The sequence below is a fragment of the Bacteroides stercoris ATCC 43183 genome (genome assembly GCF_025147325.1).
Taxonomy (GTDB): Bacteria; Bacteroidota; Bacteroidia; order Bacteroidales; family Bacteroidaceae; genus Bacteroides; species Bacteroides stercoris.
Genome location: NZ_CP102262.1, coordinates 288,357 through 346,027, shown reverse-complemented (window position 1 = coordinate 346,027; position 57,671 = coordinate 288,357). Strand labels below are relative to the sequence as shown.

Here is a 57,671-nt window from a genome sequence, read left to right as displayed (position 1 = left end):
ACGAACGATGTCATCCAGGTAGCGCAACACAACTCGCGGCCGCAAGGTCCGATGCCGCCGATACGGCCGGCTTCCTGACGTGCACCGATCTGCTTCATTTCGATGCGTACATGGAAAGCGTCGGCAAGCACCTTAATCAGTTGGCGGAAGTCTACGCGTTCATCGGCAATGTAGTAGAAGATTGCTTTGTTGCCGTCTCCCTGATATTCCACATCCCCGATTTTCATATTGAGGTTGAGGTCAAGAGCGATCTGGCGGGCACGTATCATCGTGCTGTGTTCACGCGCTTTCGCCTCGTTATACTTGTCCATATCCACCGGTTTGGCTTTGCGGTAGATGCGCTTGATATCCGCTTCCGACTTGATATTTGCCTTACGCATCTGTAGCGGTACAAGTCGCCCGGTAAGGGTTACTACGCCTATATCATGTCCGGGAGTAGCTTCCACGGCTACTATATCGCCTTTTTCCAAAGGAATTTTGTTGCTGTTGCGGAAATAACCCTTGCGGGTATTTTTGAACTGAACTTCCACCATGTCCGATTCCTCTGCATTGCCGGGGATGTCGGCAAGCCAGTCGTAAGTGTTCAGTTGCTTGTCTTGCCTGCCGCAGCTTTTGCAGCAGAGACCGCCGCTTCCATTATGTAGTTTAAATTCCATCATTCTATCTGTTATTTTGATGATTTACTATGTTATATGTTAGTTGAAAAGGATTCTTCTATTGTTTTAACAGAACAATCATTTTCAGTGAAAAATCAAAGAATACCATACGGGCATTCACATTCTGCTCAATGTGCACTTGCGCTTCGCTGAGTTCATCCATAATACCCATAACATTCCGTTCGTTGACAAACGGGGCAAACCGGGTAGCGAAGTTCTGTTCGGGCAGGGTCATGTAGTTCATCTCTTTCCGATGCAGGTTATAGATGAAATTTTCCCGTATCATGCGCTGGCAGTATTCCAGAAAATTCTTTTGGCGTTCGCGCCCCATAGCCGCCAGTTGTTCGCTCCATTGCTTCATTTCCCGTATTTTCCGTTGATAGGAGAGGCGCATCAGGCTGACGAACAGCTTGAAAAACAACTCATTCTCTTCATTCAGGTGGATTGTTTCCAACGCTTTGATGAAGTTTCCGTTTGCCAGATGGGCTATGGTCTGGCTGTCCGCCGGTTGCACGCCGTACTTTTGTTGCAGCGCGTTTGCCACGCTTGCCTCATCTATTTTGCGGATGTTGAAACGTTGTGTACGGCTGAGTATGGTAGACAATATCATTTCGGGTGCTTCGGAAACCAACAGGAAGATGGTCTTCTCAGGCGGCTCTTCCAGCAGTTTCAGCAATTTATTGGCGCAGACCTCGTGCAGCTTTTCAGGCAGCCATACAATGGTTACCTTGTATCCGCCTTCGCTGGATTTCAAACTGAGCTTACGGGTGATTTCATCGCTTTCCTTTGCGTAGATAATCGCTTGTCCGTTTTCCGCTCCCATTTCATTCAGCCAATGATTCAGTGAGAAATAGGGGTTGCTTAGTACAAGATGCCGCCAGTCGGCTATGTAGTCATCGCAAACTTCTTTCTTCCCCTTGGCGTTTTTCACGATGGGGAATACGAAGTGTACGTCCGGATGCACCAGTTTATTCCACTTCACACACGAAGGACACGTGCCGCAGGCATCGGTCTCCGTGCGGTTCGGACAGCAGATGTAGCGGGCATAAGCCATAGCCAGCGGAAGTTTGCCTACTCCTGCCGGTCCGCAGAACAGTTGCGCGTGAGGAATACGTCCTTCCCGCACCTCTTGTATCAATTGTTGTTTGGCTGTATCCTGGCCTATTACATCTTTAAAAAACACGGTGTCGGTATTTGGTTAATAAATCTGTTTGGCTACTTCCTTGATGCTGTCCACTGCACCTATGGAATAGAAATGGATGCTGGGAATATGGTGCTTCATCAGTTCCTTGCATTGCTGCACGCACCATTCGATACCTACCTGTTGCGCTTCGGCATCATTCTTGCATTTCAAGATTTCGTTTGTCAGCTCTTCGGGCAGGTCTACTTTAAATGTTTTGGGTATCATGCTGAGTTGCGAAAGCTTCTTGAACGGCTTGATGCCCGGTATAATGGGGATGGTAACTCCGGCTTTGCGGGCGCGTTCTACGAAATCGAAGTATTTCCGGTTGTCATAGAACAATTGGGTAACGGCATATTCAGCTCCGGTTTCCATTTTCTTTTTCAGCCAATAAATGTCCGTATCGATGTTGGGCGCTTCTTCGTGTTTCTCCGGATAACAGGCCACTCCGTATGAGAAAGGAGTATTGGTGACTTTCATCTCGGAGCCGTCTACAAAGATGCCCTTATTGAATTGGTTAATCTGTTCCTGCAATTCAACGGCATGATGATAACCGTTCTTTTCGGGAGTGAATACCGACTCGTGTTTTGCCTTGTCTCCGCGTAACACCAAAAGGTCTGTGATGTTCAGGAATTGCAGGTCGAGCAATACATATTCGGTATCCTCACGGCTGAAACCGCTGCAAAGAATATGCGGCACCACCGTTATGTTGTATTTATTCTGGATGGCTGCGGCTACGGATACGGTTCCCGGACGGCGACGGAGACGGTTGCGCTGGAACAGCCCGTTGCCGAGGTCTTTGTACACGTACTCGCTGCGGTGTGTGGTGATATTGATGTATTTAGGGTCGAACTCCCGTAATGTATCTATTGTTTCGTACAACTTTTCGATGCCTGTACCTTTCAGAGGGGGCAATATTTCAAAAGAAAAAGCTGTTTTTTCGTTACTGTTTATCAGATCGATTACTCTCATTTCTTTTCCGTTGTCTTTGTCTAATTGGCAAAATCCTGCACAATCCTGCACATTGGGAACAAAAATACGAAAAAGAAATGAGAAATGCTTTTTTGGCAGGCTATTCTTTTATGCAACGGATGGAAAACGCATTATAATAATCTTTGCCTTCCGGTTTGACGGCGTTCTTTAAGGCGATGTCGTTATTGCTGTTCGCAAACATTACGACTTTGTCCAATTGCTTTTGTGTGCCGTCATATAGCCAATAGGCGGTCGATGAGTTTGCGTTTACCAAGGCCGTCTTGTTTTCCCTTTCCAACAGCAGCCCTGCGGGTTGAATGCAGAATCCGGTTTCATTGGTTGCGGAATAAACATCCGAGCTCCAGGTATCTGCCTTTTTCAGTGCGGAAGCATTCTCTCCTATGTATTCTTTCAGTCTGTTCCAATCGTTTTCTGTTGGCAATCTCCAATCCAACGGAGCCAATTTCCCGGTAAGGACGGCCTCGCCGTTGTAAAAATGGGAGTTGGTGCCCGCCCATTTGAGGTAGCCCTCGCCATCTCCCAAAGCTTTTCTGAGGGGCATACTCTTGCTGTCATTATAATGGGCCGTCTGTAAATCCTCTTTCATCCAATATTGTGCGCCTATTTTCACGATGGGGTAGGTGTGCAATATACCGTTCCGTATATCTCTGATTACGTAGCTGCTGACGTTGATAGCCAGTGCTGGTGTGGCAGGCTTTTCCGTTACTATCTTTCTGTTTTCGTCTATGTAGAATTTTTCGATAGGCCGGGAGTGGCCGCTAATGTAGGTCAGCGAGTTGTCCGCTTCATTCCAACTTACTTTACCGCCATGTGTCGTGGCGGTTTTGTCCGGTAGTTGTAAAACGATTCCATTTGTCAAGTCCGTCTGTTCATTGTCCTGTACGGAATAGGCTACAATCGCTTTAGTAGCAACAGCATCGGCGGGGGCAGTGTAAAGATACTCCCGGCATACTTCTGCCACGGGCTTTCCTTGATGGTATATCCTGTAGATATCAGACGTGCTGAATGACAGCGAGGCTGTGTGTACGGCAGTGATTTCGTACCGGTTTTCGCTCTCTCCTTGTTCGCTGAGCTCCCATTCCTTGATGTTGGCGATAACTCCGGTGAGGGTTGCACTTGTGCTTTGCAGTGCGTTGATGCAAATCTCCAGTTCCGTGTCCTCCTCAATGGTGGCCGACGGGAGAGGGCAGGTATAGATTTTTCCGTTCCATTCCAGGGTAAAAGCCTGTCCGCCGTCGGAGTGTGTTTGCGGAATTACAATGAACTCCTTACCGGACAGCGTATTACCCTCTTTCTTCCATGTGCCGAAAGGAATGATATCCGTTTCGCTCGCATCGTCAACCGAGGAAAGCTTGTCCGATTGCAGGTCATATACGGCTTGTGTCCTGAAACCGGTAGCTATGATTCTGGGGTTGGCCTTGAGCATCTCGTCCGTATCTTCACCTTCTTGGGGTATAAGAACTAACTTTATTTTGGCAAACCGGTGCTTGTATTCCAGCTTTACGGTTTTCTCGCTGTTGGGTACGTTCCCGATGCGGGCGGTCATGAAGTTGGATAAGCTGTAATTGGCGGTCTTGTTCTGGTCTGCTTGTACTGTGACGTCCAGCAGTGAGCTTCCTTTGGACACGTTTTCTTCCTGATACGGATAGTAGCTGATGAAGTCCAGCGTGGCATCTCCTTCCGGATAATACACTTCTTTCTTGGATATCAGTTTGCTGTTGTCGCTGCATTCCAGAAGCAGGTTGTCGATGTATCGCTGCTGGTCCAGGGAATTGCCTGTCAGCATGGCAAAGATACCGCTTCTGTCTCCTATGTCGAAAGTGTTTTTAGTTACTTTGGTAGCGGCTTTACTTGCTTCAAAGGAAAAGGAGATGAGGATACTGCCCTCTTTGATTTCATCATTTAGCCTGTTGATACAAGATGTACCCGATAAGGCAAGGAGCAGGCATAACACATAATTTGCCCTTTTGAAAGCGTTTCTCATGATATTCATGTTATAGTAGTTTTCACTACTGTCCCGTAAAAGTGGATAAATAGTTCTTTGAAATTATTGAAATATAGTCAATTACACGTTTTTTTGAAATGAAACGGACTTGATTTTGCAACTTTGCAGTCTAATACAAATGGCTGCTATGTTCCAAGACAAATACGTATTCTCTCAATTAACCGCTTTTCTGAACAGGACTCAGTTCAACAACTATGTTCGCAAGTATGATGGCAACAGATATGTGAAACATTTCACTTGCTGGAATCAGATGCTCGCGATGATGTTTGGACAACTGAGTAACCGTGAGAGCCTGCGAGACTTAGTCGTTGCTTTCGAGGCGCATAGGGCCAAGCAATATCATCTTGGTTTAGGTCGTGAACCGATAGCCAAGACAACTCTTGCGACAGCGAACCAGAACCGTGATTACAGAATCTTCGAAGACTTTGCATTCTATATGATGAAGGAAGCCTGCGAGAAGCGGACGACCAACATCCTTGACATTTCCGGAAAGAAATATGCGTTTGATTCAACAACGATTCCGTTGTGTCTTGCAACATTCCCATGGGCAAAGTTCCGAAGCAAGAAAGGAGGGGTGAAAGCTCATGTCTTATACGACATTGAAGCACAAGTTCCTGCCTTCTATACTGTAACTACTGCATCAAAGCATGATTCCACAGCAATGTCTTCAATCCATTATGAACCAAATGCTTATTATATATTCGACAGGGCTTATGACTCCTTTAAAGAACTCTATAGGATACATCTTACAGACTCTTTCTTTGTTGTCAGAGCCAAGACGAACTTAAAGTATAAGACAGTCAGATGGAAGCGAAGAATGCCAAAGAACATAATGACAGATGCGGAAGTGAAACTGACCGGATATCTCTCCGAGAAAAAATATCCTGAGTCATTCAGACTCGTCCGATATTACGACGAAGAGGATGACCGTGAGTTCACTTTTTTGACGAATGCAAAACAACTTTCTGCACTGGATGTCGCCGATCTTTATAAGAAAAGATGGTTAATCGAGCTGTTCTTCAAATGGCTCAAGCAGCATCTCAAGATAAAGAAATTCTGGGGCACAACAGAGAACGCTGTTCGCATACAAATCAGTGTGGCTATTATCACGTACTGTCTTGTGGCTATTGTCCAACATGATATGAAGTTGAAACGTTCAACCTATGAAGTTTTACAAATTCTCAGCATATCATTGACTGACAAAACCCACTTGCGTGACCTGTTCGACAAGACTAATTTCAATGATGTCAAAGATCTAAATGATCCCCTGATTCCGGGGCTTTTTGATTAATTGTTTAACTCGTCCCATTTTAACGGGACACTAATGAGTAGTTTTATAAGACGAAAACATCTTCGCCTTTGGTTCGTACTTAAAAACTTACGTGTCGATATATCAGATTGGGCAGAACCGTAAATGTTATGAGAAAGTAGTTTACGCTTTCAGATTTCTATTAGTCAGTTATCACGCTTGATAGCTTGGTGCTTTTTCTTCTCTTTACATATATCTAAATAAAAACAAGGATGTAAAAGTATACTAAATCTTTGGAATAATCACACAAATAATCGCTCAAATTAAAATAAATGTGTGATGAGTTACAGCGCAGAGCAATGCGTAGTGATTTATTTCAATAACTTACGGTTATCTTCATCACCGTTTCCCAATATATTCATTTGATGAATAGCTATTTGGTTTAGTTTAACGAGACGTTCTCTTTGTGTCATACTCTGTTCGATAAATACTGCATTGAGGTTTTCCATATTCGACAAACAGATAAGTTCATTAATAGTGGCATAATCACGAATATTACCTTTCAGTTCGGGATTGGCTTCCCGCCATTGTTTTGCTGTCATGCCGAACATGGCTACATTCAGCACATCGGCTTCATTGGCGTAAATAATACTTGCTTGTACCGATGTGACTTCCTGCGGAATAAGGTTTTGTTTTATGGCATCAGTGTGTATGCGATAGTTGATTTTCGATAATTCACGCTTTGCTGACCAACCGAGTTGCTGTTGCTCTTCAGTCTTTAACCGTTGAAACTCTTCAATAAGGTAGAGTTTGAAAGGTACGCTGATTGCAGAACCGAATTCAAATGCAATATCCTTATGGGCGTACGTCCCGCCGTAGCGTCCTTTTTTAACGATGATACCGATTGCATTAGTCTGCTCTATCCATTCGGAAGCACTTAATACAAAAGATGGCAATCCGGCACTCTTTCTAAAGTGGTCGAATTCGACCACTTTAAAATTAGGATTATGGATGCAAGTATACGGTTATCCAACAATTGAAAGTTCCGAAAGAAATAAACAGTGGGATTTTACTGAAATAATATCGAATCATTTTGTATTGCCTGCTTTAATTCAACAAAAACTTCCGCAATTTATTTATACCGCTCTGATTTTTTATCTAACTTTACACGCTAAAATTGTAAACAGTAATTAGTTAAACCGTAGAACAGAGCTTATGCCTTTAAATTTACCCGATAAACTTCCCGCGATAGAGCTGCTGAAAGAGGAAAACATATTCGTCATTGACAATTCACGGGCAACCCGGCAGGACATCCGTCCGCTGCGGATTGTCATATTGAATCTGATGCCGTTGAAGATTACGACGGAGACCGATTTGGTGCGTCTGCTCTCCAATACTCCGTTGCAGGTGGAGATTTCGTTCATGAAAATCAAGAGCCACACCTCAAAGAATACTCCGATAGAGCATATGAAAGCTTTCTATACGGATTTCGACAAGATGCGTGACGAGAAGTACGACGGTATGATTATTACCGGAGCCCCTGTGGAGCAGATGGACTTTGAGGAAGTGACCTACTGGGACGAGATAACCGAAATATTCGATTGGGCGCGTACGCACGTTACGTCCACGCTTTATATCTGCTGGGCGGCGCAAGCCGGACTCTACCACCATTACGGTGTGCCCAAGTATCCGCTGGACGCGAAAATGTTCGGCATATTCGCACATCGCACCTTGCAGCCTCTGTATCCCATTTTCCGTGGTTTTGACGATGTGTTTTATGTTCCCCACAGCCGCCACACGGAAGTCCGCAAGGAAGATATTCTGAAAGTTCCCGGACTGACCCTGCTCTCGGAATCGGAAGAGGCAGGGGTATATATGGTAATGGCACGTAACGGGCGCGAGTTTTTCGTAACCGGTCATTCTGAATACTCCCCCCTGACGCTCGATACGGAATACCGCCGCGACCTGGCTAAGGGATTGCCTATTGAGATGCCCCGCAATTACTATGTGGACGACAACCCGGACAAAGGCGTATCGGTACGGTGGCGGGCGCATGCCAACCTGCTGTTCTCCAACTGGCTGAACTACTTTGTATATCAGGAAACCCCGTTCAATATTGAAGAAATTAAATAAGAACTCCGAAAACTCAGTGGGGTCTTGTGCCCCTTTCTGTGGTGAAAGAAATATGATGAAGCAACGAAAAATAGAACTATTGGCCCCCGCCAAGAATCTGGAGTGCGGTATTGAAGCAGTCAATCATGGTGCGGATGCGGTATATATAGGCGCACCGAAGTTCGGCGCACGTGCGGCTGCGGTCAATTCTTTGGAAGATATAGCCGCTTTGGTGGCGTATGCCCATTTGTACAACGTACGCATTTACGTTACGGTCAATACCATTCTGAAAGAAGAGGAGCTTGCCGAAACGGAAAAGATGATTTGGGAACTGTACCGCATCGGTGTAGACGCCCTGATAGTGCAGGATATGGGAATTACCCGTCTGAACCTGCCGCCCATCCCCCTGCACGGCAGTACGCAGATGGACAACCGTACACCGGAGAAAGTACGTTTCCTGGCGGATGCAGGTTTTCGTCAGGTAGTGCTGGCGCGCGAGCTGTCATTGCAGGAGATACGCCGAATCCACGAGGCTTGTCCGGAAACGCCTTTGGAAGTGTTTGTGCACGGTGCGCTTTGTGTAAGCTACAGCGGCCAGTGCTACGTCAGTCAGGCATGTTTCGGCAGAAGCGCCAACCGGGGAGAGTGTGCCCAGTTCTGCCGCCTGCCGTTCAGTCTGGTAGATGCCGACGGGAAAACAATCGTCCGCGACAAGCACCTGCTCTCTTTGAAAGACCTGAACCAAAGCGAAGTGCTGGAAGACCTGCTGGATGCCGGCGCCTCTTCCCTCAAGATAGAAGGGCGGTTGAAGGACGTTTCCTATGTGAAGAACGTTACGGCTGCCTACCGCAGCAAGCTGGATGCCATTTTCGCCCGTCGCAAGGAGTACGTACGTGCTTCTTCGGGTACTTGCCGTTTCGACTTCACGCCCCGGTTGGACAAGAGTTTCAGCCGCGGCTTCACCCATTACTTCCTACAGGGCCGCGACCGGGAAATCTCCTCTTTCGATACGCCGAAGTCTTTGGGCGAGGAGATGGGTACGATGAAAGAGCAGCGCGGCAATTACCTTACCGTTGCCGGAGTGAAACCTTTCCATAACGGAGACGGTGTCTGCTTTCTCGATGAACAGGGCTGTTTGCAAGGTTTCCGTATCAATCGGGTGGATGGCAACAAGCTGTATCCGGCTGGCGATGTGCCCCGTATCAAACCGCGCACCCGTCTTTTCCGCAATTTCGACCAGGAATTTGAGCGCATCCTTGCCCGCAAGTCCGCCGAACGTAAAATCGGCGTTGAATGGGAGCTGGCAGATACCCCTTCGGGCTTTGCCCTGACTGCGGCGGACGAAGACGGCAACCGCATAACCTTGTCTTTCCCCTATCCAAAAGAACTTGCGCGTACTCCGCAACCGGAGAACCTGCGCACCCAACTCGGCAAATTGGGGAATACTCCTTTCGAGGTCATGCCTCTCGGCGGCACGGACAGCCCCTCGGCAACAACAACTCCCGCCATTGCAATCAACCTGTCGCAGAACTGGTTCATACCCGCTTCGGTGATAGCCGACTGGCGTCGCCAGGCGATAGACAAGCTGACTGCCGCCCGCCGCATTACTTATCGTCGTGAGTTACATGTGTGGAAACCCACCCGCCACCGTTTCCCGGCAACATCCCTGACCTATCTGGGCAATGTGATGAATACCGCCGCCCGCAGCTTTTATCAGGCTCACGGAGTAGCTTCCGTGGAACCGGCATACGAGAAGCAGGCCGTACCCGAAGCCGTACTCATGTTCTGCAAACATTGCCTGCGTTACAGCATGGGCTGGTGTCCTACGTATCAAAAGGGACATTCCCCGTACCGGGAACCCTACTACCTGGTAGGAACAGACGGTAAACGTTTCCGCCTCACTTTCGACTGCAAGAACTGCCAAATGAAAGTCAGCAGTTAAAAGCCAAGGATGAAGCTTACGTATAAAGCATACGGTATAAAGAATGAAGTATAAGGTATGGGTGAATACGCATAACGGATAGTGAAGATGATTGAGAATGAATGCCCAAAGTATATAATATGAAGAAAGAAGAAACAAACATAAACAGCCGTAAACACAGCGTCACCGTACAACGTGCGTCCCGCTCTTTATACCTTATGCCTCATACCTTATACTTAAATTTCATATTTTATATTTTATACCTTATTCTCGGTTCTTCTTGCCATTATCCCCGTCCGGACCTGGAAGACGGGAAACTGGGGGCAAAGACCCGCGATTCGCTGGCTTATCTGTACGAGCGTCACTATACGTGGAACACGAATCTGGAAGTGCAGGAAGATTCGGTGACGATAGCCTGCCTGCCTGTAAAGGACTGCTATAATACACTGTACAAGGGAGACAGGGTGGTGGTGGCGGAGTTTGCCATACACCCGACGGACAGTGTGGACAGCGTATGGGTCAAGCTCGCCCATTCTCAGGAAGTGCAAGGCTGGCTTCGGGAAAAGGACATGATCCGGGCGTTTGTGCCTACGGACAGTATCTCGCAGGCCATTTACCTGTTCAGCGATACGCATGCTTCCTATTTCATTGTTATTTTTGCGCTGTTTGTGGCGGCATGGCTGTTTCGCGCGTTCCGGCGGAAGCAGTTGCAAATGGTCTACTTCAATGATATAGACAGTGTATATCCGTTGTTGCTGTGTCTGTTGCTGGCGTTCAGTGCCACGGTGTACGAGTCGATGCAGGTGTTTGTGCCGGAGACGTGGCAGCATTTTTATTTCAACCCCACACTCTCACCGTTTAAAGTGCCGTTCGTGCTATCCGTTTTCCTGATGAGCCTTTGGCTGTTTGTCATCGTACTGCTGGCGGTGCTCGACGATTTGTTCCGCCAACTGAGTCCGGAAGCGGCTGTGTTCTATCTGTTGGGGCTGGCTTCCTGTTGCATTTTCTGTTATTTCTTCTTTATACTGACTACCCATATATACATCGGTTATCTGTTTATAGCCGTATTTGTGTGGGTATTCTTCAGGAAACTGCGTTCGTCACTGGCTGCATCCCGCTATCGCTGCGGCAATTGCGGACAGAAAATAGGGGCGAAAGGGGTTTGCCCGCATTGCGGGGCAATCAACGAATAGGTTATTTGCCGGTACCGGCTGGCGGTACTTCGCATTCCAAAGGGAGGTACCTCGGCTACCGGCAGTTGGTACTCCGTGTACCAACGCTTGGTAGTCCGCGTACCATAGTGTGGTACTTCACGTACCAATGCTTGGTAGCTCCCGTACCAACGGTTGGTATTTCGTGTACCAAAGCGGGGTATTACTTTGGTACACGAAACCGGTTTATATTAAGAGGCTTACAATTCTGATTTACCTGCTTGTAAAAGTCGGCAAACTCTGTTTGCTAAAATCTGCAACGCAGTTCTATTCCGGCCTGGATGGGACGTCCTTTCTGCATAAATCCGTTGCCCATGCTTTCGAAATAGAAGGCGGCGTAATCCTTGTCCAGTGCATTGCGCACCCAGAAGTCTATCTGTCCGCGGCCTTTCTGGAAACTGATGCGTCCGTTCAGTGTGCCGTAGAATGATTGGCTGACGGTGTTCTCTTCCGTCCAGTACACACGTCCCGCACCGGTGTATCCGGCATTCAGTTGGATGCGCTCCAGCCAATATCCCGGGTTGATGCGGAAAATGTACTGTCCGCCTACGGTCAGCGTGTGTTTGGGAACGAAAGGCACGTAGTTGCCGTTGTAGCTGATTTCCTGAAGCTGTCCGTTGACGCGGGCATTGGTTACGTAGTCCTTAAAGGTGGCATACGTATAGCCGTAGCTGGTGTTCAGCGTGAAGTCGGCAGTAATGGCGGCAGTCAGAGACAGTTCGGCGCCGAGGCTGCGGCTTTTGCCTGCATTCACCGTTTCGCGTCCCAAGCCGCTTGCTCCTGCAAAGCGTGAGATTTGCTGGTCGCGCGTCTCCAGCCAGAAGAGTGCGGCATCGGTACGCAGACGGTTATTGAAAAGATTCAGGTGAGTACCGATTTCGTAGTTCCAGGTTTGCTCCGGTTTGTATTCGGTGGCGGAGCGGGCGTCGGGATTCTCGCCTGCGTCGGGGAACATTTCGTTGATAAGGTCTTTGTAGGATGCGCTGGGAGAACCCTCTACGGCTTTTAGAATCTCCTCTTTTGTCTGCCGCATCATGTCGTTTTTCAGGCTGGACTGCAACAGGTCGGAGAACATCTGGATGTTGTATCCGCCCGAACGGTAGCCCTTGCTCACGGTTGCATAGACGTTGCCCCGATTGTTCTTGAAGTCGTATTGAAGGGCAAACTTCGGCAGCAGTTGCAGGTAATCCTTGTCGATGGAACCGTGGTAGCGCGACTGTACGGTGAGCGCCGTTTCGGGCATCATCGGTATTTCTTTGATAACCTGCCCGCCCCGTACCATTTCTCCTTTGATACCTACCGTATAGTCCATTGCAGTGCCGGAGTCGTAGGTCATCTTCATCTTCTCATAATCCAGGCGCAGACCGGCGGTGAAAGATAATCCCGTAAGACCGAACAGGTCCCGGAAAGTAGACTGGTGGAACAACGCTCCGTTGAGAAGCGGTGTGTCGAAATTACCGTTGATGAGCAGATTGCTGTTGCCGGGCCGCAAGGACGGCAGGATATTGATTCCCATACCGGGCATGGGCATGGGAACTTCTATTTTGGACGGGATTACACTGCCCAGCATCTGCCCCAGCATTCCCATGCCGTCTTCCCTGAAGGTCACCGGAGCGTCGGTTTTCAGCCACTGGTAGAAGCCGAAGACGCCCGTAGCCCATTGCCAGCGGCTGCTGCCTTTGCTTTTCATCACAATCTCTTCGCTCAGGGTATGGATGCGTTGCTTCTGTTCCAGCGTATAGATGTCTTTCGCCGTAAAATCCTGGTCGATGAACATGCGGTCTTTCAGGAACTGATAGCCCGTTACGGCGCTCAGGGTGAAGCGCTGCGCCTGATATTCGAGGTTCAGCCCTGTATTCAGCAGGTTACGGTAGTAGCTGCTTTCGCGGTTGTTGGAGATTGTGCCGATATAGGATTTCATCTCTTCGCTTTGGGCGGCGGGGTTGACGCTGCCGGTATAATAGTACGGATAGCCGCCCTGGTCGCTGTATTCGTAGCTCACGTTCAGGTCTGCTTTCCAGTTCTCGGAAGGCAGGTAGATGCCGCGGAAGCGTCCGCCGGCCGATTGGCTCTTGTCTGTCTTCTTATTCTCCAGCGCTGCGTTACGGAAGAAGCCGCCTTCGTAGTCATAGAAGCCGCCGGTAGAGAAAGCGAAACGCTCGGACACCCGGTGGTAATGCGTCAGCGAAGTGTTGTAGGCATTGTGCGTGCCTGCGCCGATGCGCAAGTCCGTGCCCTGATAGGAGAAAGGCGATTTGGTGTGAATCTTGATCAGTCCGCCCATCGCATTGCGTCCGTACAGCGTTCCTTGCGGGCCGCGCAGTACGTCGATGCGTTCGATGTCGGAGTAGTCGAAGTCGAAAGCGGACTTGTCGATGTAGGGGATATTGTCCACATACAGTCCCACGGACGGCGTGTTGATGCGCGAACCGATACCGCGGATATAGACGGCGGAAGTAAGGCGCGAACCGTAGTCGGGGATGAACATGTTGGGAACGAGCCCGGTCAGGTTCTTGATAGAGTTCACCTGTGCCGCCTGCATGTCCTGCTGCGAAAGCAGGGTGACGGCTGTGGGCTGTTCGCGCAGCTTGCGGTTTTCTTTGGGGGCTGCGATGACGAGGACTTCTTCCACGTCTACTACTTTCAAGGTGTCCAGATCTGCTGCCGACACATTACCGGCAGTGAGGAACGTCAGAATCAGGGGAATAATCTTATATTGTTTCATAACTGGTTTTGTTTCGCTTGCAAAGTAACGCGAAATCTCCAGCCCGTGCAATCCTAATTTATGAGGATTATGATGCCGGGAGATGCGGGGCGGCAGGGGGATTGCCATCCGGTTTATATCCTGTCGGCATCGATGTAGCCGTGCATCACGGCATAGATTGTCAGTCCCGATACGGACTTGATGCCCAGTTTCTCCACAATGTTCTTGCGGTGGGTGATGACGGTGGTGAGGCTGATGTTCAGTTTGTCGGCAATCTCCTTGTTGATAAGCCCTTTGGTGATGAGCACCAGCACTTCTATCTCGCGGGCGGAAAGTTCGTGGGCATCGGTGTTGCCGGCGGCATGAGGCGGCATGGTGGAGCGGAGACTGTCCGGTTGCTTGTCGGGGTGTCCGTGCTGGTGTCCGTACCGATGGAGTTGCAGAATGTCTTTTACGAGGCCTTTCTCGTCCTGATAGATGTTCAGGGTCGGCACGCCCGATAGCTGAGGCTGGTTGTCGCCGCCTGCCAGTACGATGGTCTTGGGCTTTCGGGGCAGGAAGAATGAGGTATGCTCGAAATATATTTGGGAAGAGATGAAATAATGGGCATACATGTCGGGCGTATCATCCATGAGTTCGGCGAAGGAGCGGAACACACGGATGGTAGCCATCGGGATAATCTCTTCCAGAAGGTTCTGCAATCCCAAAGAGGTCAATGTGTTGGGAGCGACGATTGCTATTTCGGGAGCTGTCATAACGGTATAGGTTTGCCCGCAAAAGTACGGATTATTTTTGTATCATCCTTGCAATGCGGGGAAATGAATTTCACCTGCATGCGGAACTCTGCTGCTCTCATTGCAGCAAAAGCCGGCCTGCGGCTTCCGCACACCGTTCTCCGTCGATACCTGCCGACACGATGCCGCCTGCATATCCGGCTCCCTCTCCGCAGGGAAACAGCCCTTTCAAACGGATATGCTGCAAGGTGTCTTTGTCTCTGACAATGCGCACCGGAGCCGATGTACGGGTTTCAACGCCAATCATGGCAGCTTCGTTGGTGAGGAAACCGTGGCTGTATTTCCCGAATTGCTGGAAACCTTTGCTCAGCCGGTCGGCAATGAACGGCGGCATCCAGAAGTGCAGAGGCGACGATACCAGTCCGGGGGCGTATGAACTTTCCGGCAGGTCGTAGCTGAGCTTTTTCCTGGTAAAGTCCGCCATGCGTTGCGCGGGGGCTGTTTGCTTCATGTTGCCCTGTTGCCAGCAGAGGCGTTCCAGAGCTTCCTGAAAATACATCATGTTGAGTTGGGAGTTGAAAGCCGGCTCTTCATTCATCATTCTTAACTCCTTATTCTCCAAGTCTTCCGGACGCAGCTCCACTACCATTCCCGAATTGCTCCACCGGGACCCCCGGTTGCTGGGGCTCATTCCGTTGACTACGATTTGCTGGGGACCGCTGGCTGCCGGAACCACAAAGCCGCCGGGACACATGCAGAAGCTGTACACGCCTCTTCCGTCCACTTGGGTAACGAAGCTGTACTCGGCGGCGGGCAGGTATTTGCCGCGTCCGTTGCGGTTGTGGTATTGTATCCGGTCTATCAGGGAAGCGGGATGTTCCAGACGTACTCCTACGGCGATGCCTTTGGCTTCTATTTCCACTCCGTTGGCTGCCAGCCAGCGGTATACATCGCGTGCGGAGTGTCCGGTAGCAAGTATTACAGGACCGAGGAATGTCCGGCCGGTATCGGTTTCGATGCCTTTCACTTCATCGTTTTCAATAATAAGAGCATCCATCCGTGTCTCAAAGTGCACTTCACCGCCGCAACCGATAATGGTGTTCCGCATGTTTTCTATGACCCGCGGCAGTTTGTCCGTGCCGATATGGGGATGGGCGTCTACGAGTATGGAAGATGAAGCGCCGTGCTGGCAGAATACGTTCAGGATTTTGTCTACGTTTCCCCGTTTTTTACTGCGGGTATAGAGCTTGCCGTCCGAATAGGCGCCTGCACCGCCTTCTCCGAAACTGTAATTGGATTCCGGGTTGACGGTCTGTTCCCTTCCTATCAGGGCAAGGTCTTTCTTGCGGTCGCGTACATTCTTTCCGCGCTCCACGATGACGGGGCGCAAGCCCAGCTCTATCAGACGCAAGGCGGCAAACAGTCCGCCGGGACCGGCTCCCACAACGATAACTTGCGGCTTGTCCGACACATCGTTATAGACGGTTTCCTGATACTCCTTCTCTTTCGGCAACTCGTTGAGATAAGCACGCACGGTCAGGTTTACGAAGATGGTCCGCTGGCGTGCATCAATGCTGCGTTTCAGAATGCGCGTAGCCGTAATGTCGCGTGCGCTCACTCCTTTCTCTTGTATGAGGTATTCTTTTATGCGTTGTTCGTTGGCTGCAACCTCAGGCAACACGCGCAATTGGTATTCTTGTATCATTGGGTTTCTTTCTATATCTATATATAATGTGTATCAATCCGTATCTCCTGCGGCGGACTCATCCTATGGAGGACTTAGCCGAACAATGCCCGGAAGGCTTCTTCCACCTTTCTTACCGGTATCAGCTCAATCTTCAATTTGGACGCGTTCAGTCCCTGCAGATTATATTTGGGCAATATAAACCGTTTGAAACCGAGCTTCTCCGCTTCGCCGATGCGTTGCTCAATCCGGTTTACGGGGCGGATCTCGCCGGACAGGCCTATTTCTCCCGCCATGCAGATTTCGGGTTCTATGGCGGTATCCATGTTGCTGGACAGAATGGCGCTGATAACTGCCAGGTCGATGGCGGGGTCGTTCACTTTCAGTCCGCCGGCAATGTTGAGAAAGACGTCCTTTTGGGCAAGCTTGAAGCCGACCCGCTTTTCCAGTACAGCCAACAGCATGTTCATTCTCCGTATGTCGAAGCCGGTGGCGGAACGTTGCGGGTTGCCGTAAACGGCACTGCTCACCAATGCCTGCGTTTCTATCAGGAACGGTCGTATGCCTTCTATGGCCGAAGCGATGGCTATGCCGCTCATTCCTTCATGGTCTTGGCTGAGGAGCAGTTCCGAAGGATTGCTTACCTGCCGCAGTCCGTCCTGTCTCATCTCATAGATGCCCAACTCGGCAGTGCTGCCGAAACGGTTTTTGATGCTGCGCAGGATGCGGTACATATAATGTTGGTCGCCTTCAAATTGGAGCACGGTGTCCACGATGTGCTCCAGTACCTTAGGCCCGGCAATGCTTCCTTCCTTGTTGATATGGCCGATGAGGATGACCGCCGTATGCGTTTCTTTGGCGAAGCGCAGGATCGAGGCGGAGCATTCCCTCACCTGGGCTATGCTGCCGGGAGAGGATTCGAGCGTCTCTGTGGAGATAGTTTGTATGGAGTCTATTATGACTAAATCGGGGCGTGTATTCTTTATGTGGACGTAAATCTGTTCCAACGAGGTTTCGCAGACAATCAGGCAGTCGGCGGATGTGCCTGACAGACGGTCGGCACGCAGCTTCAGCTGCCGGGCGCTTTCTTCGCCGGATATGTAGAGGATACGTTTCTCCGGTATGCGGAGGATGGTCTGCAGCACCAGGGTGGATTTTCCGATACCCGGTTCGCCGCCTATCAGCACCAGCGAGCCTTGTACCAGACCGCCGCCCAATACCCGGTTCAGCTCCGCATCGTGCAGGTCGATACGGGGTTCGTCATCGGCAGCGATTTCATCCAGTGTCACGGGCTTTGCTTTGGCGGTTTCCATGCCCGATACCGGACGTTTGTTTACGGTTTCCTTGCGTACAATCTCTTCTACATAGGTGTTCCACGCTCCGCACGACGGACATTTGCCTACCCATTTAGGCGATTCCTGCCCGCAATTGCTGCATACATATACCGTTTTCTCTTTTGCCATAAAAGAACTTCCTTTAGAATAATTGCCCAAAGGTACGATTTTTCGTTTCAGGGCTGGCGGTGTGTCACAGAGTTTTTTCTATATTTGTTCTCAAAAACATAAAACGGGGATTATACTATGATAGAAGATATTCTTGAATACAATAAGCGGTTTGTAGAGAATAAGGGATATGAGAAGTATATCACCAATAAATATCCCGATAAGAAAATCGCCATCCTTTCCTGTATGGACACCCGTCTGACCGAATTGCTGCCGGCAGCTCTGGGCATAAAGAACGGTGATGTAAAGATGATAAAGAATGCGGGCGGAATCATTTCGCATCCTTTCGGCAGCGTTATACGCAGCCTTATGGTGGCTATCTACGAGTTGGGGGTGAAAGAGGTCATGGTCATTGCACATTCCGATTGCGGTGCGTGCCACATGAGCAGCGCCCAGATGATAGAGCACATGAAGGCGCGCGGCATCAAACAGGAAACGATAGATATGATACGTTTCTGCGGAGTGGATTTCGATTCGTGGCTTTATGGCTTCGGAGATACGGAGAAGTCCGTAAGAGAAACGGTGAAAGCCATTCTTGACCATCCGCTGATACCGGAGGATGTCCATGTTTCCGGGTTTATCATCGATTCGATTACCGGGGCCTTGACTCCCGTAGTGGCGTAAACTCCTCTCTTCCTATATCGTTATCTCACCTGCAAGAGGGCGGCTCATCAGGTCGCGTACTTTTGCGGGGGGATAGTTGTGACCTAACAGGAACATCAGTTTGGTTACAGCGGACTCTGTTGTGCTGTCGTATCCGCACACCACGCCTGCCTGCATCAGACGGTATCCCGTTTCATAACGCTCCATTTCTACCGTACCGGCGCTGCATTGGGTAACGTTTACAATGATAATGCCTTGTTCGCAGGCATTGTGCAGATGATGGAGAAACCACTCTTTCAACGGAGCATTGCCCGAACCGTAAGTTTCCAGCACCACAGCTTTCAGTCCCTTTATAGCGAGAATGGCATCCACCACGTTTTCCTGAATGCCGGGGAAGAGCTTCAATATGGCTATATTGGTATCGAGCAGGTAGTGTGGCTGCAACTCTCTTTGTACGTTCTCCGTATGAATCTGCACATTATTATATTTAATATGTATGCCGGCAGAAGCAAGTACAGGGTAATTGTACGAGCGGAAAGCATTGAAGTTCTCCGCATTTATTTTGGTGGTACGGTTGCCGCGTGTCAAGTGATTCTCAAAGAAGATACATACTTCCGGCACGATAGGCCGGCCGTTGGGATGCCGGGCAGTGGCAATTTCGATACTTGTCAGCAGATTTTCTTTACCGTCGGTACGGAGCACGCCGATAGGAAGCTGCGAACCCGTGAGGATGACGGGCTTGTTGAGGCCCTCGAGCATAAAGCTGAGAGCGGATGCCGTGTAGGCCATGGTATCCGTGCCGTGAAGGATGACAAAGCCCGTATATTGATTGTAGTTGTCGCTGATAATGCGTACGAGTTTGCGCCAGGCATCCGGATCCATATCCGAAGAATCCATAGGCGGATCGAACTGATAGGTATCAATGCGGAACGTAAAATTCTGAAGCTCGGGTACATGCTTCTGTAAATGTTCGAAGTTGAAGCTCTCCAAAGCTCCGGTTTCTGCATTTTCTATCATGCCGATAGTGCCACCGGTGTAAATTAACAAAACGGAAGTATTATTTGGGGACATACGCTCAATTCTTACATAATTACCATGCAAAGATAGTAATATATCTCTAAAATAATAGCAAAGTGTTATAAAACTATGCCAGTATTTATATCTCTTTGTTTGGAAAAGCGTGAATATGGTAGCCGTAATATGTACATATTTCTTCCCTTTATAGAATGAATCTGTATTTTTATCGCAAAAAAGTCATAAAATGTAATAGTTTGAATGTTTTTATTGTTACTTTTGCAACACTTATCATAAGCGATAGCAGTAAGAGAGAATGAACAAGTACTATCAACATACAGTCACATCCATGTGTACCATGACCCTTAGGGGTTAGGGATAGTATTTTGTGTTTCTACGTGTTACACCAATTTTTCAGCAGTTTTTCTTATTTAGTTAAAGTCTATACGGGCCATAGCAGCTTGTTTTGACAATTGTATCAACCGTTTCAATCCGATAAAAAGATATGAAAGTAATAAAATTCGGCGGAACATCCGTAGGTTCTGCGAGCAGTATTTTAAGCGTTAAGAGAATTGTAGAGGCTATAAACGAACCTTTAATAGTGGTAGTGTCTGCCTTGGGCGGCATTACGGACAAGCTGATCAATACTTCGAAAATGGCGGCTGCCGGTGATTCCTCTTATGAAAACGAGTTTCGTGAGATTGTCTATCGTCATGTGGAAATGATAAAGGAAGTAATTCCGGCAGGTGAGGCGCAAGTATCACTGCAACGCCGGGTGGGTGAGTTGCTTAATGAGCTGAAAGACATCTTCCAGGGCATTTACCTGATAAAGGACCTCTCGCCGAAAACATCCGATACGATTGTGAGCTACGGCGAACGCCTTTCATCCATTATTGCAGCGCAACTGACGGGTGCGGAATGGTTTGATTCGCGCCGGTTCATCAAAACGGAGAAGAAACATTCCAAGCATGTATTGGATACGGAGCTTACTACTTCCCTGGTGCGCGAGACTTTCAAGGATATGCCCCGACGGGTGCTGGTTCCGGGATTTATCTCTACGGATAAGATTACGGGCGAGGTGACCAACCTCGGTCGCGGAGGTTCCGACTATACGGCTGCCATCATAGCTGCGGCGCTGGATGCCGATGCACTGGAAATCTGGACGGATGTGGACGGTTTCATGACCGCCGATCCGCGTGTGATTTCCACGGCTTATACCATTAATGAACTGAGCTATGTAGAAGCTACCGAACTTTGCAACTTCGGCGCTAAGGTAGTGTATCCGCCTACCATCTATCCGGTTTGCCACAAGAACATACCTATTATAATAAAGAACACGTTCAATCCCGACGGAGCGGGAACGGTCATCAAGCAGGATGTTTCCAATCCACAAAGTAAAGCCATTAAAGGTATTTCGTCTATCAACGATACAAGTCTGATAACGGTGCAGGGACTCGGTATGGTAGGCGTGATTGGTGTGAACTACCGTATCTTTAAGGCTTTGGCAAAGAACGGTATCAGCGTGTTCCTCGTATCGCAGGCATCTTCGGAGAATTCTACTTCCATCGGTGTGCGTAATGCGGATGCCGACCTGGCTTGTGAAGTTCTGAACGAAGAGTTTGTCAAAGAGATTGAAATGGGAGAGATTTCACCCATACAGGCTGAGAAGGATTTGGCTACGGTAGCCATTGTAGGTGAGAATATGAAGCATACGCCGGGTATTGCCGGTAAGCTGTTCGGTACGCTGGGACGTAACGGTATCAATGTGATAGCTTGTGCACAGGGCGCTTCGGAAACGAATATTTCGTTTGTGGTAGACAGCAAGTCGCTGCGCAAGTCTTTGAACGTGATCCATGACTCTTTCTTCCTGTCGGAATATCAGGTATTGAATCTCTTTATCTGCGGAGTTGGTACGGTAGGCGGCAGTTTGATAGAACAGATTCACAGCCAGCGTCAGAAATTGATGCAGGAGAACGGCTTGCAACTGAATGTGGTAGGTATTGCCGATGCTTCCAAAGCAATCTTCAGCCGCGAGGGATTTGACTTGGGACGCTTTCGCGAAGAATTGGCGGAGAAAGGTAAGGAAAGCTCTCTGGATACGCTTCGTAACGAGATTATCGGCATGAATATCTTTAACTCCGTATTCGTGGACTGTACGGCAAGCGCAGGAGTGGCTTCCTTGTATAAAGACCTTTTGATGCACAACGTTTCGGTTGTAGCCGCCAATAAGATTGCAGCTTCTTCGGAGTATGAAAACTACCGGGAACTGAAGCAGATAGCCCGCCAGCGCGGCGTGAAATATCTGTTTGAGACGAACGTAGGTGCAGGGCTGCCTATCATCAATACCATTAACGACCTTATTCATAGCGGTGACAAGATACTGAAGATTGAAGCCGTGCTGAGCGGTACGCTGAATTATATATTCAACAAGATAAGCGCGGATATTCCTTTCAGCAGAACCATTAAAATGGCTCAGGAGGAACGTTATTCCGAACCCGATCCACGTATCGACCTCAGCGGTAAGGATGTAATCCGCAAACTGGTAATCCTTGCACGTGAAGCCGGTTATCGCATCGAGCAAAGTGATGTGGAAAAGAATCTCTTTGTACCCGATGACTTCTTCGAAGGTTCTTTGGATGACTTCTGGAAGAAAGTGCCGAGCCTCGACGCCGGCTTTGAAGCACGCCGCAAGGTGTTGGAAGCGGAAAACAAGCATTGGCGTTTCGTTGCCAGACTGGAGAACGGCAAGGCATCCGTAGGACTGCAGGAAGTGGGTGTCAATCACCCGTTCTATGGGCTGGAAGGCAGCAACAATATTATCTTGCTGACAACAGAGCGTTATAAGGAATATCCGATGATGATACAAGGCTACGGTGCCGGTGCCGGTGTAACGGCTGCGGGAGTATTTGCGGACATTATGAGTATTGCGAACGTTTAATTAAGTACGAACTTCGTACTTGGATTTCAAGATTCATGGGTATGAAACACATTATTATATTAGGTGACGGTATGGCCGACTGGCCTGTAAAGTCTTTGGAAAGCAGGACTTTGTTGCAAGCAGCTAAAACGCCCTATATGGATAAGCTTGCCCGGATGGGGCGTGTAGGCAGGTTAAAAACTGTTGCCGACGGATTTCATCCCGGCAGTGAGGTTGCCAATATGTCCGTTTTGGGCTATGACCTGCCGAAAGTATATGAGGGACGCGGCCCGTTGGAAGCGGCAAGTATCGGTGTAGACCTGAAGCCGGGTGAAATGGCGATGCGCTGTAATATTATCTGCATTGAAGGAGATGCTATCAAGAACCATTCGGCGGGACATATTACGACCGAAGAAGCCGATGTGCTGGTGAAATATCTGCAGGAACATTTGGGTAATGAGCGCGTGCGTTTCCATACGGGTGTGCAATACCGGCATTTGTTGGTAATAAAAGGTGGAGACAAGCGTATAGCCTGCACTCCCCCGCATGATGTCCCTCTGAAACCCTATCGGCCGTTGCTGGTAAAGCCTATGGCAGGTACGGAAAGTATCACCGTTCCCGAAGGACAAGCCGATTTGACCCCGCAACAAACCGCCGATCTGATTAACGATTTAATCATGCGTTCGCAAGAATTGCTGAAAGAACACCCCGTCAATAGGAAGCGTGCAACCGAAGGCAAAGACCCGGCTAACAGTATTTGGCCGTGGAGTCCGGGTTATCGTCCGCAGATGGAAACACTTTCGGATAAGTTTCCTCAAGTGAGGAAAGGCGCTGTAATCTCTGCCGTAGATTTGATTAACGGTATCGGCTATTATGCCGGACTGCGCCGCCTGACGGTGGAAGGAGCGACCGGACTGTACGATACCAATTACGAGAATAAAGTGGCTGCCGCTCTTGACGCACTGAAAACGGATGATTTCGTTTACCTGCATATCGAGGCCAGCGATGAGGCGGGACATGAAGGAGACCTTTCTTTGAAGAGGCTGACCATTGAAAATCTGGATAGCCGCGCCGTAGGTCCTATTTATGAAGCGGTGAAAGATTGGGAAGAACCTGTCGCCATTGCCGTTTTGCCCGATCATCCTACTCCCTGCGAGCTGCGTACACATACCAACGAACCGGTACCTTTCTTTATTTGGTATCCGGGTATTGAGCCGGACGAGGTGCAGACTTTTGATGAAGTGGCGGCTTGCAGCGGCAGCTACGGTCTGATGAAAGAAGATGAGTTTATAAACGAATTTATGAAGGGATAATGAGATGACATGCCCAAATGTGCTGATTATCATTTGGTACAGCGTCATAGCCTTTAATTATTAATTCTTTAATATTTAATTTAATATGCAATATTATAGTACCAACAAACAAGCTCCCGATGTTACCCTCGAAGAGGCGGTAGTGAAAGGGCTTGCCGCAGACAAAGGACTTTTCATGCCCTTTACCATTAAACCGTTGCCGCAGGAATTCTACGACAGCATTGATACGCTTGGCTTTCAGGAGATAGCCTATCGGGTGGCGGATGCTTTCTTTGGGGAAGATGTTCCCGCAGATACATTGAAGCAGATTGTGTACGATACATTGAGCTTCGATGTCCCTTTGGTGAAAGTGACGGAAAATATCTATTCCCTCGAATTGTTCCATGGCCCTACACTTGCCTTTAAGGATGTAGGCGGCCGTTTTATGGCGCGCCTGTTGGGCTATTTTATCAGAAAAGAGGGCAAGAAGCAGGTTAATGTATTGGTTGCTACCTCGGGTGATACGGGCAGTGCCGTTGCCAATGGTTTCCTCGGTGTAGAAGGTATTCATGTTTATGTGCTCTACCCGAAGGGCAAGGTCAGTGAAATTCAGGAAAAGCAATTCACTACGTTGGGACAGAATATCACGGCTCTTGAAGTAGATGGCACGTTCGACGATTGTCAGGCATTGGTGAAAGCGGCTTTCATGGACAAGGAGCTTAACAGCCGTTTGCAACTTACCAGCGCCAATTCCATTAATGTGGCGCGTTTTCTGCCGCAGGCTTTCTACTATTTTTATGCTTATGCGCAGTTGAAGCGGGCGGGTAAGGCTGCCAATGCCGTAATCTGTGTGCCAAGCGGCAATTTCGGTAATATAACGGCCGGTTTGTTCGGTAAACGCATGGGACTGCCGATAAAGCGTTTCATAGCATCCAACAACCGTAACGACATATTCTATCAATATTTGCAGACGGGTGTTTATACGCCGCGACCCAGTGTCGCTACGATAGCCAATGCCATGGATGTGGGCGATCCGAGTAACTTTGCCCGTGTGCTCGACCTCTATGGCGGTAGCCATGCAGCTATCTCTGCCGAGATAAGCGGTGCTGCTTATACGGACGAACAGATAGCCGAAACCGTGAAGAACGTTTGGACAGATGAGCATTACCTGCTCGACCCTCATGGTGCATGCGGTTTCCGTGCATTGCAAGAGGGCTTGCAGCCGGGTGAGACGGGCGTCTTCCTGGAAACGGCTCATCCTGCCAAGTTCAAAGATACGGTAGAGAATATTATCGGTGAGGCGATACAGATACCGGAGAAGTTGCAAGCCTTTATGCGTGGCGAAAAGAAGAGTCTGCCTATGTCGAAAGATTTTGCAGACTTCAAGCGCTATTTAATGAATGTTTGATTACCAGTTATTTCTGATAGGATGAGGTGTCAAAACTAAAAAAATATCAAAGGAGTTTTGACGCCTCTTCTTGTTTTCCTGTGGGAATGCTTTTTATCTTTCCGGCTTTATGGCTATTATCCCAAAGCACGAGTATTTCTATTTTCAGAAGGCTGTGACGGTAGAATAGCGTATAGTCGGGACAAGGAGTGATATATCGTATGTTATCCATTTCCGTGGCTTGTCCGATGAAAGGATTTAGAGTAATGCGATGAAGTGCATTCTGGAAGAGTGAGTATATAATCTTTCCCTGTTCTTTGTTTCCAAACCTCTGCACTGAGGATAACAGCAGGCTCCTCAGTTCCCCCTTGGCAAGTGGCGACCAATTTATTTGTTTAACCATGATTTTACTTCCTTATTGATTGTAACATCTTCTTGTCCTTCTCCGTTTTCCAGTTGCCGGCAAGCGGTTTGGATATCCTGGCGTAGGCGGGTAGAGAATACGAGCACTTGTTTGGTGGGGGTTGATGCCTGTTTGGGTTCTGTTTCTTTCATTTTTCAGTCTCCTATTTCCCTAAAAACATTGCAAAGTTGCGAATTGTTTAGGATAACGCTCCGTATGTTTCCGAACATTTCCCGGTGCTATGCGTTCTCACTACCTCGAACTCAATGTAGATAGTCTCATGAAAGATAAAAAGCTGGAAGCCAATCTCAGTATGGTTGCATCCCGTGTCATGGCGGGTCTGAACATGAACGGATTGAAGTATTTATTGCCTTTGTGGTTGGGAGCTTTAACGGGTGTTACCATACGGTGCGTGTTTGCGGCAGTGGCTTTTTGGTTGACGGGTTGTTTTATAAAAGAAGCGGCGGTTACCAGGAAGCAACGCATCATGCTGTTTTGCCTCGGGGCGTTCGGGCTTTACGGATTTATGTTCTGCTATCTGCTGGGCATCAGCAAAACCACTCCGGTTTCGAGCGCCATATTCAATTCGATGCAGCCTATATGGGTATTTCTCATTTCCGTTTTCTTTCTGCACGAGAAAGCTACGGTAATGAAGATTATCGGTATAGCTTTGGGGTTTGGCGGTGCGATGTTGTGTATCTTGACGCAGGGCAGCGATGATTTGGCACGCGATGCCTTTACCGGCAATTTGCTTTGTATGATCAGTTCGTTTGTATTTGCCGTTTATCTGATTGTAAGCAAAAAACTGCTGGAGAAGGTAGGAGTAGTGACAATGATGAAATATATATTTGGCGGAGCTGCTGTTTCCGGCATAATCGTTTCGTCCGTTGCAGGGTGGGATGCACCGATGTTTGCAGAAGCCTGGAAGGGCGAGTGGCATTGGACGGCGTGGGCTGTACTTGCATTTATCCTTATTTTCCCTACTTATCTCAGTTACTTCCTGGTTCCTGTCGGGTTGAAGTATCTGAAGACTACCGTTGTCGCTATTTACAGCTATCTGATATTGGTAGTGACCACGGTTGTCTCGCTTTCTTTGGGGCAGGACCGGTTCAGTTGGACACAGGCCGTTGCCATTGCTATGATTTGTATCAGCGTGTACTTTGTGGAAGTGGCTGAGGGAAATTCAAAAAAACCAGATACTCCCCTTCCGCCTCAATCGTAAACTCTGTTCCGATGCATTCGTTGAGAGTGCCCTGCCACCAGTTGGTGAAGTCGCTGAGAGGGTATACCAAGCCGAGTCCATGCAATTTGCGGGCATTGAAGTTGATGATGGATACTTGCTGTCCCGGTTGGCAGGTAAAAGTACATGCGTTCTGGCAAGGGATGAAGATACCGTGATCTGTATAAGTCCGCACATCGGCTCCAGCACGCATATAGTCCATAAGCAGGCTGATGTTTCCCAACGTATGGTCTTCGCGTTTGCCGGTGGCGCCTACGATAGCTATCCGGCGTTTGCCTTGCGATAACAGGTAGTTGACGGCTTTGGTCTGGTCGTTCGTTTCTTGTTCGGCAATGCGGTGAAGCAGATGCCCGTACTTCTTGCGGTTCTCCTCACTGATGGAGTCGCCGTCACCTATAATAAGATTGGGGGTATGTCCGTTCCGGATGTATTCGTCTGCACCGCCGTCGCAACAGACTACGTAAGGCGCATCTGCCAATATCTGCAAAGGCAGGGGAGCGGTAGGATATTCCCCGTTTGCTAAAACCACAGCTTCCACTTTCATAGTTGATACTTGCTAAATCGGAATTTATAAATCATAAATCAGCCTCTTTTTTCATCAGCTTCTTCCATTTGAAATAGCCAAAGATAGCGATTATTGTGTAAAGGCCGTACAATGCAGCGGTAAAATCGAGTCCTTTATAGATGTACAATCCTGTACTCACAGCATCTACGCCAATCCAGGCCCACCATTGTTCCACATATTTACGTGCCAGCATCCACATGCCGACAATGCTGAGCGCGGTAGTGAAGGAGTCCAGCCAGGGGACATTGCTGTCTGTAAAGTTGATAAGCACCCAGGCAATGCCGGCAAGCGTAACGGCAAATACCGCAATAAGTGGCAACAGATACCTTGACGGCATGCAGGTTATGGGAAGCTCCTGTTGTTGGTTTTCCATATCCGGGATTTTCCTTTTCAGGATTGTCCGGCGTAAGAATGCTCCGTATTTCCACATCATCCACCCATATATGGCAGCTCCGAGGTAGTAGATGTTGATACCGAAGTCTGCATACAGCCCCGCATTGTAGTACACGAAGATATAGATAGCAGGCATTATGATGCCTGCTATCCAAAGATATATACTTGCCCGATACTCCAGCCAGAGGTAGAGAAGACCGACAAGTGTTCCGATAATTTCGAGTGTCTGCTCCATAATCAAATTTAGAAACTCAAGGAGATATGTCCTAATACATTAGTGCCGGCCTGTGCGGCATATCCGGCATAATTGTAGCGCACTTTCTGTCCGTTCTCATAATAGAAGCCGCTGCCTGCGTAGCCATTGTTCTCATACTCTTCGTTGAAGAGATTGTAGATGGTGCAGCCTACAGTTATCGATTTTGTTTTGGGCAACGTGAATGTGTACGATAGGTTCAGGTTGCTGACGAAATAGGCATCCAGAATATGGTCTTTGCAATTCAGGTTGCTCATGTACTGTTTGCTGACGTATTGCGATTGTAAAGATGCTTCAAAGCCCTTGTAGATATATCCGAAACGGTTGTTCAGCAGAAAGTCGGGAGAGAAAGCAATGTGGGTATCGCCCAGATAAGTGCTCCATGTGTCGCCGGTAGGGTCTTCGTCTTCATAAAGTGTTTCGGTAAAGTTTTCTACACGGTTGCGGCTTAGCGTGGCGTTGATGTCCCATTGGAAACCGCAAGGCAGCTTTAAACCTGCCATTAGTTCGATACCCATACGGTAGCTGTCGGGTACGTTGGCGGCTACGGCTTCACCGATTTCGTTCAGTTCACCGGTCAGCACCAGCTGATCTTTGTAGTCCATGTAGTATAGATTGGCGCCGAAAGTCAGCCAGGAATTGGCAAAGGTGTATCCCAGCTCGTAGTCGAACAGACGCTCTGCTTTGGGGTGTTCGGTAAACTTGCCGTCCGTATAGTTGTTGCGTGTCGGTTCTTTGTGGGCTACGCTGAACGAACCGTATATCCGGTTGTTGCGGTTGATTTGCCATGACAGCCCGGCTTTGGGGTTGAAGAAGTCGAACTTCTCGTGAATGGCAAGTTGTTGCAGACCGTCATTGGTAACGCTGTTCCACTTGTCGTTCTGTCCGTACATTTTATAAGAGATGTGGCGGTATTGCAAATCTGCATAGGCATTGACCCCGCTGCATAACTCATAGTTGGCTTTCAGATAGAGGTTACCGTCGTTCTTTGTGGCATTGTTGCGGTAGTAGTCTTTGTCTGGGTCGAGGTTGCCGATGTAGTTTTTCACCCACAACACTTTGCCGAAGTGGTCGCCGTCATAGCGGTTCAGTCCGCCGCCGAGGGATGTATGAAGGCGGTTGCCCTTATGATTTACGGAGAAGATGCCGCCGCCGAACCAGTTGTCCATCGCTTTTTTACGGATAAGGTCGCTTTTGCTTACGGTTTCACCGTCATGTTCGTATGGCAACAGGCCATATTCCACCAGTTTGCGTCCGCCTTTGTATTCTTGATAGTAGCCATCTCCTTTGGTGTAGTGCAAACCTACGTTTACATTCCAGGCGGAAGTGAAGCTGTGGTTGAAAAGCAATTGGTAGTTCTTTTGTACGTAGTTGTCCGTTTGGTCTTCATAGAAATGGTCGGTGCCGTTGTCGTCGGTGTACATATATCCGCAAGAGTTGTAACGGCGGCCGTATTTCTCCATTTCTTCTTTACTGGCATAATTCCAGGCATGGTAGGTACGCTCTTTGCCGCCAAATGTTATTAACTTGATAGAAGTGTTGTCGCTGTAATATCCGCCCTGCAGGTAGTAAGAATTCAGTCCGACCGATGCGCGGTCGATGTACCCGTCCGAACTGATATTGGATAGGCGGGCGTCGAAAGACCAATGGCCGTTGATAAGTCCTGTTCCTGCTTTTACCGTTTCTTTGTGTGTATTGAACGACCCGTACGAACCGTTCAGCTCGGCATACGGTTTCAGTGAGAAGTCTCCGGTCTGCATGTTGATACTGGCTCCGAAAGCTCCTGCACCGTTGGTGGAAGTTCCTGCACCACGCTGGATTTGCATGTCTTTGACGGACGATGCGAAATCCGGCAGGTTTACCCAAAATACATTGTGGCTTTCGGCATCATTGATAGGAATACCATTGGCGGTGACGTTGATGCGTGTTCCGTCCGTACCGCGTACTCTCAATGTGGTATACCCGATACCCGCTCCGGCATCACTGGTAGTGATGGCAGAGGGAGTCATACTCAACAGATACGGCAAGTCTTGTCCGAAGTTCTGTTTTTTAAGCTGTTCTTTGTTGATGTTGGTAAATGCCACCGGAGTGGTTCCTGTGGCGCGTGTAGAGATAATCTCTACTTCTTGTAAGTCTATTACCCGCAAACTGTCTTTTTCCTTTGTCTGTGCGCAGACATTCAGCGCTGCCATAAACAGGCATGCTGTCATTGCATACTTTTTCATTTGCAATTTGAATTATTAAAGATTACTACAGAAAAGGGGAACTTTTCTTCTTTTCCCTACGTCGGCACTACCCGAATCAGGTCAATGGGTATGATCTCAGCCCGTAATATTAGGGCACCCCTTAATTGAAATCAGAGGCAAAAGTATTTCTTTTGGTCGAAAGGTACAAATAATGTGAACGAAAAATGGATTTATTTGTTAATTTTGTATTCATTAATCCATTAAACTATAATCATTATGTTATCATCTTTATTAATGGCGGCGTTTGTCGCCCAGGCTTCTGAAGAGGGATTCAGCAAGCTTCAGATTTTTATGCAGCAACTGATTGATTGGGGGGTAGGAGCCGGCGGTCGTATTATAGGGGCAGTTATAATCTTTGTGGTTGGGCGTTTCCTTATTTCTTTCATTAAAAAACTTGTGTCTAAACTACTGATGAAGCGGCACATTGATGCGGGTATCCAAAGTTTCGTCAAGAGTCTGGTGAATATTCTACTGACAATTCTGTTAATTATTGCCGTTATCGGCAAGTTGGGAGTTGAAACAACTTCATTTGCAGCTTTGTTGGCATCTGCCGGTGTAGCGGTGGGTATGGCGTTATCCGGAAATTTGCAGAATTTTGCCGGCGGACTTATCGTCTTGCTGTTTCGCCCGTTTAAGGTAGGTGATTGGATTGAAAGCCAGGGTGTGTCCGGTACGGTGCGCGAGATTCAGATATTCCATACTATTCTTACTACGGCTGATAATAAGGTGATTTATATTCCTAACGGTGCTTTGAGTAGCGGTACTGTGACTAATTACAGTCGTGAGGATACCCGTCGCGTAGACTGGGTTATTGGAGTGGAATATGGCGAGAATTACGATAAGGTGGAAAGTACCGTACGCCGTATACTTGCTGCCGACAGTCGTATTCTGAATGCTCCGGCGCCTTTTGTCGCCCTTCATGCTTTGGATGCCAGCAGTGTAAATATTGTTATCCGTGTTTGGGTGAAGAGCAGCGATTATTGGGGAGTTTATTTTGATATGAACAAGACTATTTATACTGTATTCAACGAAGAAGGAATCGGTTTCCCGTTCCCGCAACTGACAGTGCATCAGGCAAAGGATTGATAGGAAAGTCGAATGTTGAAAGAATATTGAGGTCAAAATACATCTGATGATTTCTTTTAGGCACGGAATTACACGGATTTCACGGAAAAAGAATGAAGAAAAATCTGTGTTTTCCGTGTAATCCCGTGCTCGGAAAGAAACAAATAATAGGCGAATTTTAGTTTGGATATAGCCTCACTGATATGTATACATTGTTTTACATTTCGTACACTCCGAGTTCTTCTTCTACTTCTTCACAAATATTTTGCTCAAGATTAAGCAAACGGTTTATTTCCCTTCGTTTGTTCAAGTCAGTGAAATAACTCTCTACTACTGCATACAGATTAAATCCCGTTGTGGAACCTGCTGCCAGTTCCAATGACTCAACCAACTGCTCTACCGCCCGATGAATGCGTTTCTTATCAATGAAATGCAATTCATTACTATGAATCAAGTTCTTTTCCATAATGGTCGTTTCTTTAAGTTTGTACAGTTATAACGCTCTGTTAGGTAAGTTAGTTCATGCGGAATGCTGTGTGTGAGAATTTGCAATGTCACTTTTATTTTTATATTTGCAGGAAAATACAAATTAAAGCGATGGGGATTCTGTTTATTAAAATATTACGCATTTTTGTGGTCTTGGCTGTATTGTTCTCGGGCACTATGGGATATGTGATTTCTGAGAAAACATTGGCAGCCTGGTGGATACCTGTTGGCGTAGCATTGGCGGCAGGTATGTTGACTCTTCCTCTCTATCGGAAGTGGATATGGCTGACGACCGTAGAGAACAGGATTGTGAATGTACTGTGTCATTTGGTATGCGTGGGTTCTTTCTGTTATGTATTGTTTCTTTCAGGCAACAATTTGTTGGCTGACGCTGACGAGTATGAGGTAACTGTAACCGTACTCGATAAACGTATGGAGCAACATGAAAAACGGCGCAAGGTAGGAAAGCATCGTTATGTATCCGATGGTATGCGCTATGAATATTATCTCGAAGTAGCTTTTGATAATGGTACGGTAAAAACATTGCATGTTTCTCGTGCCGTTTATAGGAATGCACAGAAAGGGCAGCCGAAAGCCTTGTCTTTAAGTCAGGGCGGATTGGGGCTTCCGGTTATAAAGCAAGGTATATAGTGGCAGATAAAGTTTTGTTAGTGACTTTAGGAGTGTATTGAATTATTTCAATATTGGTTTCTGCCACATTATCAAGTTGAAAGAGCATAAAGTAATTCTGTCAGTATGTTCTTATCTAAAATAATAAATAGTTTTCCTTTATTCAGGTAACTTATAGCTCGGTTTCATTGTACAAAAAGAATCCCAGGAAGCTGAAAATGTAATACAACAGGTGGTCTGTAAGGTTAGTAACACGTAGATTAAAAAGTGTGAAAAGAAAAAAGGGGGTATAAGGCGGAATTTTTTGTCAATGGGAATACACGCAAACAATCGTTGGAAGAAAGTGTAATATGCTGTTCAAAAAAAGGATGATTGGTTTGCAGTACAAAAACAATGAACAGAAATATTCTTAAGTATAATATTTACTTTTTCTGTTTGTATTTCTTTACCCTTGCATGTGTCCGTATTGTTTTCTTCCTGTGCCGTTAGTCCTGTTAGCCTTTTTCTTGTGTCCGACACCCGGGTGTCGTGCATACCGAGACCCGGGTGTCAGACATGCCAAGACCCGGATGTCAGACATGTCAAGATCCGGGTGTCATGCAATGCCCTTCCGTATCTCCGTGTTTTCTTTCAGCCTTCCGTTGCTTCTTTCCGCGCGCATGCGCATATATTATAATGTGTCCCTTTTGCCTGGCTTTCCATCCTCCTTAAAAAATATGTTCTTCAACACATTTGTCAATCAGCGTTTTATAAAAATGTTCAAGAGAAACGCGAAAAAATCCCCTGATATATTTGGTGTGTATGTTATAAAGTCCTACTTTTGCACCCGCTTTCGAGAACGGGAGCAGCGATGTTTTGACATTCTGACAGGAACGGTGTAGGAACTCTTACATATTTCTTCTGTTTGGGGCTTGTTTCTTTCTGAAATTCCCTTTTGAAAAAGCAGAATGAAAAAAAACTTCCGAAAACATTTGGAAGATATGAAATAAAGTTCTTACCTTTGCACCCGCTTTCAAAAAGTAAGCAGCGTTGGTTGACACGCTTTTTCTTGAATCCGGGCCGGTAAAACGAATCTTTTCCTTGTTCTCCCTTTCGCAAGAGAGATGACGGGAAAAAGGAAAGATGAAAAAAACTTCCGAAAATATTTGGAAGATATACTTAAAAGTTTTTACCTTTGCATCCGCTTTCCTGAAAAGAAAGCCGACATAAAAGAAGCGATCTTTGAAGAGATTTACATAAACAATACAAGTAGTACAAGAGCAAGACTTGTTTCTTAAAAAGAAACGGTCTTGGGTAAAATAAAAAGAACCGTCATTACTTAGTAAAATAGGTAATAGATACTTTTTAAATTCGAGCGTCCTGAACAGAGCAACAACCATTCCTATATGGAATGATTAACAATACTTTTACAATGAAGAGTTTGATCCTGGCTCAGGATGAACGCTAGCTACAGGCTTAACACATGCAAGTCGAGGGGCAGCATCATCAAAGCTTGCTTTGATGGATGGCGACCGGCGCACGGGTGAGTAACACGTATCCAACCTGCCGACAACACTGGGATAGCCTTTCGAAAGAAAGATTAATACCGGATGGCATAGTTTTCCCGCATGGGTTGACTATTAAAGAATTTCGGTTGTCGATGGGGATGCGTTCCATTAGGCAGTTGGCGGGGTAACGGCCCACCAAACCTACGATGGATAGGGGTTCTGAGAGGAAGGTCCCCCACATTGGAACTGAGACACGGTCCAAACTCCTACGGGAGGCAGCAGTGAGGAATATTGGTCAATGGACGAGAGTCTGAACCAGCCAAGTAGCGTGAAGGATGACTGCCCTATGGGTTGTAAACTTCTTTTATACGGGAATAAAGTGAGCCACGTGTGGCTTTTTGTATGTACCGTATGAATAAGGATCGGCTAACTCCGTGCCAGCAGCCGCGGTAATACGGAGGATCCGAGCGTTATCCGGATTTATTGGGTTTAAAGGGAGCGTAGGCGGGTTGTTAAGTCAGTTGTGAAAGTTTGCGGCTCAACCGTAAAATTGCAGTTGATACTGGCGACCTTGAGTGCAACAGAGGTAGGCGGAATTCGTGGTGTAGCGGTGAAATGCTTAGATATCACGAAGAACTCCGATTGCGAAGGCAGCTTACTGGATTGTAACTGACGCTGATGCTCGAAAGTGTGGGTATCAAACAGGATTAGATACCCTGGTAGTCCACACAGTAAACGATGAATACTCGCTGTTGGCGATATACAGTCAGCGGCCAAGCGAAAGCATTAAGTATTCCACCTGGGGAGTACGCCGGCAACGGTGAAACTCAAAGGAATTGACGGGGGCCCGCACAAGCGGAGGAACATGTGGTTTAATTCGATGATACGCGAGGAACCTTACCCGGGCTTAAATTGCAACTGACTGAATCGGAAACGGTTCTTTCTTCGGACAGTTGTGAAGGTGCTGCATGGTTGTCGTCAGCTCGTGCCGTGAGGTGTCGGCTTAAGTGCCATAACGAGCGCAACCCTTACGGGTAGTTACCATCAGGTTATGCTGGGGACTCTACCCGGACTGCCGTCGTAAGATGTGAGGAAGGTGGGGATGACGTCAAATCAGCACGGCCCTTACGTCCGGGGCTACACACGTGTTACAATGGGGGGTACAGAAGGCAGCTACACGGCGACGTGGTGCTAATCCCGAAAGCCTCTCTCAGTTCGGATTGGAGTCTGCAACCCGACTCCATGAAGCTGGATTCGCTAGTAATCGCGCATCAGCCACGGCGCGGTGAATACGTTCCCGGGCCTTGTACACACCGCCCGTCAAGCCATGAAAGCCGGGGGTACCTGAAGTACGTAACCGCGAGGAGCGTCCTAGGGTAAAACTGGTGATTGGGGCTAAGTCGTAACAAGGTAGCCGTACCGGAAGGTGCGGCTGGAACACCTCCTTTCTGGAGCGACGCTCAGAAAAAGACGAAAAGTAGGTTCTAAAGAGATTACCTCCATAAGAACCTCTTGTACTGCGAAGATTGTTTATTAATAATATAAAGAGAAAGTAGAAGCCGAGCCTTCGGGCTAGGGTTTGACTGACAGTCCTATAGCTCAGTTGGTTAGAGCGCTACACTGATAATGTAGAGGTCGGCAGTTCAACTCTGCCTGGGACTACGACATAGTCTTGGTGAGAGACACAGACGATTCTTAATTACTAATTCTAATTACTAATTACCAATCACTGACCGTCTATTACTAACCACTATCTCGGGGGATTAGCTCAGCTGGCTAGAGCACCTGCTTTGCACGCAGGGGGTCAACGGTTCGAATCCGTTATTCTCCACTCTTGAGATTCCGTTAAATCGGAATATTCTCAAACGATCTTTGACATGATGTAACAGAAAAAAGTAAAGTTAAAGCTGAAAGTATATATCGACCATACGTTGTCGGTAAGACTAAAAGTAAGCAAGGGCGCATGGCGGATGCCTTGGCTCTCGGAGGCGATGAAGGACGTGATAAGCTGCGATAAGCTTCGGGTAGGTGCAAATAACCTTTGATCCGGAGATTTCCGAATGGGACAACCCGATTGGTTGAAGACCAATCATCCAACCAAGTTGGAGGCTAACGCAGGGAACTGAAACATCTTAGTACCTGCAGGAAAAGAAAATAAATAATGATTCCCCTAGTAGTGGCGAGCGAACGGGGACCAGCCCAAACCACCTATGTTACGGCATATGTGGGGTTGTAGGACCACGTTGTGGCAAGAAAACTGGTGAGTAGAATGTTCTGGAAAGTTCAACCATAGAGCATGATAGTTGCGTATACGAAGCCAGTCGAAGCCTAGTGGTATCCTGAGTAGCGCGGAGCACGAGGAATTCTGCGTGAATCAGCCGGGACCATCCGGTAAGGCTAAATACTCCCGAGAGACCGATAGTGAACCAGTACTGTGAAGGAAAGGTGAAAAGCACTTCGAACAGAAGAGTGAAATAGTTCCTGAAACCATGCGCCTACAAGCGGTCGGAGCTCTTACGAGTGACGGCGTGCCTTTTGCATAATGAACCTACGAGTTACTTTTTCCGGCAAGGTTAAGGGTCTTGAGACCTGCAGCCGAAGCGAAAGCGAGTCTTAACAGGGCGTTCAGTCGGAAGGAGTAGACGCGAAACCAAGTGATCTACCCTTGGGCAGGTTGAAGGATGGGTAACACCATCTGGAGGACCGAACCAATAAGCGTTGAAAAGCTTCTGGATGACCTGAGGGTGGGGGTGAAAGGCTAATCAAACTTGGAGATAGCTCGTACTCCCCGAAATGCATTTAGGTGCAGCCTTGACTTATACTGGCATGAGGTAGAGCGACTGATAAGATGCGAGGGCTTCACCGCCTATCAAGTCTTGACAAACTCCGAATGCGTGTCAGTTCTATGTCAGGAGTGAGGGCATGGGTGCTAAGGTCCATGTCCTAAAGGAGAACAATCCGGACCAACAGCTAAGGTCCCTAAATGAATACTAAGTTGAACTAACGAAGTCAGATTGCTAAGACAGCTAGGATGTTGGCTTGGAAGCAGCCATTCATTTAAAGAGTGCGTAACAGCTCACTAGTCGAGGAGTTTGGCGTGGATAATAATCGGGCATCAAGTATTCTACCGAAGCTTTGGGATGTGTAAACATCGGTAGGGGAGCATTCCACTCAGCGTTGAAGGTGAGGCGTGAGCCTTGCTGGAGCGTGTGGAAAAGCAAATGTAGGTATAAGTAACGATAAAGGGGGTGAGAAACCCCCTCGCCGAAAGACTAAGGTTTCCTGATCAACGCTAATCGGATCAGGGTTAGTCGGGTCCTAAGGCTCAGCCGAACGGCGAGGCCGATGGCAGAACCGGTTAATATTCCGGTACTACCTCAAGGAGTGACGTGGAGACGGAGCAGTGACAGTGCCGCGGACTGACGGAATAGTCCGTTAAAGGGTGTAGATGTTGATTCCTGCAGGCAAATCCGCAGGAAGAGTCGAACCTGATAGTATGGAGCGTCCTTCGGGACAATCCAATAGTGCATGTAAGCATACTCCCGAGAAAATCCGCTAAACTTAATCCTTGTGGTACCCGTACCGCAAACGGACACACGTAGTCGGGTTGAATATACTAAGGCGCTTGAGTGATTCACGGTTAAGGAACTAGGCAAACTGACCCTGTAACTTCGGGATAAAGGGTCCTCAGGGTGACTTGAGGCGCAGAGAATCGGTCCAGGCAACTGTTTAACAAAAACACAGGGCTGTGCAAAATAGAAATATGAAGTATACAGCCTGACACCTGCCCGGTGCTGGAAGGTTAAGAGGAGATGTCATCGCAAGAGAAGCATTGAATTGAAGCCCCAGTAAACGGCGGCCGTAACTATAACGGTCCTAAGGTAGCGAAATTCCTTGTCGGGTAAGTTCCGACCTGCACGAATGGTGTAATGATCTGGACGCTGTCTCAACCGTGAGCTCAGTGAAATTGTAGTATCGGTGAAGATGCCGATTACCCGCGATGGGACGAAAAGACCCCGTGAACCTTTACTATAGCTTAACATTGAATTTGGGTAATTGATGTGTAGGATAGGCCGGAGGCTTCGAAGCAGGTACGCCAGTATTTGTGGAGCCGCTGTTGAAATACGGCCCTTTGATTATTTGAGTTCTAACCCGCGGTTGCGGGGACACTGTTTGGTGGGTAGTTTGACTGGGGTGGTCGCCTCCAAAAGCGTAACGGAGGCTTCTAAAGGTGCCCTCACGACGATTGGTAACCGTCGGCAGAGTGTAATGGCATAAGGGCGCTTGACTGGGAGACTAACAAGTCGATCAGGTAGGAAACTAGAGCATAGTGATCCGGTGTTTCTGTATGGAAAGGACATCGCTCAAAGGATAAAAGGTACTCCGGGGATAACAGGCTGATCCCTCCCAAGAGCTCATATCGACGGAGGGGTTTGGCACCTCGATGTCGGCTCGTCACATCCTGGGGCTGGAGAAGGTCCCAAGGGTTGGGCTGTTCGCCCATTAAAGTGGCACGCGAGCTGGGTTCAGAACGTCGTGAGACAGTTCGGTCTCTATCTATCGTGGGCGTATGAAATTTGCGTGGCTCTGACACTAGTACGAGAGGACCGTGTTGGACTGACCTCTGGTTTACCGGTTGTGCCGCCAGGTGCATTGCCGGGTATCTAAGTCGGGATTGGATAAGTGCTGAAAGCATCTAAGTACGAAGCCAGCCACAAGATTAGATTTCTTAGGGTCGTCACAGACGATGACGTTGATAGGATGCAGGTGTACAGGCAGCGATGTCATAGCCGAGCATTACTAATTGCCCGTTCACTTTTGGTTTTTCCGTGTATGGGTGGTATATACGTTCAGTTTACCGGTTTCATTACCGGTTGCTCTTTACTTTTTACATCATGTCTGCCTTATTCAGGTGACTATAGCACTGAGGTTCCACCTCTTCCCATTCCGAACAGAGAAGTTAAGCTCAGTCACGCCGATGGTACTGCGTAACAGTGGGAGAGTAGGTAGTCGCCATTTTTTTAGAGAGAGAAGCCCCTGTATCGGAAGATGCAGGGGCTTTCTTGTTTTCGGGCTATTTTGTCTGCCTTGCCTTATACTTGCCTTGTTTTGCTTGCTTTCTTGGGGTCAGCAGATTTTTAGTGGGGATTATTCTTATACTTGTGAAGTATTTCTCTTTCTTTGCTTTTAGGATATTATATCGTATCACTCATACCCATATTACATCATATATCTGGCAAGCATCTCCTCTTATGTCTTTCTGTTCTTATCTCTGAAAGAATGCTATGCATCCGTTTATTTGCCCCTTTCATCTCTCTTTATGGTAACTTTTGATTATGAAATCCGTTGAAAATAAGAATTTTAAGATTAGTGTCAATAGATGTATATTTGCATCTTGCACTAAAATATATGAAATTAGCAAGATTGGACAATCATATATTTGTATAAACTCTATATATTTACAAATTATATAGTTATAGATGAAAAGTAGCATTGAAAATATATACAAGCTGAAAGTTAATCAAATAATTGATTACATAAAGTTTAATTTGCATCAGCCATTGCAATTGAATGTAATAGCCGATATAGTAAATGTGTCTCAACGGCAACTGCTTTGTATGATGAGCTCTGTTCTGAATGAACCATTATACCCTTATGTGGCAAGGCAACATGTAGAACGGTCTGTACTATATATGCAAACTGAAGACATGAGTTTACAGAATTTGATTGGGTTAGTCGGTTACGATAACCCGTAATTGTTCTCCAAAGCATTTAAGAAATAATTTGGTATTTCTCCCAAAACATATATCAGTAGATTAAGGATGTGATTAAAAGAGTGCGAACATAATAGAAAGGAGTGTGAATTGCATGCTGAACTCCAAAGTTTCGAAGGACTATATTTAGTGTATATGCGTATATGGGGCAAATATGGAGGGACAGAATTTTATACAACAGCCTGGAGTACATTTTGAGGAATACATCAATTATTCAAAAGAGAATAAAGAATAGAATATCACAAAAATATGCATATACCGATAAAATAAACTAAGTCATGGAAAATAGCTTATCTAAATACATCATTCTAACAGAAGAAAACATGGCCAAAGAGCATATCTGCTGTGCATTCTCTGATAAAAAATGCACAGCAGGTTATGAGTTGAAAAAAGAATGGCTAACGAAGGAATTTGCAAATGGTTATGTTTTCAGACGGCTTGACGCACGAGCCAAAGTCTTTATAGAATACGTTCCTGCTGAGTATGCATGGCTTCCGGTTACTGCTCCCAATTATTTAATGGTGAATTGTTTTTGGGTTTCAGGCCAGTATAAAGGGCAAGGGCATGGATATAACTTGCTTCAGTTTGTGATTGAAGATGCAAAAAAGCAACAGAAGGATGGATTGGTTACTGTTGTAGGTACAAAAAAGAATCATTTTATGAGTGATACGAAATGGTTACTGCAACATGGCTTTGAGGAAGTAGAAAAACTTCCAAATGGATTTTCATTGTTAGTAATGAATTTTCATGAGAATAGTGCAGTTCCGTATTTTAATGATTGCGTTAAAAGTGGAGAATGTCCCGACAAACAGGGAATGGTGGCTTATTATTCCAATCGTTGCCCATATACGGATTATTATGTAGATGGTATGTTGCGTGTTCTTGCTCAAGAAAAAAATATTCCCTTAAAAGTGATTAAATTAGAAACAAGAGAGCAAGCACAAAACTCTCCTACACCAGCTACTATCTTTTCTCTTTTTTGTAATGGGAAATTTGTAACAACGGATTTAAGTGTATGTACAGAAACTAAATTTGTTAAGCTGATAAATTTGTAAATGAAAGAGTTTATTGGTGGTATTTCAATCTCCATCAGAGCGAGGTATACCATTTTCTTCACAGCATCATTCGACGGGAATGAACGCTTTGATTTAGTGTACTTTCTGATTTTTCCATTCAGATTTTCTATGAGGTTTGTGGTGTAGATTATTTTCCTGATTTCCAATGGAAACTGGAAGAAAACAGTCAGGTCATCTCAGTTATTCCTCCATGAAAGGATGGCATAAGGGTACTTCCCTTCCCATTTCTTTTCCAAATTATTCAGTTCTACGGCAGCAGCCTCCTTGTTCGGCGCGTTATAGATGTTCTTCATATCGGCTGTAAACTCTTTCTTGTCCTTGTAAACGACATATTTGCAGGAGTTCCGTGAAATTCTTCATGTTTAGACTGGCTAGGCTATACGCTTAAAAGAAAGCTTGCCAACCGGGAAAATCCGCTGACCCCAAGTTTTCAAACTGAACCGATTATTGCTTCTTTTTGCGGTAAAATGCAGTGTCGGAAAAAAATAAACGAAGGTGTGTCGTAATGCACGATGCACCTTCTTTCTTGTTTATCACTATATAAATCGGTTTATTTTCTTCAAGCTGCGATAATTCGAAGATTTCTTTGATTTATGTGTCTCCAGCATCTAAATAAAGCGACAGTAAGCTCATAAAACCATCCAATCAGCCTGTTCATACCTTCTTTTGTCAGTTTTGCACACATCTTTTTTATATTGAAGGCAATGGCTAGGAAGGCAAAGTCCATGAAGACCTTGTCCTTTTCAAAATGTCGGAAACGTTTGTAGTTCATATTGTTTTTAATTTGTCCGAACACGGCTTCCGGTTCTATGCATCTCTGCCCTCTGTGTTTCAGTCCTTTCTCAGAGCAGAGCAGTTCTTTGGCTCTCCGCTTGTATTGTCTAAGCCTATGATTCAGTTCTATCGTCCTGTTTCCTTTTGCTTTAAAATAGCGGCATCGCAGGGGACAGCCTTCACACCTGACAGCTCTGTACCGTGCATTTTCGCTGACATATCCGGATGCGGTTTTCACATTCCTGGTGCCTATCCTCCGCATCCTTTGCCCCATAGGGCAGATGCAGAAGTCATGTTCTTCATTGTAGTAGAAGTTTTCGGCCTTGAACGGGGCCGGTTTGAATCTCGGCCGCTGCTCCATGTGGAAATAGTTGTACTTTACGTAGGCTTCCATGCCGTTTTCGGACATGAAGCGGTAATTCTCTTCGGAGCCATAGCCGGAATCAGCAACCACCGTATGGGCCATCCGTTCATACCTGTTTGAAAAAGATTGCAGGAAAGGAATCAGGGTCAGTGTATCCGTAGGGTTCGGGAAGAGTGCAAAATCGGTGATGAACTGATTTTCGGTGCCGATTTGAAGGTTGTAACCGGGCTTCGTCTGTCCGTTGCGCATGGCATCCTCCTTCATTCTCATAAAAGTAGCGTCCTTGTCCGTCTTGGAATAGGAATTCCTCTCTTGCAGTGTTTCCAGATGGCAGTCGTATTCCTGCAGTTTGTCCCTGTGTTCTTCCAGTTCCTTCAGCTGTTTGCGTTTCTTTTTCAGTTCAGTCTTTTCCTCTTTCGCGGATGGCTCGGAAACCTGTTCCAGTGCATGACGCAATTCTCCTGCCATTTCAGTCAGCATGGCCGGAGTGAACTCAACCTCCTCATTGTTCTCTGATGACTTCTCCTGGGCAATGACATCGTCTATCTGTCCTAACAGGACATGTATCTTCTTCATCAGGCGTTCACGGTTCCGCTCAACCGTTTTTCGCCAGACGAAAGTGTACTTGTTGGCTTTGGATTCGATCTTTGTCCCGTCAATGTATTCCACATTCAGGCTGATGAAGCCTTTGGAAGAGAGAATAAGTACGGTTTGCGTAAACACCTCGTTGATTTCCTTCTTCACCCGGTTGCGGAAACGGTTGATGGTAATGAAATCCGGTTTCTCATATCCGGCCAGCCAGATATAATGGATGTCACGGTGAAGAAGCTTTTCAATTTTCCGGCAGGAGTAGATGTTGTTCATATAGGCATACAGAATGACCTTGAGCATCATCTTGGGGTGGTAAGGGCTGCGGCCGCATTCCTTATACAGCTTTCTGAAACTTTCAAGATTCAAGCCCTCAACCAGGGCGTCAACCATGCGCACCGGATCGTTTTCTGCAATATCCTCATCAATTCTTTGAGGAAAAAGAACGGTTTGGTTGGGAATGTAAGGACGAAAATGTATCTTTGTCATAGTGAAATTCTTATGCCTAAAGATACAGAATCTTTAGGTAATAACAAAGCCCCAGCTTGTGAAAGTCGGGGCTTTGTGCGTAAAAGTCGGAGATTTTTAGAAATAGTTGCATAATGGCGACACACCGCTTAAATTCAGCGAATTAATGGGATTGTATTTCACTTCCATTTGAAAAACGACGCTACAAAAAGCACATTTGAGCATGAGTTACGTTACCTAATCGTTACCTTGTCCAAGTCTATAAAATAGACAATATAAGCGGTTATTTTTCAATTGTTTGCATTATTCTTCATAGCTTAAAACAACTCGATAAATAGTAATTTTGTAACAAAAATAATCGAGTTATGAGGAGTACCTTTCGAGTTCTGTTCTACACCAAGAACCAGGCCATAAAAAATGGCCGTGTCCCTGTCATGGGGCGTATTACCGTCAACGGAACGACGGCGAGTTTCAGCTGCAAGCGTGATGTTCCCATTGCCCTTTGGGATGCCAAAGGCAACTGTGCCAAAGGCAAATCCGAGGAGGCAAGACGGCTGAACCGGGAGCTGGAGAACATCAAGGCACAGATCGGCAAGCACTATCAATATCTCTCGGACCACGATTCGTACCTGACAGCCAAGAAGGTCTATGACCGCTATAACGGCTTTGGCGAGGAGATCCATTCGTTGATGGAGATCTTCAATATCCAGATCCGGGATTACAAACGGCAGATCGGCAAGACGAAAGCCCAAAGCACCTACCGAGGGTTGGTGGACGAGTACAAGTGTCTGTCCTGTTACCTGAAGGACAAGTTGGGTACGGAGGATATCCCCCTGATGTCGCTGGACATGGATTTCATCAAGAACTATTACAGCTGGATGCTTTCCGTGCGCGGGCTGGCCAAGTCAACGGCCTTCGAGCGCGTCAACACACTGAAATGGCTGATGTATCTGGCAATGGACGAGGGATGGATCCACAAGCACCCGTTCAAGAAGTTCGTGTGCAAGCCGGAATACAAGAAACGTCCTTTCCTCTCGGAGGAGGACCTGCAACGCGTTATCAGCGTCAAGCTGAGCTACAGGCGGCAGCAGGCCATCCGGGACATGTTTGTTTTCATGTGCTTCAGCGGTCTGGCCCATGCCGACCTGAAGGAACTTTCTTACCGGAATGTCCACACGGATTCGGACGGGAACACCTGGCTGGTTGGAAACCGTGTGAAGACCAAGGCACCCTATGTTGTCAAGCTGATCCCGATAGTCGTCGAGCTGATCGAGAAATACAGGGGGGTGAACGAATTCAAGGTTTCTCCGGACAGGGTGTTCCCTGTGGGGGAAATAGGGAGTATGGAGGACAGTCTGAAACGTATCGGCGAGAAGGCCGGCTGCAGTGTCCGCGTCAGCCCGCATGTCGGACGTCATACCTTTGCGACCCTGGCCCTGAGCAAGGGCATGCCGCTTGAAACCCTGCAGAAAGTCCTCGGGCACAAGACCATCATCTCCACGCAGGTCTACGCCGAGCTGATCAATCCAAAAATCGGTGAGGACACGGACAGGATGCGTGAGAAGATCGGCGGAATGTTCCGCCTGGCCAACTAAGAAGAAGGGATGCTTATCCGACAGATGGAAAAAAACGCAAAGATAGCCGTCCATATTTTGGGGCGGCTATCTTTTTATAGGTTATACGCTATCGCGGGCGATTGTACCCGGCGAGTCCGGATAAGCATCCCTTCTTCTTTTTCTTTACGGACGGTTATCCGGCGTATTGCCTGTAGTTCCGGTAGTTTTTCCGCAAGGTCTCGTACAGCGGGTATGAATGGATGTTTGTTCATATTACGTTACTTTTTAAGATGTTATTTCTCTGACTGTTCTTTCCTTCATATATTCATCACACAGTGGCAGCAGGACATCTGCCTGTACACACCCTAATTCGCTATTTTTTATCCTGTTCTCGTAGGCTCCACGTTTGTCTTCTATTCTTTTATGTGCCAGCCTACGCCCATATGTTGCATGGGTCATCAATTGAAAGAAACTCTCAAAGGAACATCAGTCCATCTTTTATGATCATGAAAATGCAAATAGATAGAATCTCCCTCGAAGAAATTATCAATAATATATTTAAAATGGTTATTGAATTCTTTTAAAGAAACATGAATGGTATCTTTCTTTTCACGAATCATTTTTTTGTAATATACAGACACAAATTCTTTTATTGTATCATTTTTGTCAATAACATATTTTATTTTTCCGTCAAACTTTCTATAAGAATAAGTCAGATATCTATCTTTATCACCCACCCGTAGATAGCATCCCGCTGTTCCAGGACATATATTTTCATTTTTGGCAAAATAAGAGTTTTCGCCATAATAAATCTCTTTTTTACCATTTTTCTTAAATTCAAATGCTATAGGATATAATAAGCTATGAATAGCCGTTCTGTCTTTTCTTATTCTCAATATCACAGGACTATCGTTTTGTACTTGTCTTACAGAAACGATATTTTCATGGGAGCTGCATTCCACCACAAAAACAGTAAAAAAAATAAATATAATAGACTTCATATTAAATACTTTTTAGTAATATATCAAATAAAATTTGCATCATTGATGCTTCAATAATCACAGGTAGTATAAATCAAGTATACACATAAAACTCTCAGTTTTTGTATAATCCATAGACATCAAAACAAGATAATAAAAAATATACCGATCCTCTTTCTTGAAATTTTTAAGTTTGGTATAATCATAAGAATCCAAAACCCTATGTTCTGCTATCCGGTCTCCTCTATGCCGGTGAAAAAAGAGGAGATCATTCTCTTTCATAAACTCCTTCTTTACATTTGTCATCCTTCCCAATGGCACGCCACCAACCAGAATATCGCCCTTAAAGTAAGTCTTGGGATTGTCTTCTTTCATGCTTTTTACAAAATCTCGCAAGTTATCACTATTTGCAAGTTCCAGTGCTTTACCGATTGTCAAATTCCATCGAATATCCACCATCATCACTGTTTGAATACTATCCCTCAATTGGGTGTTTATTATTACTTCCCAGTCATCCCAGTAGTAATCTGTAGATTCACCCCAAAAATGCTTGTTTTCATTCATACGTGTATAAGGTTCACCGAATATTTCCGTCACCTCTTCAATACTCATTCCCAGCCAAAACTCTTTGCCGTTATACGATAATTTTATCGCCGTCGAAAATAAACAGATGCTCGGTGTTTACACCCATTTCTTCCAGTTCCGAGCGGCTGTAGCGGGTGCCATACAGACCGTCCGTTCTTTCACCACAGGCTGTTAGCGTGAAGAACAATACTATAAGATAGACTGAGAGGTTGATTCGTGTTTTCATGATAACTATGTTTTAATCAAGGTGGTTTATGTACTTTTCATATTCAGGACCTTCGTACGGTGGGTCACCAAAACCTCGTGAGTTAATGGCAATATCAAAGTTTTCAATATCATTACCGTCTTCAGACTTCCTGATTCTATAGGTATAATATTCTTCTCTGCGGTGTATAGGTGCTTTGGTGTAGTCCCAGTCATGCAGATGACAATAGTAAAGCAGAGGGAACGGATTGTTATTGAATTTCAGATTTGTTTTTTTCAGAAAATCATCAATGTGCATACCTCTGCCCAAAACTGCTCCACCGACAATCATTTTACCCGTAAAATACTGACGAGGGCAACGGTTCTTTAGCCATTTTAGGTTTTCTTCGGATAGAAAATCATCTAATTCTATATTCCAGTCAATCAGTATTCCGTCTACAGGAGCACTGTCTTTTCCGCTTTCATCGTGTGATGTCATGGTAAGTCCGATGGAATCCCATATAAATATTCCAGGTTCCGCAAGACGTTCGTAATGTCCGAATATCTCACACAGTTCTCCTATTGTCATTCCCGGCATGAACGGCTTGCCGTTGTAGGTCATTGTCGTATCTGTAAATACAAACAGGTGCTTCCTGTTCACCCCCTCTTTTTCGTAGTCTATAGGCGGTTCTTCCGGCAGATGTTCTTCCAAAAACCTGTCTGTTTTTTTCATCAGTGTATCTACTTTGCCCAAAATGTTATCTATGCTTCCCATCGCCTTTTGGTGGTTGTAGCTGCACCCTGTACAGGAGCTGAATGCAGACAGCCAAAGCAGCCCGAAACATAGGGCAACGGCTGCCGGAGCGGGGAGGAATGGATGCTTGTTCATATTAGTTGGATTTAGAATTTTGTATATATTCCCGCAAAGCCTATTGTTTGTCATCTCGGCATTTGGTAACCTACCATGTATTCCGCTCCACAGAAGCGGCATTGGTGGCGTGCCTCACGCAGACTTTCGCCCGAGCTATTGACCGGCTTTACCATGTGATAGTTTTCTGTGCGGTGCAGAGTGAGGTGGTGACATTCGGGACAAAGCTCGTAGCCTTCTTTGGTGAGAGGTACGCGCAGCTTGAACCTTTTGCCACAGTCCGGACACTCAACAACGAGGATATAGGCAGTCTTCAGTTTGAGTTCGAGCCGCTCGCCATCGGTGAACAGGGGCAGATTCTCTTCTCCAACAGGCAGGGGCAGGGAGTGTACTTTCCTTCCCATACAGTTGGGGCAGGGATAGTGGCGGCGAAGCAGTCTGATTTTCTGTAAACGATGATAGTGTATTGCCGCCAATATGGCGGGCCATACGGGGAAGAGCCACAGCATGGCCACTAATGTGCGTACCGTAAACGGACGACGGGTAGCAAGTAGTTCGAGGGCGGCTTCCGGAGTATCGGATTTGAGACATAGTTTGCGACGCATTACTCCAAAGGTAGCAAGGTTTATCAATAAAAGTGTAATCCGTCCTGTCCGTGAATCGAAGATGGAAAGGTAAACGGGTATCGCAGTCTCTTCCAGCCACGATTTCTGTGGAAGGATAATTCCTTCCCGATGTTCCGGTGCCGTTGTAGAAGAATGGGATACACCTGCCATCAACAGAAACAGAAGTACGCCCGCTATCCGGCGGTAAGAGCGTCGGGGGTTATCTTCCCGATAACGGCTCGTCTTGCTGCTGTTTACCTTCAGCAGCAGGAGCAGTAATGCCGAAAAGACCGCTATGGCGATGAGGGCGAACAAGGCGAGCAGCACGAACCCTGCCGGGTCGTAGGTACAACCTATGCCCGTAACCGACATATCACCGAGAAGGAGAAAGATGCCTGCCACTACCGACACTTGCAGGGCAAAGCAGGGCAGTACGATTGCATAGAGAAAAAACTCTGGCAGATGGGCGTTTTTTACGAAACGCCAACACCGTTTCCACAGACTTGAACGGGCGGAGGGAATATCTGTATTCTGTTTCATGATTTTTGCTGTGAAGTTAATGTCAGTAAGTATAGCAAATATCGCCTTTTGCCACGCTCTGTGTGCGGACAAAGCGGTCGTACCATTCGCCGTCGAATACAAAGAAATAGCCTTCGGTACGGTTTCTGCGCTTGTCTTCACGTATTTCGACAGTGTTGTCTTCTTCATGATAGACTCTTTCGAGCTTCAATTCATTGTGCTCGTCAGTTTCGTGTATGGCAAATGTCAGCGTCCGGTCTTTCAGCTTCCATTTATAAAGGCGGCAGGGGAACCACTCTCCGTCTCCCTGCTCAGGCTCTCCGTAACGCTTGGTGAGAAGGGTGATGAAACGGTCGCAGTCTTCCTTTGTGATGTTGCGATTACAGCCGCCGGCCGCGGCGATGCGTCGTCCGTCGAGCGTAACGGCAAAATTGGCTGTGCTGAACGTATGTCCGCCCATGCTAAGAAGTTCGTCGGCATCGCAGGAACCCATCTGGCTATAAGTAATCCAAAAGGGATTATCATAAAAGTCTATGCAGGTTTCTTTTTGATATAGATATCCGTCCTCTCCGTCCTCGGTGCTGGGGGTGGGTATCCGATACCAATTCTCTCCCCACTCGGTGCTTATATAGCGGTCGGGAAAAATGTCCGTAATGGGGGTAGAGAAATCGAAATCGTCGAGTTCGATTGTCTTTTCACCCAAAGGGCCGGGGCGTTGGGCGCAGCCACCCAAACATGATGTACTGATAAATCCCATAATGATAAATGTTTTAAATTTCATAATATTTTGAATTTTAGTTTTTATATTCTCTTTCCGTTTTCATTCTACATCTACATTTATGTACAAATTGTTCAAAAATCAAAAGAGTTGTGGCTGGAAGATGTATGTGTACGGTGAATCTTATGCCCTACGATGTATTTAGCACCGCAGTATTTACATTCATGACGCGCTTCCTTCAGTCCTTCGGAGAATTCAGTAGGAGATTCCACCACAGTGTATGCTTCTTTCCGGTGTAAGGTGATACCATGGCAATCCGGACAATATTCATAGAGACCTGTCGCAAGAGGGATGCGCACTTTCACCTTTTCTCCGCAGGCGGTGCAGGTGTACACATGGATGCAGACGGTCTGCAGATTGAGTTCCATTCGTTCCTGTGGGGTGAAAAGCCGGGCATCTTTCTTTATCTCCTGTGCCGACATCTCGCGGAGGGTCTCTTTTCCGCATTTCGGACAAGTACGGCTCTGGCTGAGTATCTGCTTGCGTAATCTCAGTCTGTACCATAGCATCACAGCTGCAATGGCAGGCCATACAGGAACCAGCCACAGCAGGCCGATGAGGGTGCGCCAGGCAAATGCCTGCTCCGTGAGTTGCTGTTCCAAAGCAGTGGCTGCCGTCTTGCCTTTGGGCTGCAGGTAATTTTTCAGTCCTTTCCACGTCAGCCAGTTGAGGAGAAGAAGGGAAAGGCTTCCTAATATAAGAAAAGGTAGTGTAGTCATTGTTTGCCTCCTTTCTCGTTGGTTTCTTCGATGCGTCTGTAAGAACGCTCTATGTCTTCTAAAATGTATGCGTCCAGCTTACTGCCGTTGAACTTGAACAGGAAGGCCAGAAGTCCCATATATCCGAAGGTGAACAGGGCAGCACTCAGTACCAGCATCGCCACGTCGCTGAACTCTGCTTCGGAAAACAGCCAAGTGAAAAGTGTCATCCCTGAAAGGCTGATGCACAGCGTGGATGCAGCCAGCAGGCAGCCTGTCGGCTTTTTGCGGTACTGACGTATCCGCAACTGTATCAGCATGGAGAACAGCAGCTGGACAGCTATAAGGATATAGAGTCCAGAACCGGTCATTGTTTGTTGTTCCATAGACATGTGTTTTTAATGGTTTGTTATCTATTTGTAATACAGCAAATATAGAAAACGATTCTTTAGTATGCTTATAGATGGATTTTTTTTCACCGGAATGTGTTGTAGAATATGTTTGAACATGCTTTCTCGCGGTGTTCCCGTATCCCACATTTTTGCCATTTTCATGTGATTTAAAATTAGCTTATTATAGCCTGTTTCTTATCTCTTAAATATTTTCTTCTTCCATTTTTGCAACTCTATTGTTGCCTCAATGTAAGGACCATTTACTTTGATGAGTAAATCTTCAAATTCTTTTTTTGCCCGGAAGAGCTTTACGATGTCCTCGCCTTCCATGAACAGTCCGATATATTCGTCATCCAGCTTCCAAAGATACACGGGTATGTTCTTGCCCTTTGATACTATCGAGTTTATCAGAATCTTTTTAAGTTCGTCTTTACCTGTTTCTGCTTTCTTCAGGGCAGGTTTGCCACATTTCTGCCTAACAGCCTTTACCAGTTCCTTGAAGCTTGTTTTGTTCATCTTCGTTTCGCAGACCATCGATATTAATTTGCCTTGTGCATTGGTTATTAAATTCAGTTTCCCGAAGTCGGTATCACAAAAAGTTGCTTTCTTGGTAACGAGACTGTCCATACTTATATAATATATTAAAATCGGATATCTCTCAGAAAACGAAACGTTCATGTTTTGTGTGTATTTCACATAGCGATAGCTTACTTCTTTGCTGGTCTCTTTGGGATTATCGAAATCAATATATGGAGAACATAAACGTTCCACATCGATGTCATAGTCCGGGTTATCCATATTGATAATCTGTTTGTCTGATTGTGCATGGGCTGTTGCGCCGGATAAGCATAAAAATGCTGTCAATCCAATGATGATAAGTATTTTAATTTTCATATTCCTTGTATTTTCCGCTGCTGCAAATTACCGGGTCGCAATTCTTAATGGGAAATACTTCCCGGTAATTTACATTTTTTGTAGTTACTTTACTTTTAAAACTTTTTCCAATAAAATCGTTTCACAATATTTCGGGTCAATATAAAAATACACTTCATCAATCGGGGCATTGGAAACAAATGTGCATACAGCTCTATGTTCTGAATCCTCATTATCTATATGCTTCATCCAGTCTTGGAAAGAATAATCGGGATTATTGATGATGTTGTTGTATATTGTATAAGAAGTGATGGCTCTCTTGGCCCTATTGTTTTTCCACCACGCACCGTCTTTCGTTCCGATGTATTTCCACTCATCACGAACTTTGTCATAATACTTGTAATCAAACGCAATGACTATGACTCCGTTTTTGAAAGACAGCAGTTCAAAAGGTATTCCGTCAAGAGTAAATTCCTTGTTTATGTCCGCATCGGTGATTTTGACCTTTTCCCATTCCGTTTGAAGGATACAGACCGATAAATCCCCTTTCACTTGCGATAATGGTTGTTCTGTGCGCAATGTATAGGTTTCATCAGTACCTTTTTGGCGTCCCTGGTCATCTCTTACCGGCTTACGGTCATAGTGGAGGCTGTTTACCAATAACACGGATTTATTTTCGTTGTCGGTCATTCGTGAGATGAATCTGATTTTTACACCATCGTTTCGCTCTGCCTGGATACCAATAGCAGGGTCAAAACCATTGTTTTTAGGCCATTCCTCATATTTATATGAACCGCTTTGGTAGCCTGTAAAGTCGTTTTGGTTTGTCCATGCCGAAGGGAAGTCATAATGCAGGTTTACTTTGATTTCATGGCTGTCATCTTCATTGGAGGAAGTTGACAGTGAAACAGTGCTTAAAATTTTGTCATATACATCCAAAGGAACGGTAACTTGTTCTTCCCATGGCTTTTTTTTATTCACCGCTTTAAGATTTTCGGAATTATTATATTGGGGATTTATGATCGGATTTTTAAATGTAGATTGTTCCCAATCGAAATATTCTTTCAACTCTTGAATCTCTTCTTTTGTCAATTTTTCGTCTTGTGCAGATAAATTTGAACCTGCTGTACTTAATAGTCCCATAATGATAAGTGTTTTAATTTTCATATTCGTTCATTTTATAATAAATGGTCAGCTCCTGTTTCTTCGGATATTTACTGGTGTATCACCGAGATTCCGCTTGCAGAAATCAGACAGGTAAGACTGGTTCGCAAATCCGCATTGTTCGGCAATCTCCGGTAATGGAAGGTGTGTAGTCCTCAACAGTTTCAGCACCTGCTCGGCACGTTTTTGCCGAAGCCACTGGGCTACCGGACAGTTAAACAATCTCAGGAATGTCCGACGGAAGGTAACGGTACTGTTTGCTCCGCATAGTTCCGCCAGTTCTTCTGCTGTCTTTGCTTCAGTATGGCATTCCATCACTTTCTGAATGAAAGAATGGTCGGTATGGATACCGAGCAGTTCTTCCGCTTGCAAAATGATTTTACGGTTGATATGTTCGTAGGAGGCATCGAGCAGTTTGAATGATACCTCAATACCTTCTGCCGGCTCGGAAGTGGAAGGCATTCCGCATTGTATTCTCGCTTCGCGGAAGTAGTAGAGCATTCTGTGATAGATGGCTTCCAGATGTTCTTCACGATGCCTTTGTAGCAATCGGCATAAGGTCAGTAACTCTTCTACGCAGCAATAATGCGTGTACCATATTTGCAAACGCATGACATAGCGGGTGGATTCTGCTTCACCGGCAGTCATGAACAGCTCCAGCCATCTCTCAAAGTCCGGCTGTTCATGGCTAATTGCTTCGGGAAGCCCGTTCATCCATCCGGCAATCATATTCATGAATTCCATGTCCGATGCAAAGGGACGCAGTTGCCGCTCTCTTCTCTCCTCCGGCATATCCTTGGATATGGTCACACAAAGCATACGCAAACGTGCTTCCTGGGGATCGTCCGGTTGCAGGCGTGAAAGGAGATAACCGCTTATTGAAAAGTCTTTGTCCATAGCAGAGAAAATTTATCGGTTTTCAAACCTGAGGGCCACCGTCATGCGGAATGCCACGGGTTTTCCGTTTTGGGTGGCAGGTATAAATTCGGGAAGCCGTTGGATGGTATATAGTGCTGCAACTTCCAGTTCGGACGATGTGGTCTCCCGGTTTTCCACCTTGGCATCCTTCGCTTTGCTGTCCTTTCCCACTGTGAAGGATACGCTTACATTCCCTTCGGGATTTCCCTGGTTCCCGAGGCCGGCATTATAGGCCATCCAATGGCGCACGGCAAGCCTGAAATCCGGGAATTTCGCGAACGGTCCTTCCTTGAACTTGGGAAGTTCTCCGTCCGGGATGTTCATATATCCTTTGGTGGTGTCCGGGACAAGATCTTCCTCCGTAAAGAGCTCGCCAGTGTCGTATACGCCTGCTGCCGGATTGATTTCCATGCTCCGGACATCTGACGAGAGATCATTGAAATTGCACCAGTTACCGACGCTGATGCAGTCGATGAACGGATCATATTTCGTCTTTGTCACCATCAGGCACACTTCATACCAGGTGTGTGGCTGGCTGCCTCCGCCGACAATTTTCCGTTCTCCCTTTTCGTTCTCTTCAAGGTAAATCACGGCATCCTTGTGCTCCGGATTCGGCTTGCGTACATATAGTTGGATAGTCCGGTCATTCACATGCCATCCATAATTCCGATGTCCGAAATACTCTTCTGTGACAAAGCATTGGGGACCGTACTTTCCTGCAATGGCATATAGCAGCGAATCCACTGCCGCCGCTCCGTCCAGCCTTCCCAGTGCCAGAATGCCGATCAGTTTTCCTGATTTGTCCGCCACCATGCCGGTATACGGGAATTCAAATTTCCCGAAGCGGGCAAGAACCTCTCCGTAATTTGTTTCTACCGAGCTGTATTCCTGAATGACCGCCTTTTTGCCTTCCTGGGTTTTACATTTCACTTTTTTCTTCATGAAATAGCGGAATGATTCGTCATAATCCTCGTCGTATGTCTTCGCCTTGGAATAATACTTGTCCACCTTCATTCCGAACACCACATTTTCCAAATCGTATGCACCCTCACCCCAGTATTGAGGCTGTGCGGCACTGATGCCGCAAAAGAAACTCAAGATTCCCATGATAAAAATAGTTTTCATGATTTGCATGTTTTTGTTAATATTGATATACTGTATTAGAAACGGCTGGATGAACCTCCGCCTCCGGATGATCCTCCTCCGAAACTGCCGCCTCCGCCACCGCCTGAGCCTCCTGAACGTCTGGAAGAGGGGTTGATTTTCGGTATTGTATAGCCTACCATGTATTCGGCATCGCAATACATACATCGATGGCGAGCCTCCATCAGTCCTTCTGATGAAGTGGTGGCTTTAATAATAGTCCGATATTTTTCTTCCTTGTGCAGCGTCATGTGCCCGCAGGAGGGGCAGCATTCATAGCCGTCCTTTTCAAGCGGTATCCGGATTTTCACCTCTTCGCTGCAAGCGGAGCACCGGTAGATGCGGATATAGGCCGTCTTCAGTTCTGTTTCTTTGCGTTCGCTTTCAGTCAGCCGTTTCGTATCCTTTATCAACTCGTGCAAAGGAATCTCCCGGAGGGTTTCCCGATTGCATTTCGGGCATGTCCGGCTGCGCCTGAGGGTCTTTTGTTTCTGTATGCCGAAATACCAGCAGGCAATACCTAGCATGGCGGGCCACACCGGTACCAGCCAGCACAGTCCGAGCAGGGTGCGTGCAGTAAAGGGGTTTCGGGTCGCCAGCAAGGCCAATGCGGCTTCCGTCCCTTCGTCTTTGGGTGTCATCCTGTGTACCGCCGATTTCCAGACAAGCCAGTTTATAAGTATCAGCATCAGGGCAAACACGATAAAGACCAGGGAAGGGGTGGTACGCCGGAACTTTTTTATCCATGCTTCCGGCGGAGCTGCCTGATAGTCACTTCCGTACAGAACTGCCGCTACAGCCTTGACACCTTCAAGCATTCCTGTATTCCAGTCATTTTCCCGAAGGTGCGGCACCATGGTTTCCATTTGTATTCTTTTGCAAATGGCATCCGGCAATACTCCTTCCAGACCATACCCGGTCTTGAAGGTGATATCCCGTATATCCCGGGTCAGCAGAATCAGCAGTCCGTTGTCATCTTTCGCCTTGCCGACACCCCACAGGTTGAACAGCGTAACGGCAAATTCATGCGGTTCCTCTTCTCCGATGCTGTTCAAGGCGACAACTGCCACTTCTATGGTCAGGGAGTCCTCCAGTTGTTGCAATATATCGTTGATTTTATTCTTTGTTTCACTGTCCAATATATGGTCAGGGTCGGATACCCAATTGTCCGCATCGTATGTCTTGGGATTAGGTACATCATCGACCGTTCCCCATGCCATCGGGCAGAAACCCACCAGAACGGCTATGCAGATCATAAGTTTTCGTATCATATAGTGCCTCCTTTCTCATGGTTATTCATATCGACCGGTCTGAAAGAACGTCTGCTGTCCTTTTCATCGTATTCTTTCAATTTCTCGCTGTTCATTTCCAACAGGTAAACGACGAATCCGGAAAATCCAAGCAGGCACATCACACTGAAAAATAAGAGCAGAAGCATCCAGCCCCAGCCGATATCGTCAAACATGGGTGAGGCAAACCTCATGCAGATAATATAGGCAAACCCAAATGCCGCAACCAATATTCCCAATGCCATGATGGGAAACAGCAGGATTACTGCCAGTGTTTTCCATATCAGTTTGCAGAATTTGGGGTGACGGCCTATGACAGCATAGCCAGCCAAAGAGCAGACGGTAGCAGATACCAGTGTCATTATCAGACAGATAAATCCAGCCATCAGCCATTCCACAGGAGAAGCGGCGGCGAGCGACCCTCTGCTCTTTGCAAAGATATTGGCAAACAGTCCTTCATTGATGATAAGATGCCCCAGACTGAACAGTACGGTGGTCAGAGCAAATACAATCATGAAAATAAAACCCGCTGCCAGACAGCCTAACGGCTCTTTGGAGTCCTGCTTCCTTCTCCAGATAATCAGTCCGGTTATCAGAATCTGTAGTACAATCAGGATATATCCTTCCATAGGCTCGGTCAATTAAAAATGACGGGGAGAGTAGCGACAAAGGGAATCGCTTTTCCCTTCCATTTTGCCGGGACATACTTTATGCCGTATAGGCAGTCGCAGACCGCTTTTTTCAATAGCGGGTGGGGATCTCCGTATATTTTTACGTTGCTGGCAACGCCGTCAGTTCCGATGGTTATTTCCGCTGTCATTCTTCCTGTAATTTCTTGCTCGACGGCCTCTTCGGGCTTCCTGAGCAATCGTTCCAAGACCATGTTCCAATCGTCCGGCATTCCTGTCTGCGGGTTGATGGGCTTGGCTGGTTGTAAATCAGGACTGAAATAATCCACTTCCTCCATCTCTTCCGGTTCGGTCTGTTTTGTATTGTCAGGTGATTTCTCTGAGCACAACCATTCTATAAGTTCACTGCATCGCTCGTGGTTGATTAATAATCGCGATGCTTTGCCTTCCGATGGGGCAAATACAGTTATCTCTGCAATTTTCCGTTTCTTTTCATCCGGCATGTAGAGCAACAGACTATCCCCCTGCAAGGCAACCGTGTAGTGCTTTCCCATAACTCCGGCAATGTTTGTACCGTCATTTCCCTCTGAAACTTCATCTTCCATATAGTGTTTCATAGTCTCTTCCAGCTTGTTCGGGTCAATGTTTTTTCTTTTCAACCACTCTTCAAACGAGATTTTCCCTATACTATTTCTCAGAATCTTGTCCAAATCTCTTGTTGTGGCTGTTTTAGAGGACGGCTCGTACCAGTTACCGTCTCTGTGATAAAGGCAATCCATGCGTCTCAGTTTGTCGATATTCTCTGCGTCTGTGGAAATGATGAAGCCGTTGCTGTCAACCTTTTCTATGGAAAAAGTCATGCTGCCCCAAGTCACCTGTACAGGTTTGTTTCCAAATTCCTTAATGGGTACTGTGATGCGGTCGTATTTCTCAGGCATATAGAAAGACAAGGAGATGTGTCCTCCTGCAATTTCCTGATAAGGGGCAGTTAACGGTATCTGCAACCCGTACCATATATTTAACGTGTCTTTGTTCTGGGCTTTGTATCCGCCCTCAAGCAGATAGAGATTTTCATCCGGGTGTATATAGATCGGTTTACCCTGCTTATCCGTCAGATGAATCTGTAAATCAGTCTCCAGGTCGAAGAAAAGGTTTTTGTGGAATCCCGTGAAGTTCCCGTTCTCATCCTGATGGTGAAACATCCACAGTTCGGATTTTTTCCGAATGTCGAAATTTGAAGATAAATCTTCAAATTTGCCTCTTAGCATTAGGTTACAGAAGATAGGAGAATCCTTGTTAGGCTCTATGAATGCCTTATTAAAGCACCTTAATAATACTGGTAGACCCTCTTTCGCGTATTTGAATTTGCCCGCCCATTCCTCCCAAGGGAGCCTCTCCTGTTTGAACTCTTGGTTCTCTGTCAATGAATCAAGTTCGCCGAATGCCGCTCCAGTCTCGAACTGATAGAGCACTTCAAGTTGCTCCATGGCCTCTTTTTTCTCTTCTTCTGTCATT

45 protein-coding genes, 2 tRNA genes, 3 rRNA genes, 2 pseudogenes and 1 riboswitch (2 of these 53 cut by a window edge) are annotated in these 57,671 nt (G+C 46.7%); of the genes and pseudogenes, 18 read left to right on the top strand and 34 right to left on the bottom strand.

Annotation, left to right across the window (positions count from 1 at the left end):
- The 4 genes from NQ565_RS01305 to NQ565_RS01290 form a co-directional block, all read right to left on the bottom strand.
- Positions 1 to 656, bottom strand: partial view of a PSP1 domain-containing protein gene (locus tag NQ565_RS01305; protein WP_175456016.1) — the 5' portion only. Its footprint begins 691 nt before the window's first position; 656 of the gene's 1,347 nt are visible here — the first part of the coding sequence; its start codon is at positions 654 to 656; its stop codon lies beyond the left edge, outside the window.
- Between the two features lie 58 nt (positions 657 to 714).
- Positions 715 to 1,839, bottom strand: a complete 1,125-nt coding sequence (locus tag NQ565_RS01300) for a DNA polymerase III subunit (protein ID WP_005652277.1) — start codon at positions 1,837 to 1,839, stop codon at positions 715 to 717.
- Positions 1,840 to 1,854: 15 nt separating this feature from the next.
- The gene (gene metF / locus NQ565_RS01295; RefSeq protein WP_040315502.1) at positions 1,855 to 2,808 is read right to left on the bottom strand and encodes a methylenetetrahydrofolate reductase [NAD(P)H]; all 954 of its coding nucleotides are present in this window, start codon (positions 2,806 to 2,808) and stop codon (positions 1,855 to 1,857) included.
- 100 nt (positions 2,809 to 2,908) lie between these two features.
- The gene (locus tag NQ565_RS01290) at positions 2,909 to 4,822 is read right to left on the bottom strand and encodes a fimbrillin family protein (RefSeq protein ID WP_005652273.1); all 1,914 of its coding nucleotides are present in this window, start codon (positions 4,820 to 4,822) and stop codon (positions 2,909 to 2,911) included.
- 139 nt (positions 4,823 to 4,961) lie between these two features.
- On the opposite strand from NQ565_RS01290, the gene NQ565_RS01285 reads away from it, so the two are divergent.
- Positions 4,962 to 6,125 carry an IS4 family transposase gene (locus NQ565_RS01285; protein WP_016660807.1) on the top strand — a complete coding sequence of 388 codons (1,164 nt, stop codon included), beginning with the start codon at positions 4,962 to 4,964 and terminating at the stop codon, positions 6,123 to 6,125.
- Positions 6,126 to 6,454: 329 nt separating this feature from the next.
- Here the strand turns inward: NQ565_RS01285 and NQ565_RS01280 are convergent.
- Positions 6,455 to 7,096: pseudogene (locus NQ565_RS01280) on the bottom strand (KilA-N domain-containing protein); the annotation flags it as partial.
- A 202-nt stretch (positions 7,097 to 7,298) separates the two neighbouring features.
- On the opposite strand from NQ565_RS01280, the gene metA reads away from it, so the two are divergent.
- The 3 genes from metA to NQ565_RS01265 all read left to right on the top strand — a co-directional run bounded on the left by metA (position 7,299) and on the right by NQ565_RS01265 (position 11,309).
- Positions 7,299 to 8,216 carry a homoserine O-acetyltransferase MetA gene (metA, locus tag NQ565_RS01275; protein WP_005652268.1) on the top strand — a complete coding sequence of 306 codons (918 nt, stop codon included), beginning with the start codon at positions 7,299 to 7,301 and terminating at the stop codon, positions 8,214 to 8,216.
- 52 nt (positions 8,217 to 8,268) lie between these two features.
- Positions 8,269 to 10,137, top strand: a complete 1,869-nt coding sequence (locus NQ565_RS01270; protein ID WP_005652267.1) for a peptidase U32 family protein — start codon at positions 8,269 to 8,271, stop codon at positions 10,135 to 10,137.
- Between the two features lie 197 nt (positions 10,138 to 10,334).
- Positions 10,335 to 11,309: a hypothetical protein gene (locus NQ565_RS01265; RefSeq protein WP_118399651.1), complete on the top strand. Its 975-nt coding sequence runs from the start codon at positions 10,335 to 10,337 to the stop codon at positions 11,307 to 11,309.
- A 265-nt stretch (positions 11,310 to 11,574) separates the two neighbouring features.
- On the opposite strand, the gene NQ565_RS01260 is transcribed toward NQ565_RS01265, so the two are convergent.
- The 4 genes from NQ565_RS01260 to radA form a co-directional block, all read right to left on the bottom strand.
- The gene (locus NQ565_RS01260; protein ID WP_005652265.1) at positions 11,575 to 14,052 is read right to left on the bottom strand and encodes a TonB-dependent receptor; all 2,478 of its coding nucleotides are present in this window, start codon (positions 14,050 to 14,052) and stop codon (positions 11,575 to 11,577) included.
- A 113-nt stretch (positions 14,053 to 14,165) separates the two neighbouring features.
- On the bottom strand, positions 14,166 to 14,786 hold the full coding sequence (locus NQ565_RS01255; protein WP_005652264.1) for a response regulator transcription factor: 621 nt from the start codon (positions 14,784 to 14,786) through the stop codon (positions 14,166 to 14,168).
- A gap of 97 nt (positions 14,787 to 14,883) precedes the next feature.
- Positions 14,884 to 16,470, bottom strand: coding sequence for an NAD(P)/FAD-dependent oxidoreductase (locus NQ565_RS01250; RefSeq protein ID WP_005652263.1), 1,587 nt, complete (start codon positions 16,468 to 16,470; stop codon positions 14,884 to 14,886).
- A gap of 74 nt (positions 16,471 to 16,544) precedes the next feature.
- Complete coding sequence (gene radA / locus NQ565_RS01245) at positions 16,545 to 17,912, bottom strand: DNA repair protein RadA (RefSeq protein WP_005652262.1); 1,368 nt, start codon at positions 17,910 to 17,912, stop codon at positions 16,545 to 16,547.
- Positions 17,913 to 18,029: 117 nt separating this feature from the next.
- Between radA and NQ565_RS01240 the strand changes: the two genes are divergently transcribed.
- Entirely contained in the window at positions 18,030 to 18,575 is a 546-nt protein-coding gene (locus tag NQ565_RS01240) for a beta-class carbonic anhydrase (protein ID WP_005652261.1), read from the top strand.
- A 12-nt stretch (positions 18,576 to 18,587) separates the two neighbouring features.
- On the opposite strand, the gene NQ565_RS01235 is transcribed toward NQ565_RS01240, so the two are convergent.
- A complete protein-coding gene (locus NQ565_RS01235; protein ID WP_005652260.1) occupies positions 18,588 to 19,625 on the bottom strand; it encodes an asparaginase in 1,038 nt (345 codons plus the stop codon).
- 448 nt (positions 19,626 to 20,073) lie between these two features.
- Here NQ565_RS01235 and thrA point away from each other — a divergent pair, with 448 nt between their 5' ends.
- The 3 genes from thrA (at position 20,074) to thrC (ending at position 25,185) form a co-directional block, all read left to right on the top strand.
- Positions 20,074 to 22,506, top strand: a complete 2,433-nt coding sequence (gene thrA, locus NQ565_RS01230) for a bifunctional aspartate kinase/homoserine dehydrogenase I (RefSeq protein WP_005652259.1) — start codon at positions 20,074 to 20,076, stop codon at positions 22,504 to 22,506.
- Positions 22,507 to 22,547: 41 nt separating this feature from the next.
- Entirely contained in the window at positions 22,548 to 23,798 is a 1,251-nt protein-coding gene (locus NQ565_RS01225) for a cofactor-independent phosphoglycerate mutase (protein ID WP_040315500.1), read from the top strand.
- Positions 23,799 to 23,883: 85 nt separating this feature from the next.
- Complete coding sequence (gene thrC / locus NQ565_RS01220) at positions 23,884 to 25,185, top strand: threonine synthase (RefSeq protein ID WP_005652257.1); 1,302 nt, start codon at positions 23,884 to 23,886, stop codon at positions 25,183 to 25,185.
- Positions 25,186 to 25,231: 46 nt separating this feature from the next.
- Here thrC and NQ565_RS01215 read toward each other — a convergent pair whose 3' ends face one another.
- Together NQ565_RS01215 and NQ565_RS01210 are read right to left on the bottom strand one after the other, a co-directional pair.
- Entirely contained in the window at positions 25,232 to 25,567 is a 336-nt protein-coding gene (locus tag NQ565_RS01215) for a type II toxin-antitoxin system RelE/ParE family toxin (RefSeq protein WP_005652255.1), read from the bottom strand.
- Positions 25,552 to 25,719 carry a hypothetical protein gene (locus NQ565_RS01210; protein WP_005652253.1) on the bottom strand — a complete coding sequence of 56 codons (168 nt, stop codon included), beginning with the start codon at positions 25,717 to 25,719 and terminating at the stop codon, positions 25,552 to 25,554. The genes NQ565_RS01215 and NQ565_RS01210 overlap by 16 nt, the downstream gene beginning before the upstream one ends.
- Before the next feature lie 128 nt (positions 25,720 to 25,847).
- Here NQ565_RS01210 and NQ565_RS01205 point away from each other — a divergent pair, with 128 nt between their 5' ends.
- Positions 25,848 to 26,789 carry a DMT family transporter gene (locus tag NQ565_RS01205; protein WP_040315492.1) on the top strand — a complete coding sequence of 314 codons (942 nt, stop codon included), beginning with the start codon at positions 25,848 to 25,850 and terminating at the stop codon, positions 26,787 to 26,789.
- Here NQ565_RS01205 and NQ565_RS01200 read toward each other — a convergent pair.
- From NQ565_RS01200 to NQ565_RS01190, 3 genes are read right to left on the bottom strand one after another with little or no spacing between them, the layout of a single operon-like run.
- Positions 26,716 to 27,351 carry a thiamine diphosphokinase gene (locus tag NQ565_RS01200; RefSeq protein ID WP_005652249.1) on the bottom strand — a complete coding sequence of 212 codons (636 nt, stop codon included), beginning with the start codon at positions 27,349 to 27,351 and terminating at the stop codon, positions 26,716 to 26,718. The genes NQ565_RS01205 and NQ565_RS01200 overlap by 74 nt on opposite strands.
- A gap of 31 nt (positions 27,352 to 27,382) precedes the next feature.
- Complete coding sequence (gene pnuC / locus NQ565_RS01195; protein WP_005652246.1) at positions 27,383 to 28,000, bottom strand: nicotinamide riboside transporter PnuC; 618 nt, start codon at positions 27,998 to 28,000, stop codon at positions 27,383 to 27,385.
- 8 nt (positions 28,001 to 28,008) lie between these two features.
- On the bottom strand, positions 28,009 to 30,243 hold the full coding sequence (locus NQ565_RS01190) for a TonB-dependent receptor (RefSeq protein WP_005652244.1): 2,235 nt from the start codon (positions 30,241 to 30,243) through the stop codon (positions 28,009 to 28,011).
- Between the two features lie 36 nt (positions 30,244 to 30,279).
- A riboswitch (TPP riboswitch) is annotated at positions 30,280 to 30,375 on the bottom strand.
- Between the two features lie 123 nt (positions 30,376 to 30,498).
- On the opposite strand from NQ565_RS01190, the gene NQ565_RS01185 reads away from it, so the two are divergent.
- On the top strand, positions 30,499 to 31,350 hold the full coding sequence (locus NQ565_RS01185; protein ID WP_005652242.1) for a mechanosensitive ion channel family protein: 852 nt from the start codon (positions 30,499 to 30,501) through the stop codon (positions 31,348 to 31,350).
- A gap of 196 nt (positions 31,351 to 31,546) precedes the next feature.
- Here the strand turns inward: NQ565_RS01185 and NQ565_RS01180 are convergent, their stop codons facing one another.
- Complete coding sequence (locus NQ565_RS01180) at positions 31,547 to 31,795, bottom strand: hypothetical protein (protein ID WP_005652240.1); 249 nt, start codon at positions 31,793 to 31,795, stop codon at positions 31,547 to 31,549.
- Between the two features lie 56 nt (positions 31,796 to 31,851).
- Here NQ565_RS01180 and NQ565_RS01175 point away from each other — a divergent pair, with 56 nt between their 5' ends.
- Positions 31,852 to 32,466, top strand: a complete 615-nt coding sequence (locus NQ565_RS01175; RefSeq protein WP_005652238.1) for a DUF2500 family protein — start codon at positions 31,852 to 31,854, stop codon at positions 32,464 to 32,466.
- An 866-nt stretch (positions 32,467 to 33,332) separates the two neighbouring features.
- On the opposite strand, the gene NQ565_RS01170 is transcribed toward NQ565_RS01175, so the two are convergent.
- The gene (locus NQ565_RS01170; protein ID WP_005652230.1) at positions 33,333 to 33,824 is read right to left on the bottom strand and encodes a hypothetical protein; all 492 of its coding nucleotides are present in this window, start codon (positions 33,822 to 33,824) and stop codon (positions 33,333 to 33,335) included.
- Between the two features lie 29 nt (positions 33,825 to 33,853).
- Here NQ565_RS01170 and NQ565_RS01165 point away from each other — a divergent pair.
- The 6 genes from NQ565_RS01165 to NQ565_RS01140 all read left to right on the top strand — a co-directional run bounded on the left by NQ565_RS01165 (position 33,854) and on the right by NQ565_RS01140 (position 40,761).
- A 16S ribosomal RNA gene (locus NQ565_RS01165) occupies positions 33,854 to 35,380 on the top strand.
- Positions 35,381 to 35,520: 140 nt separating this feature from the next.
- Positions 35,521 to 35,594, top strand: a tRNA-Ile gene (locus NQ565_RS01160).
- 95 nt (positions 35,595 to 35,689) lie between these two features.
- Positions 35,690 to 35,763 (top strand) — tRNA-Ala (locus tag NQ565_RS01155).
- Positions 35,764 to 35,875: 112 nt separating this feature from the next.
- Positions 35,876 to 38,756: ribosomal RNA gene (locus tag NQ565_RS01150) — 23S ribosomal RNA — on the top strand.
- A gap of 84 nt (positions 38,757 to 38,840) precedes the next feature.
- A 5S ribosomal RNA gene (rrf, locus tag NQ565_RS01145) occupies positions 38,841 to 38,951 on the top strand.
- Together the 16S, 23S and 5S rRNA genes with 2 tRNA genes alongside form the textbook arrangement of a ribosomal RNA operon.
- A gap of 1,033 nt (positions 38,952 to 39,984) precedes the next feature.
- Positions 39,985 to 40,761: an N-acetyltransferase gene (locus NQ565_RS01140; protein WP_005652877.1), complete on the top strand. Its 777-nt coding sequence runs from the start codon at positions 39,985 to 39,987 to the stop codon at positions 40,759 to 40,761.
- A gap of 23 nt (positions 40,762 to 40,784) precedes the next feature.
- On the opposite strand, the pseudogene NQ565_RS01135 reads toward NQ565_RS01140, so the two are convergent.
- Both NQ565_RS01135 and NQ565_RS01130 read right to left on the bottom strand, forming a co-directional pair.
- Positions 40,785 to 41,129: pseudogene (locus NQ565_RS01135) on the bottom strand (transposase); the annotation flags it as partial.
- 212 nt (positions 41,130 to 41,341) lie between these two features.
- Positions 41,342 to 42,997, bottom strand: a complete 1,656-nt coding sequence (locus NQ565_RS01130) for an IS1182 family transposase (RefSeq protein ID WP_040315572.1) — start codon at positions 42,995 to 42,997, stop codon at positions 41,342 to 41,344.
- Between the two features lie 344 nt (positions 42,998 to 43,341).
- Between NQ565_RS01130 and NQ565_RS01125 the strand changes: the two genes are divergently transcribed.
- The gene (locus NQ565_RS01125; protein WP_005652886.1) at positions 43,342 to 44,571 is read left to right on the top strand and encodes a site-specific integrase; all 1,230 of its coding nucleotides are present in this window, start codon (positions 43,342 to 43,344) and stop codon (positions 44,569 to 44,571) included.
- A 419-nt stretch (positions 44,572 to 44,990) separates the two neighbouring features.
- Here the strand turns inward: NQ565_RS01125 and NQ565_RS01120 are convergent, their stop codons facing one another.
- The 15 genes from NQ565_RS01120 to NQ565_RS01050 all read right to left on the bottom strand — a co-directional run.
- Positions 44,991 to 45,533 carry a hypothetical protein gene (locus NQ565_RS01120; RefSeq protein WP_005652892.1) on the bottom strand — a complete coding sequence of 181 codons (543 nt, stop codon included), beginning with the start codon at positions 45,531 to 45,533 and terminating at the stop codon, positions 44,991 to 44,993.
- A gap of 57 nt (positions 45,534 to 45,590) precedes the next feature.
- Positions 45,591 to 46,124 carry a DUF7738 domain-containing protein gene (locus NQ565_RS01115; protein ID WP_005652894.1) on the bottom strand — a complete coding sequence of 178 codons (534 nt, stop codon included), beginning with the start codon at positions 46,122 to 46,124 and terminating at the stop codon, positions 45,591 to 45,593.
- Positions 46,125 to 46,146: 22 nt separating this feature from the next.
- The gene (locus tag NQ565_RS01110) at positions 46,147 to 46,323 is read right to left on the bottom strand and encodes a hypothetical protein (protein ID WP_005652896.1); all 177 of its coding nucleotides are present in this window, start codon (positions 46,321 to 46,323) and stop codon (positions 46,147 to 46,149) included.
- A 12-nt stretch (positions 46,324 to 46,335) separates the two neighbouring features.
- Complete coding sequence (locus NQ565_RS01105; protein WP_373583174.1) at positions 46,336 to 47,169, bottom strand: DUF7738 domain-containing protein; 834 nt, start codon at positions 47,167 to 47,169, stop codon at positions 46,336 to 46,338.
- Positions 47,170 to 47,219: 50 nt separating this feature from the next.
- Positions 47,220 to 48,293: an FmdB family zinc ribbon protein gene (locus NQ565_RS01100; protein ID WP_005652905.1), complete on the bottom strand. Its 1,074-nt coding sequence runs from the start codon at positions 48,291 to 48,293 to the stop codon at positions 47,220 to 47,222.
- A gap of 22 nt (positions 48,294 to 48,315) precedes the next feature.
- Positions 48,316 to 49,053 carry a hypothetical protein gene (locus NQ565_RS01095; RefSeq protein ID WP_074713746.1) on the bottom strand — a complete coding sequence of 246 codons (738 nt, stop codon included), beginning with the start codon at positions 49,051 to 49,053 and terminating at the stop codon, positions 48,316 to 48,318.
- Positions 49,054 to 49,124: 71 nt separating this feature from the next.
- On the bottom strand, positions 49,125 to 49,769 hold the full coding sequence (locus NQ565_RS01090; RefSeq protein ID WP_005652910.1) for a hypothetical protein: 645 nt from the start codon (positions 49,767 to 49,769) through the stop codon (positions 49,125 to 49,127).
- Positions 49,766 to 50,134, bottom strand: coding sequence for a hypothetical protein (locus NQ565_RS01085; protein WP_005652911.1), 369 nt, complete (start codon positions 50,132 to 50,134; stop codon positions 49,766 to 49,768). The genes NQ565_RS01090 and NQ565_RS01085 overlap by 4 nt, the downstream gene beginning before the upstream one ends.
- A gap of 201 nt (positions 50,135 to 50,335) precedes the next feature.
- Positions 50,336 to 51,034, bottom strand: coding sequence for a hypothetical protein (locus tag NQ565_RS01080; protein ID WP_005652913.1), 699 nt, complete (start codon positions 51,032 to 51,034; stop codon positions 50,336 to 50,338).
- Between the two features lie 84 nt (positions 51,035 to 51,118).
- Positions 51,119 to 52,180: a hypothetical protein gene (locus NQ565_RS01075; protein WP_005652915.1), complete on the bottom strand. Its 1,062-nt coding sequence runs from the start codon at positions 52,178 to 52,180 to the stop codon at positions 51,119 to 51,121.
- Between the two features lie 24 nt (positions 52,181 to 52,204).
- Positions 52,205 to 53,074: a helix-turn-helix domain-containing protein gene (locus NQ565_RS01070; protein WP_005652918.1), complete on the bottom strand. Its 870-nt coding sequence runs from the start codon at positions 53,072 to 53,074 to the stop codon at positions 52,205 to 52,207.
- Between the two features lie 12 nt (positions 53,075 to 53,086).
- Positions 53,087 to 54,220: an energy transducer TonB gene (locus NQ565_RS01065; RefSeq protein WP_231292976.1), complete on the bottom strand. Its 1,134-nt coding sequence runs from the start codon at positions 54,218 to 54,220 to the stop codon at positions 53,087 to 53,089.
- Between the two features lie 35 nt (positions 54,221 to 54,255).
- The gene (locus NQ565_RS01060; protein WP_005652920.1) at positions 54,256 to 55,509 is read right to left on the bottom strand and encodes a TPM domain-containing protein; all 1,254 of its coding nucleotides are present in this window, start codon (positions 55,507 to 55,509) and stop codon (positions 54,256 to 54,258) included.
- Entirely contained in the window at positions 55,506 to 56,156 is a 651-nt protein-coding gene (locus NQ565_RS01055) for a hypothetical protein (protein WP_005652921.1), read from the bottom strand. Before NQ565_RS01055 ends, NQ565_RS01060 begins: the two co-directional genes overlap by 4 nt.
- A gap of 8 nt (positions 56,157 to 56,164) precedes the next feature.
- Positions 56,165 to 57,671 carry the 3' portion of an energy transducer TonB gene (locus NQ565_RS01050; RefSeq protein ID WP_005652922.1) on the bottom strand. Its footprint extends 71 nt past the window's final position, so 1,507 of the gene's 1,578 nt are visible here — the last part of the coding sequence; its start codon lies beyond the right edge, outside the window — the gene reads right to left on this strand; the stop codon is at positions 56,165 to 56,167.

Coding starts and splice junctions, on each gene's coding strand:
- metF (WP_040315502.1), bottom strand. CDS start 2,808: ATGAGAGTAATCGATCTGATAAACAGTAACGAAAAAACAGCTTTTTCT.
- NQ565_RS01290 (WP_005652273.1), bottom strand. CDS start 4,822: ATGAATATCATGAGAAACGCTTTCAAAAGGGCAAATTATGTGTTATGC.
- NQ565_RS01285 (WP_016660807.1), top strand. CDS start 4,962: ATGTTCCAAGACAAATACGTATTCTCTCAATTAACCGCTTTTCTGAAC.
- metA (WP_005652268.1), top strand. CDS start 7,299: ATGCCTTTAAATTTACCCGATAAACTTCCCGCGATAGAGCTGCTGAAA.
- NQ565_RS01270 (WP_005652267.1), top strand. CDS start 8,269: ATGATGAAGCAACGAAAAATAGAACTATTGGCCCCCGCCAAGAATCTG.
- NQ565_RS01265 (WP_118399651.1), top strand. CDS start 10,335: ATGCCTCATACCTTATACTTAAATTTCATATTTTATATTTTATACCTT.
- NQ565_RS01260 (WP_005652265.1), bottom strand. CDS start 14,052: ATGAAACAATATAAGATTATTCCCCTGATTCTGACGTTCCTCACTGCC.
- NQ565_RS01255 (WP_005652264.1), bottom strand. CDS start 14,786: ATGACAGCTCCCGAAATAGCAATCGTCGCTCCCAACACATTGACCTCT.
- NQ565_RS01250 (WP_005652263.1), bottom strand. CDS start 16,470: ATGATACAAGAATACCAATTGCGCGTGTTGCCTGAGGTTGCAGCCAAC.
- radA (WP_005652262.1), bottom strand. CDS start 17,912: ATGGCAAAAGAGAAAACGGTATATGTATGCAGCAATTGCGGGCAGGAA.
- NQ565_RS01240 (WP_005652261.1), top strand. CDS start 18,030: ATGATAGAAGATATTCTTGAATACAATAAGCGGTTTGTAGAGAATAAG.
- NQ565_RS01235 (WP_005652260.1), bottom strand. CDS start 19,625: ATGTCCCCAAATAATACTTCCGTTTTGTTAATTTACACCGGTGGCACT.
- thrA (WP_005652259.1), top strand. CDS start 20,074: ATGAAAGTAATAAAATTCGGCGGAACATCCGTAGGTTCTGCGAGCAGT.
- NQ565_RS01225 (WP_040315500.1), top strand. CDS start 22,548: ATGAAACACATTATTATATTAGGTGACGGTATGGCCGACTGGCCTGTA.
- thrC (WP_005652257.1), top strand. CDS start 23,884: ATGCAATATTATAGTACCAACAAACAAGCTCCCGATGTTACCCTCGAA.
- NQ565_RS01215 (WP_005652255.1), bottom strand. CDS start 25,567: ATGGTTAAACAAATAAATTGGTCGCCACTTGCCAAGGGGGAACTGAGG.
- NQ565_RS01210 (WP_005652253.1), bottom strand. CDS start 25,719: ATGAAAGAAACAGAACCCAAACAGGCATCAACCCCCACCAAACAAGTG.
- NQ565_RS01205 (WP_040315492.1), top strand. CDS start 25,848: ATGAAAGATAAAAAGCTGGAAGCCAATCTCAGTATGGTTGCATCCCGT.
- NQ565_RS01200 (WP_005652249.1), bottom strand. CDS start 27,351: ATGAAAGTGGAAGCTGTGGTTTTAGCAAACGGGGAATATCCTACCGCT.
- pnuC (WP_005652246.1), bottom strand. CDS start 28,000: ATGGAGCAGACACTCGAAATTATCGGAACACTTGTCGGTCTTCTCTAC.
- NQ565_RS01190 (WP_005652244.1), bottom strand. CDS start 30,243: ATGAAAAAGTATGCAATGACAGCATGCCTGTTTATGGCAGCGCTGAAT.
- NQ565_RS01185 (WP_005652242.1), top strand. CDS start 30,499: ATGGCGGCGTTTGTCGCCCAGGCTTCTGAAGAGGGATTCAGCAAGCTT.
- NQ565_RS01180 (WP_005652240.1), bottom strand. CDS start 31,795: ATGGAAAAGAACTTGATTCATAGTAATGAATTGCATTTCATTGATAAG.
- NQ565_RS01175 (WP_005652238.1), top strand. CDS start 31,852: ATGCGGAATGCTGTGTGTGAGAATTTGCAATGTCACTTTTATTTTTAT.
- NQ565_RS01170 (WP_005652230.1), bottom strand. CDS start 33,824: ATGGTTGTTGCTCTGTTCAGGACGCTCGAATTTAAAAAGTATCTATTA.
- NQ565_RS01140 (WP_005652877.1), top strand. CDS start 39,985: ATGGAAAATAGCTTATCTAAATACATCATTCTAACAGAAGAAAACATG.
- NQ565_RS01130 (WP_040315572.1), bottom strand. CDS start 42,997: ATGACAAAGATACATTTTCGTCCTTACATTCCCAACCAAACCGTTCTT.
- NQ565_RS01125 (WP_005652886.1), top strand. CDS start 43,342: ATGAGGAGTACCTTTCGAGTTCTGTTCTACACCAAGAACCAGGCCATA.
- NQ565_RS01120 (WP_005652892.1), bottom strand. CDS start 45,533: ATGAAGTCTATTATATTTATTTTTTTTACTGTTTTTGTGGTGGAATGC.
- NQ565_RS01115 (WP_005652894.1), bottom strand. CDS start 46,124: ATGAGTATTGAAGAGGTGACGGAAATATTCGGTGAACCTTATACACGT.
- NQ565_RS01110 (WP_005652896.1), bottom strand. CDS start 46,323: ATGAAAACACGAATCAACCTCTCAGTCTATCTTATAGTATTGTTCTTC.
- NQ565_RS01105 (WP_373583174.1), bottom strand. CDS start 47,169: ATGAACAAGCATCCATTCCTCCCCGCTCCGGCAGCCGTTGCCCTATGT.
- NQ565_RS01100 (WP_005652905.1), bottom strand. CDS start 48,293: ATGAAACAGAATACAGATATTCCCTCCGCCCGTTCAAGTCTGTGGAAA.
- NQ565_RS01095 (WP_074713746.1), bottom strand. CDS start 49,053: ATGAAATTTAAAACATTTATCATTATGGGATTTATCAGTACATCATGT.
- NQ565_RS01090 (WP_005652910.1), bottom strand. CDS start 49,769: ATGACTACACTACCTTTTCTTATATTAGGAAGCCTTTCCCTTCTTCTC.
- NQ565_RS01085 (WP_005652911.1), bottom strand. CDS start 50,134: ATGGAACAACAAACAATGACCGGTTCTGGACTCTATATCCTTATAGCT.
- NQ565_RS01080 (WP_005652913.1), bottom strand. CDS start 51,034: ATGAAAATTAAAATACTTATCATCATTGGATTGACAGCATTTTTATGC.
- NQ565_RS01075 (WP_005652915.1), bottom strand. CDS start 52,180: ATGAAAATTAAAACACTTATCATTATGGGACTATTAAGTACAGCAGGT.
- NQ565_RS01070 (WP_005652918.1), bottom strand. CDS start 53,074: ATGGACAAAGACTTTTCAATAAGCGGTTATCTCCTTTCACGCCTGCAA.
- NQ565_RS01065 (WP_231292976.1), bottom strand. CDS start 54,220: ATGAAAACTATTTTTATCATGGGAATCTTGAGTTTCTTTTGCGGCATC.
- NQ565_RS01060 (WP_005652920.1), bottom strand. CDS start 55,509: ATGATACGAAAACTTATGATCTGCATAGCCGTTCTGGTGGGTTTCTGC.
- NQ565_RS01055 (WP_005652921.1), bottom strand. CDS start 56,156: ATGGAAGGATATATCCTGATTGTACTACAGATTCTGATAACCGGACTG.